The organism is Nitrospirota bacterium (assembly GCA_016180645.1).
Taxonomy (GTDB): Bacteria; JACPQY01; JACPQY01; order JACPQY01; family JACPQY01; genus JACPAV01.
This window is the reverse complement of record JACPAV010000019.1, coordinates 1-57671: the sequence shown is the minus strand read 5'-3', so window position 1 is coordinate 57671 and position 57671 is coordinate 1. Positions and strand designations below refer to the sequence as shown.

General features: G+C 62.1%; 49 protein-coding genes and 1 pseudogene (1 of these 50 running past the window's edge). 25 read left to right on the top strand and 25 right to left on the bottom strand.

Annotation, left to right across the window (positions count from 1 at the left end; all coding sequences use genetic code 11):
- The 10 genes and pseudogenes from HYT87_12090 to HYT87_12045 all read right to left on the bottom strand — a co-directional run.
- A protein-coding gene (locus tag HYT87_12090) for an NAD-dependent epimerase/dehydratase family protein (GenBank protein MBI2060501.1) crosses the window boundary here: on the bottom strand, positions 1–544 show its 5' portion. The gene continues 467 nt to the left of window position 1, outside the view; only the first 544 of its 1011 coding nucleotides appear in the window; the start codon lies at positions 542–544; the stop codon falls past the left edge of the window.
- Positions 545–560: 16 nt separating this feature from the next.
- On the bottom strand, positions 561–1019 hold the full coding sequence (locus tag HYT87_12085; protein MBI2060500.1) for a dTDP-4-dehydrorhamnose 3,5-epimerase family protein: 459 nt from the start codon (positions 1017–1019) through the stop codon (positions 561–563).
- Between the two features lie 91 nt (positions 1020–1110).
- A pseudogene (locus tag HYT87_12080) lies at positions 1111–2350 on the bottom strand (class I SAM-dependent methyltransferase).
- A gap of 6 nt (positions 2351–2356) precedes the next feature.
- Entirely contained in the window at positions 2357–3340 is a 984-nt protein-coding gene (locus HYT87_12075; protein ID MBI2060499.1) for a glycosyltransferase, read from the bottom strand.
- Positions 3341–3413: 73 nt separating this feature from the next.
- A complete protein-coding gene (locus tag HYT87_12070; GenBank protein ID MBI2060498.1) occupies positions 3414–4319 on the bottom strand; it encodes a class I SAM-dependent methyltransferase in 906 nt (301 codons plus the stop codon).
- On the bottom strand, positions 4319–5896 hold the full coding sequence (locus HYT87_12065) for a glycosyltransferase family 39 protein (protein MBI2060497.1): 1578 nt from the start codon (positions 5894–5896) through the stop codon (positions 4319–4321). Before HYT87_12065 ends, HYT87_12070 begins: the two co-directional genes overlap by 1 nt.
- A gap of 39 nt (positions 5897–5935) precedes the next feature.
- Entirely contained in the window at positions 5936–6583 is a 648-nt protein-coding gene (locus HYT87_12060; protein MBI2060496.1) for a class I SAM-dependent methyltransferase, read from the bottom strand.
- Positions 6580–7290, bottom strand: a complete 711-nt coding sequence (locus tag HYT87_12055; protein MBI2060495.1) for a glycosyltransferase family 2 protein — start codon at positions 7288–7290, stop codon at positions 6580–6582. The genes HYT87_12060 and HYT87_12055 overlap by 4 nt, the downstream gene beginning before the upstream one ends.
- Positions 7291–7365: 75 nt before the next feature.
- Entirely contained in the window at positions 7366–8373 is a 1008-nt protein-coding gene (locus HYT87_12050; protein MBI2060494.1) for a class I SAM-dependent methyltransferase, read from the bottom strand.
- A gap of 692 nt (positions 8374–9065) precedes the next feature.
- Positions 9066–11273, bottom strand: a complete 2208-nt coding sequence (locus HYT87_12045; GenBank protein ID MBI2060493.1) for a glycosyltransferase — start codon at positions 11271–11273, stop codon at positions 9066–9068.
- Between HYT87_12045 and HYT87_12040 the strand changes: the two genes are divergently transcribed.
- The 6 genes from HYT87_12040 (at position 11272) to HYT87_12015 (ending at position 18904) form a co-directional block, all read left to right on the top strand.
- Positions 11272–13059 carry a hypothetical protein gene (locus tag HYT87_12040; GenBank protein ID MBI2060492.1) on the top strand — a complete coding sequence of 596 codons (1788 nt, stop codon included), beginning with the start codon at positions 11272–11274 and terminating at the stop codon, positions 13057–13059. The genes HYT87_12045 and HYT87_12040 overlap by 2 nt on opposite strands.
- Positions 13060–13077: 18 nt before the next feature.
- A complete protein-coding gene (locus tag HYT87_12035; protein MBI2060491.1) occupies positions 13078–14124 on the top strand; it encodes a class I SAM-dependent methyltransferase in 1047 nt (348 codons plus the stop codon).
- A 66-nt stretch (positions 14125–14190) separates the two neighbouring features.
- Complete coding sequence (locus tag HYT87_12030; GenBank protein ID MBI2060490.1) at positions 14191–15273, top strand: glycosyltransferase; 1083 nt, start codon at positions 14191–14193, stop codon at positions 15271–15273.
- 9 nt (positions 15274–15282) lie between these two features.
- On the top strand, positions 15283–16329 hold the full coding sequence (locus HYT87_12025; protein MBI2060489.1) for a glycosyltransferase: 1047 nt from the start codon (positions 15283–15285) through the stop codon (positions 16327–16329).
- A gap of 5 nt (positions 16330–16334) precedes the next feature.
- Complete coding sequence (locus HYT87_12020) at positions 16335–17384, top strand: glycosyltransferase family 2 protein (GenBank protein ID MBI2060488.1); 1050 nt, start codon at positions 16335–16337, stop codon at positions 17382–17384.
- On the top strand, positions 17363–18904 hold the full coding sequence (locus HYT87_12015; protein ID MBI2060487.1) for an oligosaccharide flippase family protein: 1542 nt from the start codon (positions 17363–17365) through the stop codon (positions 18902–18904). The genes HYT87_12020 and HYT87_12015 overlap by 22 nt, the downstream gene beginning before the upstream one ends.
- A 271-nt stretch (positions 18905–19175) precedes the next feature.
- Here HYT87_12015 and galE read toward each other — a convergent pair whose 3' ends face one another.
- The 8 genes from galE to rpmH form a co-directional block, all read right to left on the bottom strand.
- On the bottom strand, positions 19176–20183 hold the full coding sequence (galE, locus tag HYT87_12010) for a UDP-glucose 4-epimerase GalE (protein MBI2060486.1): 1008 nt from the start codon (positions 20181–20183) through the stop codon (positions 19176–19178).
- 4 nt (positions 20184–20187) lie between these two features.
- A complete protein-coding gene (locus HYT87_12005; GenBank protein MBI2060485.1) occupies positions 20188–21192 on the bottom strand; it encodes a GHMP kinase in 1005 nt (334 codons plus the stop codon).
- 9 nt (positions 21193–21201) lie between these two features.
- Positions 21202–22002 (bottom strand): methyltransferase, encoded by an 801-nt coding sequence (locus HYT87_12000; GenBank protein ID MBI2060484.1) that lies wholly within the window; start codon positions 22000–22002, stop codon positions 21202–21204.
- A 138-nt stretch (positions 22003–22140) separates the two neighbouring features.
- Positions 22141–23430 carry a hypothetical protein gene (locus HYT87_11995; GenBank protein ID MBI2060483.1) on the bottom strand — a complete coding sequence of 430 codons (1290 nt, stop codon included), beginning with the start codon at positions 23428–23430 and terminating at the stop codon, positions 22141–22143.
- Between the two features lie 3 nt (positions 23431–23433).
- Positions 23434–25026: a membrane protein insertase YidC gene (gene yidC / locus HYT87_11990; protein MBI2060482.1), complete on the bottom strand. Its 1593-nt coding sequence runs from the start codon at positions 25024–25026 to the stop codon at positions 23434–23436.
- Positions 25023–25253 carry a membrane protein insertion efficiency factor YidD gene (gene yidD, locus HYT87_11985; GenBank protein MBI2060481.1) on the bottom strand — a complete coding sequence of 77 codons (231 nt, stop codon included), beginning with the start codon at positions 25251–25253 and terminating at the stop codon, positions 25023–25025. Before yidD ends, yidC begins: the two co-directional genes overlap by 4 nt.
- On the bottom strand, positions 25250–25615 hold the full coding sequence (rnpA, locus tag HYT87_11980; protein MBI2060480.1) for a ribonuclease P protein component: 366 nt from the start codon (positions 25613–25615) through the stop codon (positions 25250–25252). The genes yidD and rnpA overlap by 4 nt, the downstream gene beginning before the upstream one ends.
- The gene (gene rpmH, locus HYT87_11975) at positions 25596–25745 is read right to left on the bottom strand and encodes a 50S ribosomal protein L34 (GenBank protein ID MBI2060479.1); all 150 of its coding nucleotides are present in this window, start codon (positions 25743–25745) and stop codon (positions 25596–25598) included. The genes rnpA and rpmH overlap by 20 nt, the downstream gene beginning before the upstream one ends.
- 224 nt (positions 25746–25969) lie before the next feature.
- Here rpmH and HYT87_11970 point away from each other — a divergent pair, with 224 nt between their 5' ends.
- A complete protein-coding gene (locus HYT87_11970) occupies positions 25970–27379 on the top strand; it encodes a hypothetical protein (protein ID MBI2060478.1) in 1410 nt (469 codons plus the stop codon).
- 82 nt (positions 27380–27461) lie between these two features.
- Here the strand turns inward: HYT87_11970 and HYT87_11965 are convergent, their stop codons facing one another.
- From HYT87_11965 to ilvD, 5 genes are all read right to left on the bottom strand, one after another.
- Positions 27462–27668, bottom strand: coding sequence for a hypothetical protein (locus HYT87_11965; protein ID MBI2060477.1), 207 nt, complete (start codon positions 27666–27668; stop codon positions 27462–27464).
- Between the two features lie 313 nt (positions 27669–27981).
- Entirely contained in the window at positions 27982–28401 is a 420-nt protein-coding gene (locus HYT87_11960; GenBank protein ID MBI2060476.1) for a hypothetical protein, read from the bottom strand.
- A 96-nt stretch (positions 28402–28497) separates the two neighbouring features.
- Positions 28498–28989 carry a hypothetical protein gene (locus HYT87_11955; GenBank protein MBI2060475.1) on the bottom strand — a complete coding sequence of 164 codons (492 nt, stop codon included), beginning with the start codon at positions 28987–28989 and terminating at the stop codon, positions 28498–28500.
- A gap of 60 nt (positions 28990–29049) precedes the next feature.
- A complete protein-coding gene (locus HYT87_11950) occupies positions 29050–30201 on the bottom strand; it encodes an aminopeptidase P family protein (protein MBI2060474.1) in 1152 nt (383 codons plus the stop codon).
- Positions 30202–30313: 112 nt separating this feature from the next.
- Positions 30314–32008, bottom strand: coding sequence for a dihydroxy-acid dehydratase (gene ilvD / locus HYT87_11945; GenBank protein MBI2060473.1), 1695 nt, complete (start codon positions 32006–32008; stop codon positions 30314–30316).
- A 102-nt stretch (positions 32009–32110) separates the two neighbouring features.
- Between ilvD and hslV the strand changes: the two genes are divergently transcribed.
- The 9 genes from hslV to HYT87_11900 all read left to right on the top strand — a co-directional run bounded on the left by hslV (position 32111) and on the right by HYT87_11900 (position 41611).
- Positions 32111–32644, top strand: a complete 534-nt coding sequence (hslV, locus tag HYT87_11940) for an ATP-dependent protease subunit HslV (protein ID MBI2060472.1) — start codon at positions 32111–32113, stop codon at positions 32642–32644.
- 41 nt (positions 32645–32685) lie between these two features.
- A complete protein-coding gene (hslU, locus tag HYT87_11935; GenBank protein MBI2060471.1) occupies positions 32686–34032 on the top strand; it encodes an ATP-dependent protease ATPase subunit HslU in 1347 nt (448 codons plus the stop codon).
- A 10-nt stretch (positions 34033–34042) separates the two neighbouring features.
- Positions 34043–34927: an acetylglutamate kinase gene (gene argB, locus HYT87_11930; protein ID MBI2060470.1), complete on the top strand. Its 885-nt coding sequence runs from the start codon at positions 34043–34045 to the stop codon at positions 34925–34927.
- Positions 34924–36168 carry an aspartate aminotransferase family protein gene (locus HYT87_11925; protein MBI2060469.1) on the top strand — a complete coding sequence of 415 codons (1245 nt, stop codon included), beginning with the start codon at positions 34924–34926 and terminating at the stop codon, positions 36166–36168. The genes argB and HYT87_11925 overlap by 4 nt, the downstream gene beginning before the upstream one ends.
- Positions 36149–37060 carry an ornithine carbamoyltransferase gene (gene argF, locus HYT87_11920; GenBank protein ID MBI2060468.1) on the top strand — a complete coding sequence of 304 codons (912 nt, stop codon included), beginning with the start codon at positions 36149–36151 and terminating at the stop codon, positions 37058–37060. The genes HYT87_11925 and argF overlap by 20 nt, the downstream gene beginning before the upstream one ends.
- On the top strand, positions 37060–38259 hold the full coding sequence (locus HYT87_11915) for an argininosuccinate synthase (protein ID MBI2060467.1): 1200 nt from the start codon (positions 37060–37062) through the stop codon (positions 38257–38259). The genes argF and HYT87_11915 overlap by 1 nt, the downstream gene beginning before the upstream one ends.
- A gap of 114 nt (positions 38260–38373) precedes the next feature.
- Entirely contained in the window at positions 38374–39549 is a 1176-nt protein-coding gene (locus HYT87_11910; protein ID MBI2060466.1) for a PAS domain S-box protein, read from the top strand.
- Positions 39550–39635: 86 nt separating this feature from the next.
- Positions 39636–40613, top strand: coding sequence for an aldo/keto reductase (locus HYT87_11905; protein MBI2060465.1), 978 nt, complete (start codon positions 39636–39638; stop codon positions 40611–40613).
- A gap of 23 nt (positions 40614–40636) precedes the next feature.
- Entirely contained in the window at positions 40637–41611 is a 975-nt protein-coding gene (locus tag HYT87_11900; protein MBI2060464.1) for a hypothetical protein, read from the top strand.
- A gap of 99 nt (positions 41612–41710) precedes the next feature.
- On the opposite strand, the gene HYT87_11895 is transcribed toward HYT87_11900, so the two are convergent.
- Positions 41711–42145, bottom strand: coding sequence for a hypothetical protein (locus tag HYT87_11895; GenBank protein MBI2060463.1), 435 nt, complete (start codon positions 42143–42145; stop codon positions 41711–41713).
- Positions 42145–46131, bottom strand: a complete 3987-nt coding sequence (locus HYT87_11890) for a tetratricopeptide repeat protein (GenBank protein ID MBI2060462.1) — start codon at positions 46129–46131, stop codon at positions 42145–42147. Before HYT87_11890 ends, HYT87_11895 begins: the two co-directional genes overlap by 1 nt.
- Before the next feature lie 304 nt (positions 46132–46435).
- Between HYT87_11890 and HYT87_11885 the strand changes: the two genes are divergently transcribed.
- The 9 genes from HYT87_11885 (at position 46436) to HYT87_11845 (ending at position 57420) form a co-directional block, all read left to right on the top strand.
- Positions 46436–47782, top strand: a complete 1347-nt coding sequence (locus tag HYT87_11885; protein ID MBI2060461.1) for a metallophosphoesterase family protein — start codon at positions 46436–46438, stop codon at positions 47780–47782.
- 106 nt (positions 47783–47888) lie between these two features.
- Complete coding sequence (locus HYT87_11880; protein MBI2060460.1) at positions 47889–49982, top strand: OmpA family protein; 2094 nt, start codon at positions 47889–47891, stop codon at positions 49980–49982.
- Positions 49983–50093: 111 nt separating this feature from the next.
- Positions 50094–50564: a PaaI family thioesterase gene (locus HYT87_11875; GenBank protein MBI2060459.1), complete on the top strand. Its 471-nt coding sequence runs from the start codon at positions 50094–50096 to the stop codon at positions 50562–50564.
- 143 nt (positions 50565–50707) lie between these two features.
- Positions 50708–52498, top strand: coding sequence for a long-chain fatty acid--CoA ligase (locus HYT87_11870; GenBank protein ID MBI2060458.1), 1791 nt, complete (start codon positions 50708–50710; stop codon positions 52496–52498).
- Between the two features lie 26 nt (positions 52499–52524).
- Positions 52525–53166, top strand: coding sequence for a helix-turn-helix transcriptional regulator (locus tag HYT87_11865; GenBank protein ID MBI2060457.1), 642 nt, complete (start codon positions 52525–52527; stop codon positions 53164–53166).
- 32 nt (positions 53167–53198) lie between these two features.
- Positions 53199–53951, top strand: coding sequence for a ribonuclease III (rnc, locus tag HYT87_11860; protein MBI2060456.1), 753 nt, complete (start codon positions 53199–53201; stop codon positions 53949–53951).
- A 49-nt stretch (positions 53952–54000) separates the two neighbouring features.
- The gene (der, locus tag HYT87_11855) at positions 54001–55422 is read left to right on the top strand and encodes a ribosome biogenesis GTPase Der (protein MBI2060455.1); all 1422 of its coding nucleotides are present in this window, start codon (positions 54001–54003) and stop codon (positions 55420–55422) included.
- A gap of 116 nt (positions 55423–55538) precedes the next feature.
- Entirely contained in the window at positions 55539–56300 is a 762-nt protein-coding gene (locus HYT87_11850) for a hypothetical protein (GenBank protein ID MBI2060454.1), read from the top strand.
- A complete protein-coding gene (locus HYT87_11845; protein ID MBI2060453.1) occupies positions 56257–57420 on the top strand; it encodes a PQQ-binding-like beta-propeller repeat protein in 1164 nt (387 codons plus the stop codon). The genes HYT87_11850 and HYT87_11845 overlap by 44 nt, the downstream gene beginning before the upstream one ends.
- The last annotated feature ends 251 nt before the right edge of the window (positions 57421–57671 follow it).

Below are 57671 nucleotides of genomic sequence, written 5' to 3'. Positions count from 1 at the left end.
CGATCCCCTGTTCCGAGTAGTATTTGAGGTACGATTCCGCCATGAGCTTGTGCAGATCATACACGGTAATGGGATGATCCGCGTGTGTTTCGTCGACCGGCAAGGTTTGGGGGATCCCGACCGCCGTCACGGTTCCGGAGAAGATGATGACGGGGGCAAGGCGGCTCCGGCGGCAGGACTCAAGGAGACGAAGCATGGGGGCCACGTTCGCCTCGTGGTCGGCCTCCGGATTTTCGTTCGCCACGTAGGTACTCGTTTGGGCCGCGAGGTGGAAGATGATTTCGACGTCCTCCAGGGCTTTCATCCAAATGGACGGTTCGCGGACGTCGCCCGGGAGGTCCACGACGGTGGCGGCGCCGGAGGGGGAGGCCGTCTCGGGCGGTTCGCCGTCCCGCCGGGCCAGGCGGAGAATGCGGCACTCGACCTGCCGGAGCTGCCGCAGGAGGCGGGTGGCGATGTAACCCCGGCCGCCGGTAATCAGAATACGTTTGCCGGTGAAGAAGGCGGAGGTATCGGGAGGGAGGGAGGGCGCCGGCGACGTCATCGACCGCGGGTGTCGGCTACTTGATGGCCGGGCCTTTCAGCCAATCGTATCCGATGGAAGGATCGTCGTGGGGAATCCGCCCTTCATCCGCGGGATCATAGGCTCTGGAGGTAATGTAGTAGAGGAGCGCCGGACCGCCGATGCACTTGCAGCCGTGAGCGACGCCCGGGGGGATGCGCACGACGCGGGGCGGATGACCGTCGCCCATCAGGAGTTCCATCGTGCGGCCGTGGGTGGGGGATGACTCCCGGCGATCGTGGAGGGCGACCTTGAGGACGCCCGCGCCCACGTACCACCAGTCCACTTGTTTCCGATGAATGTGCCACGCCTTGATCACTCCGGTATGCATCTGGGAAACGCTCCACTGGCCGAAACCTTCCCGGAAGAAGTCGTCCGTCACGCGTATCATCTCCCTGAAGAACCCACGCTCGTCCGCATGCGTGACCAGTTCCTTGACGGCGACTCCTTCGATCATGTGCCGTGCTCCGAGCCCGAATGTAGCGCGCCGTGGGTCCGGGCGCAATCGTTCATCATCCCGTGGGCCGATCCTTCGCCAAAAGGGGGAATCATCCGAGAATCTTCACCTCGGGAACATAGACGATCCACTTCCCGCCCGCCCGTTTGAAGCCGTCTTCTTTGGCCATGATCTCGCCTGAATGGTTCCAGGCGAAGAGGAGCGCGTAGTCGGGGTAGCGTGAGCTGAAGTCCCGGTAGGGCCGGACCGGGATATGGGCGCCGGGGGAATACTTGCCCTGCTTGATGGGCGTCGTGTCGCTGATGCATTCCACGACATCGGGCGTGATCCCGCAATAGTTTGTGACGGTGGTGCTCTTGGACGTGGCCCCATAGCCCACGATTCTTTTTCCTTGTTTGCGAAGGTCGCGGAGCAGTTTGACGAGGTTGTTTCGCGACTCTTCGATCCTGGACCGGAGCTTGCGGAACGTGTCCGCGCGTCCGAGTCCCAGGCGCTCCTCCTGGGCGAGCTGATTCCGGACGCCGGCGGACGCTTCCCGGGCGCCCTTGTGAGCGACGACATATCGCATGGACCCCCCGTGGACGTCCTGGGGGGCGACATCGACGATTTCCATGTCGTGACGGTCGAAGAGCGCCCGGAGGGCCGCCAGTGAAAAATAGAAGGCGTGCTCGTCATAGATCTGGTCGTAGGAGGTCTTTTCGACGATGTCGCCCAAGTAGGGGTCCTCGAAGATCAGGACCCCGGAGGGCTTGAGGAGCAGTTTGATGCCGGCGACCACGGAGTGGAGGTAGGGGAGATGGCACATGACGTTTGCCCCGAGGAACGCGTCGGCCTGCCCGTGTTGGGAGACGATTTCGCGGGCGAGTGTCTCGTCGAAGAAGCGGCACACGGTATGAATGCCCTTGTCCATGGCCGCCTTCGCGACGTTGGCCGAGGGTTCGATGCCCAAGTGTCGGACTCCGGCGAGCGCAAAATGCCGGAGCATGATCCCGTCATTGCTGCCGATCTCGACCACGAACGGATCGGAGGCGCGGAGGTGACGCGTCCGGACGTCGGTGACGCGTCCGGACGTCGGCGGCGAGCTCTTCGAAATGGGCCGCCATGCGGGAGGAGGTCGAGGAGTAGAACGCGTACGATTCATTGAACATCCTGTCTCGATCCACGCGTTCGGTGAGTTGCACCATCCCGCACGCCTCGCAGAAGCCCACCTGGAGATCGAAAAAGTATTCCGAGGCGAATTGATCGGGAGTCAGAAATCCGTTCGCGATGGGCATCCGGCCGAAGGACATGAACGGTTCGAGGGGCGCGGCGCAGCAGAGACAGGCGGCCATGAGGGGTCAGACCGAGGGGGGGGGGGTCCGTCGATCGGCGGTGAAGGGGCCGAGGTGGGCCAACACGTCGGCATCGGTGACACGCGACTCCGCGCGGGCCAGGGACCGCTTCCGGAGGGCCTCTCCGAGGCGGGGGAGGGCGTCGATGAATCCGAGCGAGAAGGTGAGGCGGCCCGTGAATGGCAGAAGAGCCACCTCCGGGAGAAGGAGCGCGAGGTGTTGAAGCCAGAAAGCGGGAGCATGGACGTTTTTCCACGTGAACAGGAAGCGATTGCCCCACAGCTTCCGTTCAATCTGTTTGCGCGAGAGCAGCTTTCCGATGGTGCCCGCGGTTTCGTGATGGACTTCGCTGCGCGGATCGGCGAGGACCTTCCATCCTTTCCGCCAGGCGCGATAGCAGATGTCGAGATCCTCCAGGTAGAATCGGCCGTAAAGGGTATCGAATCCGCCCAATTCGAAGAATTTCGTCCGCGAGACGGCGCAGTGGGCGAACGTGGCGAAGAGGGTCGAAATGGGGCGGGTCTCGGCGTCCGGGAGGGTGTCGTAGTAGTACCAGAAGATGCCGTACTTGAGCTTGAACCGCGGCACGCTGAATTCACCCTTGGGCTGGGGGGGACGCGGAATGGATCGGCTGGCCACGGCGAACAGGGCGGGGTCCTCGAAATGCCGAAGGAGGGGATCGAGAAAGCCGGTGGATACGGCGACGTCATTGTCGAGGAAATAGAGCGTTTCGTGCCGGGCCATCTCCGCCCCGCGGTTCATGGTCTGACCATTGCCGACGTTGGCCGAGAGTCGTTCGAAGCGGATCTTCGGGTACCGGGCCGCGATCCAAGTGTCCGTGTCGTCCGAACCCGCGTCGTCCACGACGATCACTTCCCACGGACCCGAGTAGGAGGCGAGGGCATCCATCACCGTGGGGAGGTATCGTTCGAGAAGACTCCTGCCGTTCCAACTGGTGATGATCACGCTGACTCCGCGGTCAGGTTTCATCGGGTGTTTCATACCTTACGGGGTCGTCGAATTCAAACTTGGAGGCGCCTGATCGCGGGGTGGGGGAGAGGGATCAGGGCTTCTCGCTCAGGACCAGCGAGCATGGGCCGGGAACCAGGCGGCCCGCCAACGTTCGGAGCCCGCGGACCGGGCCCCGGAAGGAGCGTTTAACCCAATCGGCCAGGGGGCTCAAGCCGGCTTTTCGGAGGGCGTCCACGGGCCGACCGGAGAGGATGGGTTGCTCGGAGCTGACGGATAGCGTCCGGAAGCCCGCATTTTCAACGATCCGTCGAAGGGTGGATCGGGTGAATACGTAGAGATGTTTGGCCCGGGTGAGATCTTCCCAATCCGTCAGCCGCCGGCGGGGGAAGCCTCGGACGAAATTGGGCGCCACAATCAGAAATATGCCTCCGCGGCGAAGGTTCCGGAAAATCTGCTTGAGCGTGGCTGTCGGCGCGGACATGTGACTGAGGGCCTGCTGGATCAGACACGCATCGAAGAACCCTTCGGGATAGCCGGCCTCCTCCAAGGTGCCGCGAAACATGCGCAGGCCCGGCACGCCGGCTTGATCATCGGCGATCGGATCGACGCCGTAGGCCTCCCAGCCCCTCTGCGCGGCCGCTTCGACGTAGTATCCCGGTCCCGCGCCCACGTCCAGGAACCTCCCTTTTGGAATCCTGGATTCAATGCGCTCCAGGAGCCCGTGCCCCGTCCGGAGCGCTTTCCCATGGAACTCGACATTCGCTTCCTGATCGCGGCTGACGCGGTCGTAGTAGACGCGCACTTCTTCCAGGAGCGGGGGCCGGCTCAGGAAGATGAGATCACAGGATGGGCACCGGAGGTAGACGCATGGATTCGCAGCGCGCGGCGGGTGACTGTCGAACGTGGGGAACGGCCCGGCGCGCCCGCACAGGGGACAGGGCGGCATCATGGAGGAGGCGGGATCGACTGAACCCCGGCCCGGTTTCTCTTCCGGCATCAGAAGGTCAGGCCGATCTCCTCGGGCAGGATGTTTCTGGAAAACCCGTGGTACAGGATGAACGGTGGAACGATTTCCTTGAGGTAGGTTTCGTTCATTCCACGCAGTGTGGCCTCGAAGCGGCCGGTGTCCTTCTCGCCGTTGAAGATGTAGGCGGCCCCCGGCGCCGAGCGGACTTGGAGGGTGTACTCCGGTTTCCGATCGTTGAAGTCGCCGCCCCGGAGGGTGGGAGAAACCAGAATCCGCTCGTTCGAATAAAAGATGAGGGGATAAGCCGTCATGTAGTCCGAATACGCGTACTCGATCCTCCTCTCTTCCAGCCGCCGGAGCAAGGGATCAAAATCCTCGTGAAGAGTTCGCATGTCCATTCCGTTCTCCACGAGATTCACCGTCAGAAGGAGGGAGCAGAGGAGCGTGGGACCTTTTTTCCCGCGCCGCCAGGATTCGGCGGCCGCGCCGGCCAGGAGAAGACTCAGGGCGGTGTAAAGCGGCATGATGTGCCGCGCCCTCCAGAGATCGACGGCCAGGTAGTAGGCCAGGGTGGTTGCCGCCACAAGGATCAGGAGCAACGGGACGCGGCCGGCGGGGCCGGCGGGACGCGCGGCGGGTCTTCGTAGGATGGAGAAGAGAGGGAAAGAATAGGCGACGAGCAAGGGAACTCCGAGCAGGCCCAGAGTCGCGGAACCGTCATAATTGGCGCCTCCCAGAACCGAGATGGCATTGTCCAACAGTCCCGCCAGGGTCGACGGAAACGACTCGATTCGATCGATCGCCTGGCGCCCGATCACCTCCAGGGGCGGTCCGCCCGCGAGCGTTTTTCGCCCGGCGTGGAGGGCCATCCCGCCCAATTTCATGAAGGAACCGAAATGCTGGGTCAAGTTGTAGATCAGGATGGGTGCGCCGCCGACGGCCGATGCCGCAACCATGGCCGCCGCGTTCGTCGGGCGGAAGATTCGGCGGCGGGTGAGTATCAGGAAGATGCCTGCGGCGGCGACGTAGGGAAGGGCAAGATGGGAGGCCCACAGCGTGAACCCGCAAAGGAATCCGAATCCGGCGCTCCAAAGCAGGGCGGATTTCGCCTCAGGGGGCTCGTCCGCCAGCCTGAGGGCGAGAAGAAGAACGAGCGGACCGAAGCACTGGACCTCCGGGTAGCCTCCCACCGGGAGGATCGTATGACTGGAAACGTAGAGGGGTGGAACGCAGGCGAAGAGGGCCGCGAGGATTCCCCCCCTGGGGCCCCATCCTTTTCTCCCGAGGTAATACGCGGCCACAATGGACAGCACGGCCCACGGCAACGTGGTCAGCCTGAGCACGATGCCTGACATTCCAAAGAGCTGGAAAGCGGCGGCGCCGAGGTAGGAGACCAGGGCGGAGGAGTATTGGAGCCGCCAGCAATAGATCGGGAAGTCGTGTCGGGTGAGAATGTGTTTGGCCATCAGGCCGAATACGGCCTCGTCGCCGCCCAGGGTGCGTTGGGAGGTCAGGGTCAAAGCCAGCCGCAGACCCAGGCCCGCGAGGGCGATGAGGATCAACAGCAGGAGAGGACGCTTGGAGCCGTTCATGCGAGGCGTTCCCATCCTACCCTTCCGCACCGGCGCGCGCCAGCCGCGGGGCGCTCAGGCCCCCGGTTTTTCCGCGATGACGAGCATCTGGTGGGCAAAGGGACGCCAGGGAGACCGCAGGTAAAGCGAGACGAGGAACCGCGGGACGGCCAGGGGGACGCATTCATGCGAATAGGGAAGGAACCGTTTCTCGAGGTGAACGATGCCGAATCCGGCGGCTCTCAGGAGCGCCGGGAAGCTGACGTGGGAGTAGACCGACCGATGGGTGTAGTCGTCGAAGTAGAACCGGTATGCGTAGCGGAAATTCGGCTGCATGCAGATCAGGCGCCCGCCCGGCGCCAGCCGGTCGAGGGTCCACCGGAGGGCCCGTTCCACGGCTTCGGGATCGAGATGTTCGAAAAGATTGCTCGCGAAGATCGCCTCGAAACCTGCCGGTTCGAACGCCTGGCATCGGGAGAGGTCCGCCACCACGACGTCGACTCCGGGCCCGGCGTGCCGTCGAACCTCGTCCGATATGTCGAGGGCGCAACGTTTCCGGGCCGGAATTCGGTTGATGAATTCGCAGTAGCCGGCGCCCACTTCAAGGACACGCGCGGAGGGGGGCACCCACCGGGCGAGATAGGCCACGATGGCCGGCCAGGATTTCGATCGAGATTTGGAAGGTCTGAGATGGGCTTGAAAATAGCCCGGTGAAGAGGTCATCGAAAGGACCGAAGCCGGTATCGGAGGATCAGAAGAATCATGCGGAGACCTACGGCCAGCGCCCGAAGGTTATCTCCCGTGATCTTGGATTCGCCGATGCGGGGCCCGTAGTGAACGGGAATTTCCACGCACTTGGCCTTCATCCGAATGGCCAGGATCATCATGTCCACGTTGAAATGGGACCCCTGAACGCGCAGATGGGGTCTGATCTCCCGGTAGACGGGCCGCTTGAGGAGTCTGTACGTGCAGCCCACATCCGTCAGGCTCGGACCGTTGTGGAGGAATTGCAACAGCTTGGCCACGATCCAGTTGCCCGTGCGCAAGAGCCACGGCATGTGGGCGCCGCTCCAGATGCACGACTTGGATGTCCGCGTGCCGAAAACGACGTCGAACTCCCGTTGGTAGAGGAGGAGCTTGTCCAGATCCCCCGCGGCGAAAGTTCCGTCGGGTTCCGACTGAACGATGAGGTCCCCGGTGGATTCCTCCAGCCCTTTCATCAGCGCCGCGCCGAAACCCTGCCGGGCTTCGAACACGTACTTGGCGCGCGTGGCCAGAATAGCCTCCTTGGTGCCGTCGGTGGAACGGTTGTCGACGGCGATGACCTCATCGACGGCAGGGTGCGCGAGGAAATGTTCGATGGAGGTTCGAATGTTCTGCACTTCGTTGAAGGCCGGCAGGACGACGCTGAGCGATTGGCCCTCAAACATGGCTAGGGGTCATGCTACCCCAGCCCCTTCTTGAAGTCCATTGCGTTCGGGGAGCGGGGGTGAATCGAAGCGCCTTCAGCCGGTTTTCCTGGCGAGGACGGCCAAACTTGAACCGCAGCCGATCCGATCCATCACGGCGCCGACACCCCGAAAAAGGCCATACTCCGCGTGATGGGCCCATCGCCTCAAGGCGCCCCCTGAATCGAACATGTCCGTTCGATCTTCGCCCGTGATGTCCCCGGCGCCGGTTTTTGGCTCCGGGTGGTAAAGCCCCCAGTAGGCGAGACGCCGCCTCAGTGAATCGGAGTAGAACATGGGCCAGCGATGATCGTTGGACACAAAACGCCGTTCTTCGATCGCAAGGCCGGCGCGATCCAATAATCCCTCCAAAGTCCTGGGCGTGAAGTGGTGGAGGTGAACAGGCACATCCAGGCCGATCCAGCCGGGGCCGAAGACCCTTCGATCGAAACTGTCGAAATTCGGCACGGTGATTCCCAGGAGTCCCCCGCGGCGGAGGGATTTCACCGCCAGGGAGATCACATGGGTGGGGCTCGGCAGGTGTTCAAGCGCGTGATGAATCCAGACCGCATCGTACGCCTCGGACTCCAAGTCCACGCGATCGATGGGCCGGTTCCGGATGTTGAGGCCCAGAGACTTCGTCGCAAACCTCCAGGCTTCCTTTCCCGGCTCGATCCCTTCCACCTCCCAGCCTTTCTCTCTCATGAACATGAGGAACAGGCCGTCGCCGCTCCCGATCTCGAGAAGGCGCCCGCGAGCCACACGGCTCAAGAGAAAGGCTGACCTTCGTGCCATGACCGATCTCCAACGTTCACCTCCGATCTTGAACGTTTCGAGATCACGCCGCCCGACGGCGGCCGTCCAGTAGGAAGGCGGATAGAATCGGGCCAGATCCTTGTCGCGGGGGCGGGGATTCGTGAAGACATGACCGCATCCGGCGCAGCGCGCAACCGAGAAGGAGCTTCCGCTGCCCAGAATGAACTCCCGGACCTTCAGAATCGGACGCGATCGATCCCCCCCGCACAAGTCGCAGGCGACGTCCATCAGGCGCAGCGATTCCTTCACGGCCGTTCCGAGTACACGGACATGGGGTCACTTCCGTGGACGAGGATGTTCCGGAATCCGGCGGCGTTTTCGAGAAAAAGGGTCAGCGCTGTTTTCCTTGTCAGAAGCGGTCGATCAACCCATGGAGGGAGTGACGCGGCGAACGGCGACGCGACGGGCAAGCCGCTCCCAGTAGAGGTAGACGGCAAGAACGCGGCCGTCGTTCCCGTATCGCGCAGTGAGGATTGCGACAAGATCGTTCATGGGGCCATCTTAGCTCGACTACTGCTATTTTTCCATGCTCAGAATCTCGCTCGGATGGGAAGGTTTCTTCAGACACCGCTCAAGCGATTCGTAGGGGAGCATCTTCAGATGCTCCCAATACGGGCGGATCTAAAGATCCGCCCCTACGACTTGCTAACCTCCCGTGTTCGGGCTCCTCGTAGGGGAGCATCTTCAGATGCTCCCTCTTGTCAGGAGGGTCTGAAGACCCTCCCCAACGCATAAGGACCAACATAAACCTTTCACAAAATGGCAAAAGTAGCGCCCGATTTTACCACGGTCGATCGCCCTGCCTTCCTGGCAGGGCAACATTGCGTGGTACCGCCGCTTCCTGCGGCAGGTACATCGGGCGAAAAACGTCCGGCATGAAGCCGGACGCTACGAAGCCTTCCACCCGTTGGGTGCCCCCCCCCCGCGAGAGGGAAGCGGTACTAGGGGGAAGTGATCGTTTCCCAGTAGATCTGGGCCATGCGGGACACGTGCCGATCAAGGGAGAAGCGGCTGACGGCTCTTTCCCTGGCGGCCCGGCCGAATCGGGCGCGCAGCTCCGGGCCGGCGGCCAATTGGAGCAGGGCTTCCGCAAGCGCATCGGGGCTGCCCGGGTCGAACATCAGGCCGGTCACGCCCGGTTCGACCAGCTCCGTCACGCCTCCCGAGCGGGAGGCCACGACGGGCCGCCCCGAGGCCATCGCCTCCAGAACCACCCGGCCCAGGGGTTCGGCCTCCGTGCAGAGGGCGACCACGTCCAACCCCGCCATGACGGCCGGCATGTCCTCTCGAAAGCCCGTGAAGGTGACCGCAGGATCGACTTGGAGTGTACGGCTCAGTTGGCGGGCCCGGCGTTCAATCGTCTCCTCGGCCTCCGTTTGGGCTCCCCCGACGATGAAGAAACGGCCCCGGCCGCCGCGATCGAGGAACCGCCGGATCGATTGGAGGAAAAGATCGTGGCCCTTCCCGACGCCGATACGGCCCACCAGTCCCACGGCAAGATCGTTTTCGCGCAGGCCATGCTCCAGGCGGAAGACCGCGGGCGACACGTCGGGTGAGAACCGGGCGGTGTCGACGCCGTGGACCACCGTTTCCACGTGGGGGGGGCATGTCCCGTTCCGATGGAAACGACTCTCGACGGCTTTTGAAATGGCGAGGATGCGATGGGGCAGGCGCGAGAAAAGGCGGTCGGTGTCCCGCATTTGGCCGTAGATGAGATTTCGGGCATGCCAGATGACGGGGACTCCGGCGAGACGGGCGGCCGGAGCGGCGATGAGGTTGGTGCGGGGGGTGTTGGAATGGATGAGCACGGCCCGCTCGCGCCGGGCCAGTTGGGCGAGGCGTCCGACGCATCCGAGGATGCGGAGTCCTTGCGCGCTTCGAAGGGGAGGAAAGGGGAGAATCTCCACGGCCACGCCGGCGCGTCGAAGACGCTCCGCGAGGGGTCCCTCATCGCCGAGCACCACGGTAAACCTCAACCAATCCGGGGCGTGGGTGACCCACAGTTCGATGCTATGTTCCGCCCCCCCGATGATGGCGGACTGATGAACGGCGAGCGCGCGCAAGGGCGGGGGGCCGGGCCACCGGGGCATGCGTTTTGCGGAACGCGGGCGGCGTTCCGGCGTGGGGGCGCGATCGGGAGGGATCGAAACCTGCCGCGACTGGGCATACCCTCGAACGGCCTCCCACCGCCACCGAAAAATCGACTGCGCCAGGAAGATCGGTATGCCCACCGCGCGCAAAAACGCCGGCCATGCGCCGGAGTATCGCAGACGCGAAAGGACGAAGCGGTTCTTCCAGTGGATCGCCTTGACCACGGCGGAGGGGTAGTTTGTACCGATCGTGCCCTGGTGCGCATGGAACACGCGGCTGGCCGGGTCCATCAGTATTTTCCACCCTCTTCCCCGCGCCCGCATGCAGAGGTCATGGTCTTCGAAGTAGAACGGGCTGAAACGTTCGTCGAAGCCGCCGAGGTCGAGGAACATGGATCGACGAAAACACGAGTGGCCGGCGGAGACGAAACAGATCGGGAAGCCGCCCCGCATGGGAAAGGGCGCCTCGTCGTAGCGCGAGTAATGGATTCCCAGCCGAGACCACATGCGGGGGTAGCTGAGCGTGGCCTTCGGGGAGGACGGGATCTCCATCCCGCCCACGGCAAAAACGCGCTCGTCGTCGAAATAGGGGAGCAAGGGTTGAAGCCAGCGGGCTTCGGGGCGCGCGTCGTTGTTCAGGAGATAAAGCAGTCGGCCTCGGGCCGCCCGGGCCAGCATGTTGCACGTGGCCGAGAAACCCCGATGGGAATCGGATCGCAGGCATCCGACGCTCGGGAAAGCGTGTTGGAGCCACTCGCGGGTTCCATCCGCGCCGCCGTCGTCTCCCACGAGAACCTCGCAGCCCGCGCTCAAGGTTGCGCATCCTTCCAGCACCGCGGGCAGGTTGGACTCCAGAAGGGCGCGACCATTCCATGAGGGGATGGCCACCGAGACCCAGGGCTGACTCATCTTGTATGGGGACGCACTCTCACCGTCGCTGAAGGGCCTCTCATCCTGCTCATGGCGAAGCTGATCTTGCCCAAGAGCGCGCATCCGGTCAAGAACAACGGCGGGAATTGACGCGCCGAACAGGCGGGTGGTAGACAGAATGCGCCACATGATGTCCACTCCTCATCGTCCTCGACGCGCGCGCTGGATCCTGGCGTCCGCCCTGATCGGATGGGTGATTGGAGGTTGGGGATACCCCGGTTGGCAGTATGCGGTGGAAGACGCGCAGGGCGCCGCAGGTCTCGTGCGATACGGGCCTTCCGACCCCACGGGGATCATCCAAGGCGAAGCGTGGACGATCGTGACCCAAGCGGCGGAATTGGGGCTGAGGCTCGGCGCCGGCGAGAAGCTCCTTTCCAGGATATTGAGCGGATTCATCGGCGCCACCGTCTATTCCTCCATCACCATCACGGTCCTCGCCCTGGAGGCTCCGCCCCTGATGGCCCTGGCGGCGCCGTTCATTCTTCACCTGGCCGGCCCCGATTTCAACGCGTTCACCTATCACATCTGGCTTTTCGGAGGCCCCGGCGGCTACGGCTTGATCGGGCTCATGCTCACGTTTGCCGCGGCAGGCCTCATGGGGATGGGACGGTGGGGAGCGGGCGCCTTTCTCGCGGGGCTTCTCCTTTCCATCCATCCGACCCACGGCGCGTTTCTCGTTTTGAGCCTGGCCGCGAGCCTGGTCTGGGACCGTTCCCTTATCCCAGGCATCCAACGAAAAGCCCTCCTGTGGGGGGGGGCCGGACTGGCCGTATCGGTGGCCAGTCTCCTCCTCCATCTCTACCGGCACGCGGGGCCCGCGGCGGTTGTTATCCCGGCCGACCCGGCCGACTACGCCGGCGCTTTCATCCTGCATTGGGACAACCACCGGCGGCGCTTCCCCCCGCTTTCAAATGTCACCCCTGCGGTGGGGATGGCGGTCGTCCTCAGCCTCCTGGCCATCCATCGGCCCCGGGGGGGGGGCGCGCAGCCCACGCGCTTCTTCCTGCGTTTCCTCGCGGTCAGCGGCGTCCTCGCCGCGATGCTCTCCGCATTCTACTGGCTCCCGCCTGAGAATCGGTTCGTGCGGCTGGTGGTCACGACCATCCCGTCACGGTTCTTGAACCTGGGGACGCTGGCCTGTCCCTTGCTCGTGCTGGGATTGGCCGGCGGCGACCGGAAGGATTGGCGCTCGCAAGCCATCTGCGCCACGTTCATCTTGTTCGTCCTCCTCCGGCTCCGTCCGGCGTATTTCATGCTGACCGCCGCCTTGTCGGCGGGGCTGTACGGACTCGTCAGGTTCGGCGCAACCCGGCCCGCGCGGCTCTCCGTGGCGGCGGACCGAGCTGAAAGGGCGTGGGGGGAGGGGGCGCACCGATGGGTGTCTCTTGGAGCGCGAGCTTCTCTGGTCCTGCTGGGCGTTGTGGCCGTCTCCGCGGCGGGTTGGGACACGTACGCCGCCTCCGGGCCGAACAACGCGTCCTTCCAGGAGATCGCCCGGGACCCCGCCCTGGCGGCGGCACGAGGATCGCAAGGGTTGATCCTCACGTGCTCGAGCATCAGCCTCATCCAAGTCCATACTCGGAGGCCCATGGTGCTGGACGGGGGCCGGCTGAACGGGCTTCCCTACACACCGCGGGCAGGGCCGGCCACGGCGCGGATTCTGCGCGAGATCTACGGCATCGACCTCTTGGATCCGCCCGAGGAGATTCGGAAAAGCCGGGCCGGCCAGCTCGTGGACGATTCCGGCCGCCGGGTCTTCGAGGCGCGTTCTCCCGAACAGTGGGCGGAACTCGCCGCGTCCTTCGGCTTCAGTCAGATTCTCTGTCATTCGGACTGGGAGCTTCGGCTGCCCGAGGCGGCTCGGAGCCAGGGGTTTGTGTTGTACGATGTGCCGCCGGCAGAGGGGGCCAAGTGACGAACCTCGGTGGAGCCGGTGGCGACTGACTGCATCGCGTGCGGATCGAAGGGAGAGGCGCTGTACACGGCGCTGCCGGACCGGATGTATGGCACGTCGGTGCGCGCCGACTACCACGCCTGCCCTCGTTGCGGTCTGATATGGCAGCATCCGCAACTCGACCCGGAGCAGCTCGCCAACGCGTACACCGCCGCTTTCTATACCCACTCCGCCTCCGCGGGGCCGCCACCCCCGTCATACTCCCTGCGGGGGCTTCGGGACCGGGTTCGATCCTGGATTCTTCATTCGCGGTTCGGCTACCCGGCTGATTCGTCGTGGGCCGGCTCTCGCGCCATGGGTCGACTCCTGTCTCTCGTCCCGTCCTTTCGAAGCAGGGCCACCCACCGCTTGGGCGTACTCTTCCCGCCGTTTGCGCCCGGCGGGAGACTGCTGGATGTCGGTTGTGGGAACGGCCGGTACTTGGAAGTAATGCGCGGTCTGGGCTGGGCGGTGACGGGTGTGGAACCGGACGCGGAAGCCGCCGGGATCGCCCGGGCCCGAGGGCTTTCCGTTCTGGCGAACTTGCAAGAGCTGGATGCCGGTCCCGCCGCCTACCACGTGATCACCTCCAATCACGCCGTCGAGCACATGACGGATCCGCTGGAATTTTTCCGGAGGGCCGAGGTTCTTCTTGTCCCCGGAGGGACGATTCGAATCGCCGTTCCCAACGGTGGCGGTCTCGGCCATCGCTGGTTCGGTCCCTTTTGGCCGGGCTTGGATCCGCCCCGACACCTGTGGACCTTCACGCCGCGGGCTCTCGCGGCCCTGGTCGAGAAAGCGCGATTGAGCGTGGAGACCCTGGCCACCTCCTCCAGGCTCGCTTCGGGCTTCTCCGCGGTCTCGGCGCGAGCGTGGTTCCGGGACCGGTTTGGAATCGAGGGCGGGGCGGTTTGGATGGCAAGCCTCGTCGTCGGCCGGCTTGTCCAGGGGGCGGAGGGCTTGGCGCGACCCCTGTTTCCCGGCGCGGGCGAAGAGATCTGCCTGGTGGCCCGCAAGAGCTTCGCGCCGCCGGCGAGCTCCGGCTGAGTTCCCGATTGCGGGGGAAGCGGTCGAACGGTATGCTTGGCCGCCGAGAGGAGTCCAAGCACCGGCATGAAAATTCTTCTGGCCGATTTTCCGCACTACACCGGTTTCGGCCATCGAAAGGCCCTGGAGGCCATGGGGCACGAGGTGCGGTTCTTCGACCACATGAGCGACCGGCATCTGACGACCGGCCCGCTCGTTGCGATCAAGACGTTGATCAAGAAAGTGATTCCCCGGCCCGGCCGATTCAAGTTCGTGCATCGACTCCAGACCGCGGCGACCAGCGGGGCCTTCCTGGACGAAATCGAGGCGTTCCGACCGGATCTGATCCTCGTGGTCAAGGGATCCATGATCCATCCGGACGCGCTCCAATCGGCGCGCGAGAAACTCAAGATTCCCACGGCATGCTACTTCGGCGAGCCCCTCTATGAGCCGGAGCTGCGGGCGCTGGCGGAACGGCTGGCGCCCCATTTCGACCTGTTCTTCATTCTGGATGAGATCGAGGTCTTGCGGGAGTTTCCCCTGCGCGCCGGCCACGTGGCGACGGCTCCGAACAACGTGGACCCCGAGCAATTCCACCCTGTCACCCTCTCCGAAGAGGAACGCCGCCGTTACGAGAGCGACGTGGCGTTCGTGGGCATCCTGAGGCCCAATCGGCTGGATCTGTTCCGCCACTTGGCGCGCCGGCCCGTTCGATTCAGGATTTGGGGAAGCGCTTCCATGGGCGGCGAAGACTGGAAGGGCCGGGAGCCGGAGACGTCGAAGTGCCTTGAGGATCGTTGGATTGAAGCCTGGGAGATGGAACGAATCTACGCGGCTTCGAAGATCGTGGTGAACGTCCATGGGTTGTACGGACGGGGGGGGGCCTATCAAGGCCTGCCCATGCGGCCTTTCGAGGTCACGGCGTGCGGGGCGTTCCTGCTCACGGACGATTGCGTTCAGATTCGACGACTCTTCAGAGTCGGCGAGGAAGTGGATGTTTACGACACGCCGGAAACCCTCGTTTCGAAGGTGGAGTACTACCTCCGGCACGAGTCCCAGAGAGTGGACATGGCCCGGCGGGCGCACGAACGCACGCTCCGGGAACACACGTCACGGGCGCGGCTGGGGCAGATCCTGGAGACGGCGCGCGCGCGCGTGAGTTTGCCCTGAATGGATGCGATGCAGCCGGAACCGACGACCCTTCCGACGGCGGCCATCATCATTTGTTCCAAGGACCGGCATGCCGGTTTGTTGACCGCCGTCGATCACGTCCGGCGGCTGGAGTATCCGCGGGATCGATACGAGGTTATCGTGGTGGAGGAGGAAGGGTCCCAGGCCGGGCCGGTCGCGGGAGTGCGGTATGTCGCGATTCCCAGAAAACATCTGGGCCTGGGGTACGCCCGCAACGTCGGCGTGTCTCACGTCGATCTGAATCGGGTGGACCTGGTGGCCTTTTGCGATGACGACGAAGTGCCGGACCCCCGCTGGCTGCGGGAAATCGTCCGCCCCTTCCAAGACCCGGCCGTGTACGGCGCCGGCGGGCTGGTGCGTTGCCAGGAATCCTCCGCCTGGCTTGAGACGCAGGAACTGTTGGGCATTCCGGGGAGCGGCCTGCGGCGCCTGGCGGATGAGAGTGCGGACGCCATTGTGCCCACCGTCGTATTGTCCGGATCGAACCATGCCTACCGGAGCGCGGTCTTCAGGGAGTTTCGCTATCCGGAAGATACCAAGATCCTCCGCGGGCAGGGGGAGGATTTCTTCATGGCCTGCGAGGTCGGAGGGAAGTACGCGCTGGCCTTCAACCCGAAGGCGATCATGTACCATGAGCCGAGGGCCACGGTGGCGCGCTTGTGGAAGACGTATTTCGCCCGACAGAAGCGGGACTACCTTGCGCGGCATTACTTCATGGGGCACGGCCGATTCGAGGCGCTCTTTTGGAAGGGGCACCGGCTCCTTCTTTTCCGGAGCGCGGCGGCGTGTGCCTTGGTTGTGGGGCTTGGATGGCCGGGTGCGGCGGCCCTCGTCCTCCTTTACTACGGGGGCGCTCTGCTCTCCGTGAGGCGGCTCTATCGATTTGTCCGGCGGAAGGCGACGTTCTTCCTGTACCCTTTCGCGAAATTGGCGGCGGATTTGGGAGTGCTGGCCGGGGAAGTGGTCTGCCTCGGACAGCTTCGCGCGGGCGCCCCTCCCATGAAGCTGAGTCGCGACAAGACCGGGCGCGGATAGGGCGAGTGGAGAACCCCATGCAGCCGGTGTCCCTTGAGCTGAGCGTCATTATGGTGAGTTTTGAGACCCGCGATCTGTTGCGGGAATCTCTGAAGGTTTTGGGAACGGATCCCCCGGGGTGCTCGCATGAGATCATCGTTGTGGACAATGCCTCCTCGGACGGCAGCGCGGACATGGTGGAGAGGGAATTCCCGAAGGTCCGGCTTGTCCGATCCGGCGGGAATGTCGGCTTCGGCAGGGGCAACAATCAGGCGCTCCGGATGGCGTCGGGGGAATTCGTGCTGCTCTTGAATCCGGATGCAAGGGTGGGCCGGGAAGGGATCGACCGGATGATGGCTTGCCTGCGGTCGCAACCGGAGATCGGGATTCTGGGCCCGCGCATGGTGTATCCCGACGGGCGCCTACAGCCGTCGGTGTTCCGCTTCCACAGCGCCTGGCGCGAGATCTTCATCGCGCTCCGGCTCCACCGCCTGCTGCCGAAGCGCCTCCGAGGGCGCCTCCTCCTCGAACGACATTTCGGGTTCGACGAAACGCTCCGTGTGGATTGGCTGGGGGGATCGTGCATGCTGGTGAGGCGCCGGGTCTTTGAGGATATCGGCCTGCTCACGGAGGCCACGTTCCACGGCAATGAGGACTGGGACCTGTGCTGGCGGGCCGCCCAGGCGGGATGGGGCACGGTCTTCTTCCACGAGGTGTCCGTGGCTCACGTCAGCGGCGCATCGAGCCGCCAGTACGTCGGCTTCCCGGAAACCGAATGGTTCGCGTACCACAATCTGTATGTGATTCTCTCGAACCATCGGCCCCTGTGGTCCGTCAAGTTCTACCAGGTTGTTCTTTTCCTGACTTTCGCCCTCGAGGCGTTGCGGCTGAGACTGTTCCCCCCCATGGACGCCCAGCCTCGTGGTGTGAGCGCGTTGCGAGCGGCGCGCTGCCGGAGGGACCTGGCGCGGGATTTCATGTTCGGCCGGGTCAAGCCCATCCGGCGCTACGGCGAAGAGCGACTGGTCAGGGGCGGCGGGGAACGGGAGGGTGCGTGCGGACCTCCTTCCGGCTGATCACCGGCGCCGTCTACAACCTCCTGGGCAGGGGATGGTCTATTGTCCTATCCCTCCTGGCGACGCCGTACATCGTCCATCAGTTGGGCGAGCGCGAGTACGGCCTGTTCACGCTCGCGGGGATCCTGGGCGCCTACTTTTCGTTCCTGGATGTGGGGGTGGTCATGGCCACGCAGAAATTCGTGGCCGAGAAGAGGACCGACCCGGACCGTCTCGAACTGCGGCGGATTGTGTCGGCGTCGTCGGTGTTCTACCTCGGCGTGGCTGCGCTGGGAGCGGCGCTGATCGTTCTCCTGACCCCGATGCTGAGCGTGTGGCTGGTGAAGGCCGGCGATGCGAACCCGGCCACGGTGCGGCTGGTTTTCCGGTGCGCCGCGGTGACCTTCGGGCTGGCGATGTTGGAGCAGGTTCCCCAGTCGACCCTCAAAGGGCTCCAGAAATTCGGTATCTCGAATCTTCTGACTTCGACCTTCGGTACGCTGCGCATCGTCGCGGCGTTGGCGGTTCTGCACCTCGGGGGCCGGATCGGGGCGGTCATGGAGGCTCAGATTGCCGTGCAGGGGGTATCCGTGGCCGTTTCCTATGCCGTGATGCTTCGCATGACGGGGTGGGCCGGCGCGGGGGGGTCCTGGGCGCCCGTCCTGCGCAAACTGATGGTCTTCGGTTTGTGGAGTTCCGTGCCAAGTTTCATAGGCCCCTTCCTGACGCATTTCGAAAAACTGGTGGTCTCCAAGGTATGGTCGGTCGGCGCCCTGACGTACTACTCCGTGCCGTTCAATGCGTTGTCCGCCACGTGGTTCCTTCCGCAAGCCCTGACGGGCGTGTTGTTTCCGGCGGTGAGCGAACTGGACGGCCAGGGGCGCGGCGAGCGGGTGCGGGATCTGCACGCGCGGGTGGGCCGGCACTTGGTCGTCTATATCACGCCGATCATCGTGCTGGTGGCTTCCTTTGCGTCGGAAATCCTGGGGTGGTGGATGGGGGGAGATTTTGCGGCGCGAAGTTCGAGGGTGCTGGTGATTCTGGCGTGCGCGACACTGGTCAATGTGTCGGCTTGGAGCTCGTCTACGGTGCTCCAAGCCGTCAACCGGCCGGACTTGATCGCGAAGGCCTACTTGGTGGAAGTGGTTCTCTACCTGCCGGCCGCGTATGGTCTGGTGCGACTGAGGGGAATCGAAGGAGCCGCGTGGGCCTATGGAGGGCGCGTGGCGCTGGATGCGGCGATCCTGTGGGTATTGTCCTGTCGGCAGGTTCGCGCGCCGGTTCTCGGGTTTCTCGGGAAGGTATTCGGGGCGGGCTTCCTGTTGGCCTTGCTCGCGGCCGCCGGATTCGCGGCGCTGCGGAGGCTGATGCCGCACGCCGGCGCCGTCGGCGAGATCGCCATGGCAACGGGTTTTCTGGCCCTCTACTCCAAGATCGCGTGGTCGATGATGCTGGATGAAACCGACCGGGACGCGTTGAAGTCCTGGCTGGCCGAAGTGGCCCGAAGGGGACGCGCAGGTGGAGGAGAACCGCCTCGGTAGGGCCGCCGGCGCGCAGGGCCAATCCTGCGCTGAGATGGATTCGGTTCGCTGTGAGATCGACTTTTGCCATTTCTTGAAAGGTTTATGTTGGTCATCATGCGTAGGGGGGGTCTTCAGACCCTCCCGACAAGAGGGAGCATCTGAAGATGCTTCCCTACTTTTGCCATTTCTTGAAAGGTTTATGTTGGTCATCATGCGTAGGGGAGGGTCTTCAGACCCTCCCGACGGGAGGGAGCATCTGAAGATGCTCCCCTACTCGACTTGGGATAGGCTATTGGCCGGCGCGCGCGTAGCGGATTCCGGTGTTCCGAAACCAATCCCATGCGGAACGGATCATCGGTTCCGGATCGACGTAGCGAGGGGTGAACCCGAGCACCTTGCGCGCCCGGGAGCAGTCGGCAACCAGAATCGGAGGATCGCCGCGGCGGGCGGGAGCCTCCACCGGGCGGATGCGCCTTCCGGTGACGCGGGCGGCGAGATCGATGATTTCCCGGACCGTGGTTCCCTTCCCGGTGCCCAGATTCATTTCCATGCTCTGGCCTCCATCCGCGAGGTAGCCGATCGCGCGGATGTGGGCCTGCGCAACGTCCGAGACGTGGAGGAAATCTCTTACGCAGGTGCCGTCTCGGGTCGGGTGACGGGTGCCGTAGAGGTGGAACTTCCGGTCGATGCCGGCGGCTGCGCGCAGGATGCAGGGGATGAGGTGCTTCTCCGGGCGGTGGATCTCGCCCAGTTCACCGTCGGGGTCCGCCCCGGCCGCGTTGAAGTAGCGGAAGGAAACGTACTTCAGGTCGTCCGCCTGGGAGCACCAATGAATCATCCGCTCGCACATGAGCTTGCTCTCTCCGTAGGGATTGATCGGGCGGCAGGCATCGCTTTCGGAGAGGGGCCGCCGGCCGGGGGCTCCGTAGACGGCCGCGCTGGAGGAGAAAACCAGGAGCCGGCATCGGACGGCCCGCATGGCCGCGAGGAGATTCAAGGTGGACAGAACGTTGTTGCCGAAGTAGCTGTGGGGGTCGCGCATGGAGCCTTCCACTTCCGCCGAGGCGGCGAAGTGCAGGACCGCCCACGGCCGGACTTCGCCGAGGATCCGGAGGGTCCGCTTGGCGTCCTGGAGATCCCCTTTGATGAAACGCCCGTAGCGCAGGGCCCAGCGATGGCCCGTGAGGAGATTGTCGAGCACGACGGGAACGGTCCCGCTCCGGTGAAGCATCTTGACGGTGTGGCTCCCGATATACCCCGCTCCACCGGTGACCAGGATCGCGCGCGGTTGGGTCATTGGACTACGGGGCGACCTTCCAGGAATCGCGGCGGACGTTGAAGATCACCTTGGTGCCGTCTCGCTCGAACCGGAAGGGCATCTCGCCGTATCCGATGGCGGTCATGGCATGGCGCACGGCGTCCTGCCGTTCCATGGGGCTGTACACGAGAAGGAATCCGCCCCCGCCGGCCCCCAGGATTTTTCCTCCGAGGGCGCCCGCATCGAGCGCGGTCTGATACATCCGATCCAGATCGGGCGTGGTAATCCCGCCGGCGAGTTGTTTCTTGAGCGTCCACGCCTCGTGGAGAAGGCGGCCGAATCCGTCGAGGTCGCCGCCTTGGAGCAGCTGCTGCGCGAGCGCGACCTGATCCCGCATGCGCGACAGGATCGGTTTTTTCGATTCGGTATTGGCTTTCTGCTCCGAGATGATCGGGTCGGCGGATCGCGTGCGGTTGGTGTAGAAGAGGAGGAGGTTGTTTTCGAGACGACGCCGGGTGGGTTCCGGGAGGGCCACTTTTTCGGCGGTGACGGTCTCGTTGGGGGAGAAGGTGAGGGTGCGCAGGTTCCCGTAAGCGGCGGCGTAGTGATCCTGCTTGCCCACCGGCTTGCGGAGAATGTCGGCTTCGATCATGACGGCCTGTCTGGCCAGTTCTTCCGGCGTCTTTGTTTCCCCTTGGAATTGCCAGAAGGCGTTCAAAAGTCCCACGGTGAGAGTGCTCGATGAACCCAGGCCCGAGCCTTCGGAAGGGATATCCGCCACGGTGACGACCTCGATGCCGGGGCCGAGGGTCGTGAGGCGGAGGGCCTCGCGCACGAGTTGATGCTGGATTTCGTCGAGCGATTCGACGGACTCCTTGCGCGACCAGGAAACGACGAATTTCTTGTCGTACCGCTCTTTCAGGATGACGTAGAGGTACTTGTCGATGGTGGTGGAGAGGACACATCCCTGTGTGTGACGGTAGAATTCACGTTGGTCCGTTCCGCCGCCGAAAAAGCTTACGCGCAGGGGGGTTTGGGTGATCAGCATGATGCCGGGTCAGTGCGGAAGTGAAGCGAGGGGTTGGTAGCGGCCTCGCACCTCGACCAGGCCCGTCCCCGTCCAATGTCCGAAAGAGGTCAGATCCAGCCGAGGCAGGGGAATTTGCCTCCAAAAACGGAGCATCGACCACAGACGGATGTCGTCGAAGATAAGGAGACAGGCGCCGGCGGGCTTCAGGGTCTGAAGATTGTTCCACAGCTTGTACTCCATGACGCCGTCCTTCGCCGCGTCCACAAAAATGAGCTGGGCGCGCGCGAAGAGGTCCCGGTATTTCGGAAATACCGCCGGATCACTCACGTCATCCATGTGCCGTATCAACCGCCCCCCCATGAAATCATCCTCTTGCAGGACGTATTCGGGATGGGAGCTCCAGTCCACGGTGTCGAAGGTGGCCAAGGTGGACTCCAGGGGCAGGAACGCCTTCATGGCCAGGGCGGACAGTCCCGTGAACGTTCCAATTTCGATCGCCAGCTTCGGCTTGAGGATCTGGACGATCGCGGCCAGTAGGCGGTAATGCTCGCCGGGCCAGGTATTGAGGTAGGGCAGGGCTCCCCTTCGGCCGGCCAGTTCGTCGAGGCGAATACCCTTGGCTCGCTGCGCGGCCTCGATGCCGAGCGTAAGGAGGTCGTCCGATGGGCCCGAGATATCGTCATCCGCGGAGAAGCAAGCCGAGGTTTGGAAGCTGCGCGCCCGGACCGGGAGGGGCCTCAATCTTCGGATGATGGCGTTCTTCAGATGGCTTTGGATTTCCGCTCGACCGGAGTTCAACAGGAATGTGGCCCATCGGGAGATCTGCAAGGGATGCGCCTCCGACCCGCCTACCTAAGGATAAGTCCCACCGCCATCTGTGCGGGACTACATTACCACGGGAACCCGTTGACTGTCAGCACGACGGTGCATGTTGAGGTCTGAGCCGGCAGGACGGGCATGCGGGGTTCAGGGGAGATGGGCGCCGGCGGTTGTCGTTCGGGAGAAGATCTCGATCCGGTCGCCCGAGGGATCACTGACGGCGAGCCGGCGGGAAGCGGCGTGGTAGGCGAGGAAGGCGGCGCCGCGGCCGGGGAAGGAATGCGGAGTGGCCGCCGGGAAGTAGTCCACGGAGTTCTCTCCACGATCCGCGATCAGTTCGGACCACTGCTGGAGGGTGGACGAGCCGGTTTCGCGCAGGGAGGCGTGAAAGGGGGTCAGGTCGATTTCGTAGACGCGCGGCGCCCTGAGGTCCGAGACGAAGAGTGTGTCGCCATCGTCGGCGAGAAGGAGTTCGTAGGGCGAGGACCCTGAGGCGGGAACAATTCCCTGCGGCGCGGTCTGCGTCGAACCCAGATTCAGCGTGAAGAAGGTCCGGGAGTCGTCGGTCGGCGGCGTCAGGTCGACAAGGGAGATGTCTCCACGCGCGGTCGATCCCCCGAGGTTCGTCACGTAGGCGATGGAGCGCGATTCATCCACAGCGATGCTGCGCGGCCGCAGGCCGACGAACGCCCAAAAGAGCTGATCGCGCGGGTCAAGGGGATAGATCCAAAGGACCCCTCGGGGCGTGGTCTTGCCCTCGCCCAACGGGAAGGCGTAGATCGCGCTGTCTGCAATGAGAAGCCATGATCGGTCGGCATGGGCGTGAAGAGCCGTCCGCTCGGGCAAGGGGAGGCCGCCGGCGCCGATGTTGACGGGGCCCGACCGGAAGAGAGCGGAGTTCAACAGGATCGTTTCTTCGATCTCCCATGTTCCGGACTTGGATCTCAGGAGGTCCACTTTTTGATCGGGGAGGCTGCTGAGGAGAAGCCGGGGATCGCTGCCTGTGGATTGAACCAGAGTCGTCCAGAAGGGGCCGCGGGAGGTCGGGATGGACTGGGAGACGGTCGCGTCGGGGCCGAGAATCAGGAGCTTGCCGGAAACGATGTCACCCTCGTCGAGAAGCGTCGGCACAAGAAGTTGATCGGGATCGGACGACGCGCGGAGATCACCGGGGAGTCCGGGGAGGGCTACCTGCCTATCCCACGCAAGCGTGGCGGGATCGTCCGGACTCACCTTCAAGAGGCTGAGGAACGCCTGGCAATACCGGCGGTCGCCGTTGCCGTTTACGACGAAGAGACGCGCCCCGTCTTTTGAGAAGGCAAGCGATGTGGGTTTTCCGAATGCGGCGGCGGGAATCTCTTCGCAGTTTTTTTCGTTGCACGCCGGGCCTAGGGCGAGAACCGCGAGGGCGGAGACGGCGATCCCGCGGACGGTCATCCGTCAGGCCTTCACCGGAGTGCGCTTGCGGTAGATGAGAAATTGCTGGGCGATGCCGAGGACATTGCTGATGAGCCAGTAGATCACGAGTCCGCTGGGGAAATTGATGAACATGAAGGTGAATACGGCGGGCATCAGATACATCATGATCTTCTGCCGGGGGTCGGGGGTCGTGGGCGTCATGAACTGCTGGATGTACATGGTGGCGCCCATGATGATCGGGGTGACGTAGTAGGGGTCTTTCGAGGACAGATCGTGAATCCAGAAGTAGAACGGGGCGTGGCGGAGCTCGATCGCGTTGATCAACACGTTGTACAGGGCGATGAAGATGGGGAACTGGGCCACCATCGGAAGGCAGCCGCTCAGGGGGTTGATCTTGTGCGTCTTGTACAGGGCAAAGAGCGCCTTGTTCATTTCGTCCGGCTTGTCCTTGTACCGTTCCCGGAGTTGGTTCATGAGCGGCTGGACGTCCTGCATCCGCTTCATGGACTTGTAGCTGAGGTGGTTGATGGGAAAGAGGACGAGCCGCATGAGGACGGTGAGGATGATGATGGCCAGGCCCCAGTTGTGTCCGAACTTGTAGAGGTATTTGAGCATCCAGTAGAAGGGCACGGCGAAGACCTGGAACCACCCGAGGTCGATCACTTGCTCCAAATGAATGTCGAAGGATTTGAGAATTTCGCGATCCTTGGGACCGAGGAAGATGGAGACGGCCGCCGGCCCGGTGGGTCCCGGCTGGCTGGAGACGTACACGCTGCCCAGTGCTCCCTCCCGCTTCGCGCCGAAAGGGCCGGGTGCGGATAGCGGCCAGAAAGCTTGGAGGAAATAGAGCTCCTCGAACCCGATCCAGCCGAGATGGTGCTGTGCCTCGTAGGTCAGGGCCTTTTCCAGATCCTTCCACTCGCGCCGGACTTTATCGCCGAGTCGGGCCGCGGGCCGGTGATAGGACGTGCGGGATTTCGACTTGGCCTCGGTGGGGCTGTAGGCGGCGAGAGTCAATCCCGATGGACCGGAACCGGGAGCGAATCCCGCGGCTTCGATGAGGCGGGCCTTGATGGCGTAGCTCTGGGGATCAAATTCGAGGGCGAGTCGCAGGGCCTGCCCCTGGCTGGACTGCCAGCGGTATTCCACGACTTCGGCGCGACCGGGACCGACGCGCACGGGTCGCTCGGGTCCGGTGAAATCCAGCGGCTCCGCGATCGGGGTCCAGAGGAACCGCACGCCGGCGCCGTGGTTAGTCTGCGAAATGATATCCACACCCGCCGATCCGGGATCGAGAGACTCCGGATATTTCTTGAGTTGAAGGCGAGTGATGCGCGGTCCCACGCTTGAGAGGGTGGCCGTGTAGAGTGGCGTATCCACGGTGAGCAGCCTTCCGGTCGGCTCGGCGGGACCGGGAACGGGCGCCGCGAGAGCCGGAGAGGGCACGGCGGGCTGGGTTAAGGCCGCGGGAGCCGATGGGGAGACCGGGGCCGCCGCGGTGGGCCTAGCTGCCGGGGGCGTCTTTGGGGGTGGATAGAAGTAGTGCGTCCATACATAAAGAACCGCGGCGGAGAGGGCCACGGCCAGAACGAGCCGCAGCGTGTCTGTTTTCATGGACGGGGTGCTCCCTGATCGGGGACCGGATCGTAGCCGCCGGGGTGAAAAGGATGGCATCGGAGGACGCGGCGAATGGCGAGGCGGGCACCCTTCCAGGCGCCGAACTCTTGAATGGCCTCGCCCGCGTATTGGGAACAACTGGGGTAGAAGCGGCAGGCGGAGCCCAGAAAAGGCGACAGCGCGGCTCGGTACGCTTCGATGAGCACGAGAAGAATGGTTCTCATGGCACGTTCAGGAGGGGAGCCAGCAGCTTCCCGAAGGCGAGACGGATCCGGCGCGGTGTCTCCAGCACGGAGAGGCCGGGCTTTGGAATGACCACCCAATCCAATGGGTGATCCTTTCCACTGTGCCTGAACCATTCTCGAATTTGCCGTTTCATGCGATTCCTCCGCACGGAATTGCCGAGTCTGCGTCGAACCACGATCCCCAGGCGCCCGTGGTCGAGACCGTTGGGAGAGGCCAGAAACACCGCCCATTCCGAATCGAACCGCCGTCCGTTTCGAAAGACATGGCGAAAATCCCGCTGGAGAGAAAGCCGGTAGCGTTTGGAGAAGGTATGGGGAGAGCTACTTTTGGTAGATTTCAACCGTCAGTCGATGCCGGCCCTTCTGCCGCCGCCGCTTGAGAACCCGACGGCCTCCGGTGGTGCTCATGCGCGTCAAGAATCCGCTCGTGCGTTTGAGCGATTTCTTGTGGGGCTGAAATGTTCTTTTCACAATCGAGCTCTTATACACTCCCTCCGAACGAACTGCAAGACTGGGGAGGCCCTTGCCGTTCGGCTGCCGCCCATCCCATGCTCAGGATGGCATGGGACCATGATAGGAAGCGGTCCAGGACGGACCGCATGTCGCATGGTCCATGGGTCGGATGGTGAGGCGGCAAGGACCGCGCCGTCCCCGGCCGGCTTGACTTGATCGAACGGTCTGGTAACAACGGTTCCGTGAGTCTGGAAATCGTTCAGGACGCGCTCGACGAATTCGTCTCGTCCTTCAAGGACCTCGGCTCCAAAATCGACAAGTTGGAGTCGGAAGTGGTCCGCCTGAAAGCCCAGGAGGAGTCGCTGCCCAAGCCGCAGACGGGGCTGAAATCCATCTTGGGCGGCAAGGAGACCGGCCCGGACCCGGCACGCCAGAAACTCCTCCATGCGCGTGAAGACAAGATCGCGGAAATCGAACGCTACCGGCGCCAGCGGTTCTACCTTAACGGCACCAAGCTGTGGGATGCGTTCAAGGCTTTAACGCGCCAGCGGATCGGCGCGGGCGGTGATTTCGAGGAGGAGGAGAAGCTCCTCATGGATTTCGGCTGGGTTGCCGGCCTCAGTCCGGAGGATGTGGCGGCGGAGCTGAAGTCCGAGTTGAAAGACGGTCCACCGGAGGTATTCCTGGTTCACGACTGGTGTTTGAAGTGGGCGGAATATACCCGCCGGCATCCGGACCGGCCCCGGGACTGGATGGATGGATTCGAGACCCTGCGCGCGGCCGCTCGATCTGCCACGGACGGAATGTTCTTCAGCGCACTCCTGGATGGAAGATGGACCGGGCGACGAAAATCGCTTGATGCGTATCGAGAGCTGATCCAGTTCGATCGGAGATTCAAACAGGCGCCTCTTCCGCTGATGATGGCTCCGTATGATGGAGAGCGCGGCGGCGTACTTTATACGAAGCGAAAAATTGAAGCGCTCGTGCTTCCGATTGTTGGGGCCAAGCCGATTGAGTTTGCGGTGGTGACGGCCATGGCGGCCGTTCGCAAGGAGGAGGAGGTTCGTTCCTTCATCGATCAGGTGGACACTCAGGAACGGGAACGCCGGCGCGAGGAGGGGCGCATGGCGCGGGAAGACCTGGCGGAACTCCGGTCACGGGAGCAGAAGTTCCGGATCGAGATCCAGAGGGATAAGCGGAAGACCCGGCTGAAGGGTCCTCTGGAAACCTTCTACCAGCAGGAGAGTATCTCGTTCGATTCCTTCGAGGAGTTTGCGGAGCGGTTTCTCACGGACTACATCACCTGGATGTCGGGGGTGACGAAGGGAAACAAATCGCTGACGGGCGCGACCTACCGCGTGTTCAAGCAGAATATCGGGCCGCGATGGGATCTGCTTCTGGATGAACCGGCCTATGCGGCCCAGAGGCCGAAGCCGGACCAAGTGGAAGCGCTGACGCAAAAGTACAAAGGCCTCGTGGAGAATTCCACCTCCCCGAGGGCCCTCTACAACCTCGCGTTGCTCCTCGACCTGTACGCCCGGAAGAAGGATTGGACGACGGCGAAGGGGTGGTATGAGAAGGCCGCCGAGGCCGAGCCCAAAAGCCTCTGGAGCCTCTATGCCCAAGACCGCATCAAGGATCACGACGCATAGCCTGGATGAGGATTCCTTCCGTTGTCCTCGCCGCCTTTTGAAGCGGACGACGCGGCGTAGGAACGTTCGCCGCTCTCAGCTCTCAGGCGGCAGTCATTTCGGAGGGGAATCGATTGTGGAAAGTGTTGACGGCCATTGTTTCCCTGTCGAACGAATCGGTGGAAGGAATGCGAGACTTCTGAAGCCCAGGCATCCGATTGGGCTTGATGTCAGCCCTCTTGTAAGGTGCTTCGGTTCCCTCCGGGCGGCCGATCTCCGTCGAATCAATCCGAAAATCCAGTTTGTTCATCGGCGGAGCCTCCACCCCATCGTTCCGGCCAACGGCGCCGGCGCTATTTGTTGAATGCAAGTGCTTCTCCCACCACACGATTTCAGCTTCTTGCGGAGGTCCCCATGGACTCCACTTTGACGGCAGACCTTTTTGTGGACTGAACACCTCACGCAGTTTGTACTTGGCATTTCTTCTCACCGAAATCGATCTCGACCGCAGGAGTGAAACGAGATGCCGGGCTACGTCAATTCGATCTTGGCGCGAGGTGCCTTGCTGCAGACGCTCTATGAGATCGAAATATGTCTCAAGATCTTGGTTCCGATGTGACGAGTTATCCATTTCCCTCACATTCTAGCGCAGGCTGGGCGCGAGATCCAACAATCCTCCTTGAAATGATTTGTGAGGGAAGGAGACCGTCTTTGACGAACAGTTCCCTGTCTTTTGTGACTTTTTCCATGGCTTCCTTTATCCTCAGAAGCGTTCGGCGATCGACGTTTGGATTCTTGATGGCTTTCTTGAGAATAGGCAGCGGATCCAAGATCGAACCAGAGTCGGGCAGTGCGGTCACGATCACACCATGCCATTCTTTTCCGCAAAGGGCGTAGCCCCTTGCCACTTTTCCGGATGTCGTGATTGAAGTGAATCTGCTCTCGCCATCGTTATGGACATGGTCAAGGATCTCCTCCAGTGTGACGTCATCACCGGAGCTTTCCTTCTTGACCGAAACGCCTGGCTGCCCTAGTACATTCATTTGCCAGTAGTGATGACAGCAGTATCGGATGCCCTTGAAGTATGCTCGTCGGCGGGCCAACCTGCCAAAGCTATGTTGAGAGGGGGAAGCCGACACCTAGGATGGGAGAGGATTCCATTTTCCGGACGTCTTTTCGCGGAGGTAGGTCACTGCTCTGGCGACAACCGCAAGAAGGTGGCGCTTCATTTGTCGGGTCGAAATGCCGCCGCCATCCAGCGGCAACGTGGATTTTGCGACCACCTCTCCATCAGCGTCCTTGCGTCCATACGTGCCCGTTACCGCATTGTAATTCTTGTGAAGCAGCCACCTGTACTGTTTCAGAAGGTTTGGATTTCCCCTGTCCTCGTCAGACCTGAGGCGGTCGAGATCCCGGGTGTAGCAATATACGGCGTTGGTTTTCTTGGCGTAGCGTACAAACACTTGGATAACCGCTCCCTTGCCGTCGTCGAATGGGAGCAAGAACTCATCCTTGCCTTTGAAGAAGTTCAATCGAGTTCGGACCAACAGTTCCTCCAACTGCTTGGTCGATCGTACCGGATAGACCCTCACTCTTGCTGAATTGCTCACGGTCACGGCATGGTTCCGCATGTTCGTCTGATTGTCAACCGGGCGAATCGAGGGGAATACGTACCGGCGACATTGCTCCCATCAGGGGATGAGGAAGTCCTTGGGGAAGGTGGCGAAGTTGTCGCAGCCGTCGCGGGTGACGAGGACGGTGTCCTCGATGCGAACGCCACCGATCCTCGGGTAGTAGAGGCCGGGCTCCACGGTGACAACGTGGTTCTCAACCAGTCGCTGACCTATTTTCGCAAGCCTCGGAGGCTCGTGGATGTCGAGGCCCAGACCATGTCCGGTGCCGTGGAAAAATCCCTGCATGCGTCCCTCGATCACGCCCGTCTTGTAACCCCTCGAATTGAAGTAGGCTTGGATGGACTGATGAATTTTCCGCCCCCCGGCTCCGTGACGAACGGCGGCGAGCCCCATTTTCTGTCCTTCAAGTACAGTATCATATAATCGTGTCAAATCTTCAGAGGGACGACCTTTAACAAATGTTCTAGTCATGTCCGAGTAGTACCGGGATCGGATTGAACGGGGAAAAATATCGATGACGAGGGCCTGATGCGGTCGGATCGGCCCCGCGCCCCGGCAGTGCGGATCGCACGCATCGGGCCCTGAAGCTACGATGGTGTGCTGGGCCAGGAAGCCGATTTCGTGGAGGTGAAGGTCCATGATCCGGTTCAGAAGTTCCGACGTGACGACCTCCCCGTCGTGGCGGATTGTATCGCCCTCGATCCGCGCCTCTCGAAGCAGATCCACGGCTTTCTGAACCGCCGATTCCATGGCCTTCTGGGTTTCCCGGATCGCGGCGATTTCATCGGGGCGCTTGACGAGTCGAGTCGGGAAGAATGTTGATGATTCGTCGGGTTTCACATTGAATCCGCGTGAAGCGAGGCGGACGGCATGGAGGTGGGGGAAAGTGTGGGGCACCACGACCTTTCGAATCCGTTCCCTCTTGAGGAACGCGACGAGAGGTTCCAGAAATCCCTTCGCGCCCTTGCGAATCAGCTCGGTGGTGCAGAGCACCTGATCCACCGAGGCTTCCTTCTTTCCCCGATCGACTTCGAGTTCATTCAGGAGAATGGTCTTGCGCCCGTCGATTTCGATGAAGGTGAAGGGGTCGGGGGTGAGGAACCGGGTGGCGTAGTAGAGATCGGAGTCGTGCTCGCCCGCGGCGATGATGACCCGTGCGGCTCGGCGTGACGCCGGCCGTACTTTCGACTTTGTCGGCGGACAGGCCATGGTCTATGCCGCGCCATCCTGGGCGCGGCGACATATCATGGCCCCATGCCATCCTCGGCAAGGGGATGTCCGCGATGATGCGGAAAGTGCGGCTCGGGGCACGAGGGGGTCGCTACCCGGTGATGGCGCCGAGGGAGGCGGAGGAAACGAGCCTGGAATACTTGGCCAGCGCGCCGGAGGCGAACGGAATGGGCCGAGGCTTCCAGGTCTTGAGGCGCTTCTTCAACTGTGCGGCGCTGAGATCGACATCGAGCCGTCGGCGGGGGAGGTCGAGTGTAATTCGATCGCCGTTCTTGACCGCGGCGATGGGTCCGCCCCGAGCGGCCTCGGGGGCCACGTGGCCGATCATCGGGCCATGGGTGGCGCCGGAGAATCGGCCGTCCGTGAGCAGCAGGACCTTGTCGCCGAGGCCCTGACCGACGAGTGCTGCCGTGACCGCGAGCATTTCGCGCATGCCGGGGCCGCCTTTCGGCCCCTCGTACCGAATGACGATCACGTCGCCCGCTTTGATCCGCTGATGCGAGATGGCGTCGAAGGCATCCTCTTCCCGGTCGAAGACTTTCGCCGGACCGGTGATGACGCCGTAGTTCTTGCCGGCGATCTTCATGACGGCCCCTTCGGGCGCCAGGTTCCCCTTGAGAATGACCAGCGTGCCGGCGGGGCTGAATGGGGACGAGGGTGAACGAACAATCGTGCGGTCCGGCCGTGCCTGAACATTCTTGAGATTTTCCGCGACGGTCCTCCCGGTGACCGTCAACACATCGCCGTGCAGCGCACCGGCGTCGAGGAGGAGCTTCATCACGAGAGCAATCCCGCCGACATGGTCGAGTTCCGCCATGACGTAGTGGCCGCCCGGCCGCATGTCCGCGATATGCGGGGTGCGGCGGCTGACCCGATCGAAATCGTCGATGGCGAGTTTGACTCCGGCCTCATGCGCGATGGCGAGAAGGTGCAACACCGCATTGGTCGATCCCCCTATCGCAGACACCACGGCGATCGCGTTCTCGAACGCTTTGCGGGTAAGAATGTCGCGCGGACGGATATTCAGCCTCAGCAGATTTAGGGCGGCCTCTCCGGCCTCGAAGGAAGTTTGATCGCGGCGGGAATCCACGGCGGGAATGGATGCCGTGCCGGGGAGGGCCATGCCCAGCGCCTCCACGGCGGAGGACATCGTGTTGGCGGTGTACATGCCCGCGCAGGAACCGGGACCGGGGCACGAGAGACGCTCGATGGTCTTGAGCGCCTCGGGAGTCATCTGTCCTTTTGAATACGCGCCGACGGCCTCGAAGGCATCCTGGACCGTGACGGCCTTGCCGTTGATCCTTCCCGGCAGAATCGTTCCACCGTAGATGAACACGCCGGGCACGTTGAGGCGCGCCAGCGCCATGACCGAACCGGGCAGGCTTTTGTCGCAGCCGGCAATCGTGACCAGCGCGTCAAACCGTTCGGCCACGGTCATGAGTTCGATGGAATCGGCGATGATTTCGCGGCTGACGAGCGAGGCCTTCATGCCTTCATGGCCCATCGAGATGGCGTCGCTCACCGCGATGGTGGTGAACTCGAAGGGCGTACCGCCGCCCGAAGTGATGCCCTCACGGACTTTGGAGACCAGACGGTTCAAATGGAGATTGCAGGGGGTGACGTCATTCCCGGTGCTGGCCACGGCGACGAACGGTTTGGCAATGTCTTCGTCGGTCAGGCCGACGGCGTGGAGCATCGCGCGATGCGGCGCCCGCTCCGGGCCTTCGCTCACGATCCAGCTCCGGTGTTTGAGTCCGTGCGCGCGTTTCGGTGTTTTCTTTCCCATCGAGAGAAATACTCATACACCTGCGCATCGGGCTTTTCAAATCCCCGGTGGGAGTGAAGTCCCTAGAAAAGCGGCGCAGTAGTGCTAGAATCGCGCGCAGCGATGCAGCGATTTCGACACACCACGGTGCTCTGCGTGCACCGGAACGGACAGGTGGCCATGGCCGCTGATGGACAGGTCACGATGGGCCAGACCGTGATGAAGCACGGCGCGAAGAAGCTTCGACGAGTGTACAACGACCGCGTCCTCGCCGGTTTCGCGGGCACGACGGCCGATGCGTTCACTCTGTTCGAAAAGTTTGAAGCCAAGCTCGAGGAGTACCGAGGCAATCTGACGCGCGCCGCCGTCGAACTCGCAAAAGATTGGCGGACGGACCGGGTGCTTCGGCGTCTGGACGCGCTCCTGAGCGTGGCGGACAAGGAGCGATCGTTTATCATCTCCGGAACGGGCGACGTGATCGAACCGGACGACGGCGTGCTCGCCATCGGATCGGGAGGGCCGTTCGCTCGAGCCGCGGCGCGCGCCCTGTTGGCCCATACCGCTCTCGGGGCGAAGGAGATCGTGGCCGAGTCGATGAAAATTGCCGCCGACATGTGCATCTACACCAACGACCAGGTTCAGATCGAGGTGCTTTGATGTCGGACGTTGTTGTGAAACTGCCGCGAACACCGGGGCGGATGGAGGAGGCTCTCACACCGTCGGAGATCGTGACGGAACTGGACAAATACATCATCGGTCAGAAGGACGCGAAGCGGGCGGTCGCCATCGCGCTCCGGAACCGCTGGCGCCGTCGCCAGTTGCGGGGTCCCCTGCGGGATGAAGTGGCGCCGAAGAACATCCTGATGATCGGACCGACGGGCGTGGGCAAGACGGAAATTGCGCGGCGGCTCGCGAAACTGGCGGACGCGCCCTTCCTCAAGGTGGAGGCGACGAAGTACACCGAGGTCGGCTATGTGGGACGGGACGTGGAATCGATGGTGCGCGATCTGACGGAGATGACCGTGAAAAGTCTCATGGAGCGGGAGATCGCCGCCATGAGGGAAAAGTCCGTGAAGATCGCCGAGGAGCGCGTGCTCGATCTCCTGCTGCCTCCGAAAGCCAAGGCCAAGAAGGACGGTGATCCCGAAGAAACGGCGGAAACCTACGAGGTCAGCCGGGAGAAGATGCGACGTCTGCTCCACGATGGAAAGCTCGACGAGCGGATGGTGGACGTGGAGGCGACGGATCGCGCCCTGCCGATTGTGGAGATGTTCACCCCGGGCGGGATGGAAGAGGTGGATCTCAATCTGAAGGACGTGTTTGGAAACATCCTGACGCGCAAATCGCGGCGCCGGAAAGTGAAAGTGGCCGAAGCGGTGGAGATGTTCCGAACGGAAGAGGCCCAGCGTCTGGTGGATCAGGAGAGGGTGTCGAAGGAGGCTGTGCGTCGCGTGGAGGAGAGTGGGATTTTGTTTGTGGATGAGCTGGACAAGATCGCGGGCCGGGACCAAGGGCACGGGCCGGACGTGTCGAGAGAGGGTGTTCAACGGGATCTTCTTCCCATCGTGGAGGGTTCGACCATATCAACGAAGTACGGGATGGTTCGAACCGACCACATCCTCTTCATCGCGGCCGGCGCCTTCCATTCGACCAAGCCCTCGGACCTCATCCCCGAACTCCAGGGGCGATTCCCGATCCGCGTGGAACTGTCGTCGCTGGGCAAGGAGGATTTCGAGAGGATCCTCGTCGAGCCGGAGAATGCGTTGGTGAAGCAATACGTGGCCCTCATGGAAACGGAAGGCCTGCATCTGAGTTTCCGGGACGACGCCGTTCAACAGATCGCCGCCATCGCGCAGCAGGTGAACGAAGGGACGGAGAATATCGGGGCGCGTCGGCTGCACACGATTCTGGAAAAGGTGCTCGAACAGATCTCCTTCGAGGGGCCGAGCCTGTCCGGAACATCGGTGGAGATCACGGCTGAGTACGTGCTCGATCGCGTCCAGAAAATTCTCAAAGATAAGGATCTTTCGCGATATATTTTGTAGAGTGCGTGGGATGAGCGTGGGTGAAATTCCTGAATCCGTCCGCCACAAAGCGGATGTGCTGGTGGAGGTCCTTCCGTACATCCGCCGATTCTGGGGCAAGACGTTTGTGGTGAAGCTGGGCGGTCGCACGATGGAGGATCCAGCCCTCCAGCAGGATTTTGCGGAGGACATCTCGCTCCTGAAATTTGTGGGGATCAACCCGATCGTCGTTCACGGCGGCGGGCCGCAGATCAGCGATGCGCTGGACAAGATGAAGCTCCAGTATTCGTTTGTAGACGGCATGCGCGTGACGGATGCGGAGGCCATGAGCGTGGTGGAGATGGTCCTGCTGGGGCAGATCAATTCGCGTATTGTGGCGCAGATCAACCTGGCGGGAGCGAAGGCGGTCGGCCTATCGGGGAAGGACGGCAACCTCATCAAGGCCCGAAAGATGACGAAGGAAGTGAACGGAAAGAAAGTGGATCTCGGCCAGGTGGGCGTGGTCGCGGGTGTGAACACGGAGGTGCTCACGGCCCTCCACCGCGACCATTTCATCCCCGTCATTGCTCCCGTGGGCGTGGGGCCGAAGGGGGAAAGCTACAATATCAATGCGGACGTGGTTGCGGGGCGTCTGGCGGAATCGCTTCAGGCCGAGAAGATGATCATGATGACCGACACGCGGGGCATTCTGGGCGAGAACGAAGAACTGATCCCCTCGTTGCGCCGCGGGGAGATCCAGAAGCTGCTCCAGAAGAATGTCATTCGCGACGGTATGATCCCGAAGGTGAACGCCTGCCTGGAGGCCGTGTCGCATGGCGTGAAGAAGGCCCACATCGTGGATGGACGGATCTCCCACGCCGTCCTCTTGGAGATATTCACGAACGAGGGCGTGGGGACGGAGATCCTCTCCAAATGAGTCCTCCAAGCGGATCGACCAAGGAACTGACGCGGGCCGACATCATCCAGAAGGCCGATGCCTTCCTGATGCCGAACTATGCCAGGTTTCCCATCGCTCTTGTGCGGGGCGAGGGAAGCTGGGTGTGGGATGCGGATGGGAAGAAGTACCTCGATTTTGTCGGCGGAATTGCCGTGATGTCGCTGGGGCACGCGCCGGAGGGATTTGCCGACGTGGTCAAGCAGCAGGCCGCCACGCTTGCCCATGTGTCGAATCTCTACTACACGGCGCCGCAGGCGGAACTGGCGGAGGAGTTGGTCAAGGCCTCTTTCCCATCGAAAGTGTTTTTCTGCAACAGCGGCACGGAGGCCAACGAGGCGGCGATCAAGCTGGCCCGCAAGTACGGGAAAGAGACCCACGGCGACGAGAAATATGAAATCGTAGCGTTGTTCAACTCCTTCCACGGGAGGACCTTCGGGTCGCTCTCGGCCACAGGCCAGGTGAAGTATCACAAAGGATTCGAGCCGCTTGTGCCCGGGTTTTTCCACGTACCCTTCAATGACCTTGTGGCGCTTGAGGCCATTCTCGGGATGCGAACGGCGGCCGTGATGATGGAACCGGTTCAGGCCGAGGGCGGCGTTGTGATGCCGTCGGAAGACTATCTACGGAAAGTGCGGGAGATGTGCACCAAGAAAAAGACGCTCCTGATCTTCGATGAAGTACAGGTGGGGCTGGGGCGGACGGGAAAACTGTTTGCGTACCAGCAATTCGGGGTGGAGCCGGACATTCTGACCCTGGGGAAATCCCTGGGGGGGGGGCTCCCCATGGCGGCCATGCTCGCGAAGACCGAACTGGCCTCCGCTCTGGGGCCGGGGTCCCACGCGGTGACGATGGGCGGCAGCCCGCTCGTGGCGCAGGCGGGGCTTTGGGCGTTCCGGAAGCTGATGGAGAACGGATTTCTCGAGAAGAGCCGGCAGATGGGCGCGTACCTCCGGGAGAAACTCGAGGGCTTGCGCGCGATTCCGCCGGTGCAGGACGTCCGGGGCATCGGAATGATCCAGGCGGTGGAGTTGAACGTTCCCGCTCGCCCCGTGGCGGCGATGTGCCTGGAGGAAGGACTTTTGGTGACGGTGGTTCAGGACCGGGTCGTCCGTCTGGTGCCGCCGCTCAACGTGAAGCGGGCCGAGGTCGATCGCGCGATCAAGATTTTGGAAGAGGCCATCCGGCAGGCGGAGAAAGAACGTGGCTCGGCACCTGCTTAGTCTGGACGATCTGCCGGCGGCGGATCTCGATCACCTTTTCGCCCGGGCGACTCATTTCAAGAAGAATCGCCGGAAGCATGAACGCCCCCTGGAAGGGAAGAGCGTGGCGCTCATCTTCCAGAAGGCTTCCACGCGCACGCGGGTCTCTTTTGAAGTGGGCATCCACGAGCTGGGTGGAACGCCGATCTTCCTGAGCGGGCAGGACACGCACCTGGTCCGGGGCGAAGAACCGCGGGATGTCGGCCGTATCATGAGTCGATATGTGGACGGGATCGTTTTGCGTACCTTCGCGCAGTCAACTCTGGAAGAAATTGCCCGGAACGCCTCGGTTCCGGTGGTGAACGCGCTCACGGACGCGCTCCACCCGTGCCAAATCCTGGCGGATCTGTTCACGCTGGTCGAGCGCGGGCGGATAATCGCGGAGACGAAACTGGTGTACATCGGGGATGGGAACAACATCGCGAACACCCTGGCGCAGGCCGCGGCGCTCTACGGAATGAAGTTGACCGTGGCGTGCCCCAAAGGTTTCGAGCCGGACAAGGCCGTCCTTCAATGCGCGAAACAGAATGGCCGGGCGGTACGGATTGAGCGGGACCCCGTCCGCGCGGCGGAGGGGGCCGACGTTCTGTATACCGACGTGTGGGTGAGCATGGGGCAGGAAAAAGACCGGGGAAAGAAGTTGAAGGCCTTTCGGAAATACCAGATCAATGAGAAGATTGTGCGTGCCGCCGGTCCAAACGCGCTCGTCATGCACTGTCTCCCCGCGCATCGCGGGGAGGAAATCACGGAGGAGGTGATCGAAAGCGACCGATCGATCGTTTTCGACCAAGCCGAAAACCGGCTGCACGTGCAAAAGGCGATCCTGGAACGACTTTTTGGAGGCTTACGTTGATGGAAAAAGTGCGCAAGGTGGTGCTGGCGTATTCGGGAGGATTGGACACCTCCGTCATCCTCCGGTGGCTCATCGATACGTACGGGTGCGACGTGGTGTGCTTTGTGGCGGACATCGGCCAGAAGGAGGATCTGGCCCTCGCCGTAAGGCGGGCAAAAGCGGTGGGCGCCTCCAAGGTGATGGTGAAGGATCTTCGCCGTGAGTTCGTGAGGGATTTCGTGTTTCCGATGTTCCGGGCCGGGGCCATCTATGAAGGCTCGTATCTCATGGGGACTTCGATAGCGAGACCGATCATCGCGAGGCACCAGGTGCTCGCTGCGCGGGCCGAACGCGCGGACGCCGTCTCGCACGGCTCGACGGGAAAGGGGAACGACCAGGCGCGGTTCGAATTGACCTACTACGCGATGGATCCCGCGATCAAGGTCATTGCGCCGTGGAGAGAGTGGTCGTTCACGTCGCGGACGGACCTGATCCGATACGCGGCGGAGAAAAAGATTCCGGTGCCCGTGACCGCGTCGAAGCCGTACAGCGTGGATCGCAACATGCTCCACATCAGCTACGAGGGGGGAATTCTCGAGGACCCGTGGAACGAGCCGTCGGAGAGCATGTTCGAATGGACGACATCGCCTTGGAAGGCGCCGTCCAGACCCGAAAACATCACCATCGATTTCCGACGTGGAGATCCCGTGGCGGTGAACGGCCGCCCGCTTTCGCCCGAGGGGGTGCTGGGACGCCTGAACGACCTGGGCGCGAAACATGGAATCGGGCGATCGGACGTTGTCGAGAACCGGTTCATCGGAATCAAGTCGCACGGCGTGTATGAGACACCGGGGGGAACGATTCTCTTCGCGGCCCACCGCGCGCTGGAGCACATCACCATGGATCGTGAGGTCATGCGACTGAGGGATTCATTGATCCCGAAATACGCGGAGTGCGTGTACTATGGTTTTTGGTTTGCGCCCGAAAGGGAGCTCCTGCAGAAGACGGTGGACGAAACGCAAGTCAATGTGACCGGCACGGTGAGACTTCAACTTTATCGAGGCGGGGTGCGGGTGACGGGCCGCAAATCGGCTCGAAGCCTTTACAATCCGAAATGGTCTTCGTTTGAGACCGCCTTCGAGCTCCAGCACAAGGACGCCACCGGCTTCATCAAGCTCCAGTCCATGCGCCTCCGCTCCCTCGCCCGCCTTCGGCGCTGACAGCCTGGCCGTAGGTATTGACGCCCAGGGGGGAAAAGCAACTTTTCCTGTCCGAGGTCATGTATTCCGGGTGCGTGGGGAACGATATTTACCACGAAGGAGAATCGGGAGAAGGTGCGAATCGGGTTCATGCGGAGATGGCTGGACAAGATGGCGTCGGCGTCTGGGCAGGAGAATGCCGTCCGACCGGGCCGCGGGGCCGACGAGGAGGGAGGCGAGTTTTTCCGAAAGGTTGTTGACGCAACGCCGCTGGCGATCGTGGGCGTGGATGCGGAGGGCCGGGTTTGGTTGTGGAATCCGGCGGCGGAACGCATCTTCGGTTGGTCCGCCGATGAGGTGTTGGGTCGGCCCAATCCGCTTGTTCCTCCGGAGAGGCTGGAGGAGTTCAAAAGGAACCTGGCGGCCACCATGCGGGGCGAGTTCATCCAGGTCGATGGTCCCGGCCGGGTCAAGAAGGGTGGCGCGACCATCGACATGAGGCTCTGGGCGGCGGCGGTGACGGCCCCCGGCGGCAAGCGTCTCGGCCTGGGCATCATCGAGGACATGACGGCCCGCAGAAAGGCGGAGCAAGACGCCTTCCGGGCACAGAAGATGGACACACTCGGTCGCCTTGCGGCGGGGTTGGCCCACGATTTCAACAACCTGCTGACCGCCATTTCCACGAACAATCAGATGCTCCTTTCTCGGGATGATCTTTCGTCCGACGCGCGCAAGGAGGCGGAGGCCATCGATGCGGCGACGCGTGAGGCCGAGGATCTCACGAAGCGGCTGATGGCACTCGGTGGAAGGAGCGGAAGCAGCCAGGAAACCGTCCTCGTGAACGACGTCCTGGCGGGGTTTGAAAAGACGATTCGACGGCTTTTCCGCGGGAAGATCGAGATTGTTCTCGATCTCGATGAGAAGGCGGGCTCCGTGCGGATGGAGCCGGCGCAGGTCGAACAGATCCTGATGAATCTGGCCCTGAATGCGCGGGACGCCATGACCGATGGCGGAAGACTCGTGGTGAGGTCGCGGGAGGGAGGACCGGATCATCACGTCTTGCGCGCCGGAGACGATTCGGGGAGGGCGCCCTGTGTCCGCGTGGAAGTGACCGACACCGGGACGGGCATGACGCCGGAGGTGCAGGCGCATCTCTTCGAACCGTTCTTCACCACCAAGGGCTCGGCCGGGGGGACCGGACTCGGGCTGGCCACCGTGTTCGGGATCGTTCGCCGGTGCAACGGAGACGTTTCCGTGGTGAGCGAGCCGGGGAAGGGGACGACGTTTACCATTTGTCTCCCTCGATTTTAGGGTTCGACAACCTGAGCGGCCCGCGTCACGCGGACTCACCCGATGGGTTGAATCCACCGCCCCGTTGGCGTAAACAAGACCTCATCATGGAATACCGAGTGCTCGGCCGAACCGGGCTGAAAGTCTCGCCCCTCTGCCTCGGCACGATGACGTTTGGACGGGAGACCGACGGAGCGGAATCGCTCCGGATCTTGGATCTCTGCCTTGAAAAGGGGATCAACTTCATCGACACCGCGGATGTGTATGCGCGCGGCCGAAGCGAGGAAATTCTCGGGGACGCCCTGAAGGGCCGGCGGGATCGGATCGTCCTGGCGACGAAAGGCCGGTTCCGCACGGGCGACGGCCCGAACGACATGGGTCTTTCACGCAAGCACCTCTACGATGCCCTCCATGCAAGCCTGCGCCGGCTTCGAACCGACTACATCGATCTATACCAGATCCATATGTGGCACGAGGAGACCGCGCTTGATCTGGTCCTTTCCACGCTGAATGATTTCGTGCGGCAGGGGAAAGCGCGCCATGTCGGCGCGTCGAATCTGGCGGCCTGGCATCTCGCCCAGGCGCTCTCACGGAGCGAACAACGGGGGTGGGAGCGTTTGGAATGCCTCCAGCCGCAGTACAGCCTGCTCTGCCGCGACATCGAGAGGGAGATTCTACCGCTCTGCCGCTTTGAAGCGCTCGGGGTGATCGCGTGGAGTCCCTTGGCGGGTGGCGTTCTCTCGGGGAAATACAGTGCCACGGGGGAGGGTCCGCAGGACGCCCGCTGGAGCCGGAAGCAAGAGCTGGAAACGTTCTCGGAGCGGAATGGGAAAATCGTGGACGTGTTGAAGTCCGAGGCGGAAGGGCGGAAAGCCACCCCTTCTCAGGTGGCGCTCTCCTGGGTGATGGCCCAGCCTGGGGTGACCAGCGCCATCCTGGGGGCGCGAACGCTGGAGCAGGCGAAGGAGAACCTGTATTCTCCGGATGTGAAGCTTGACGCAGACGGCCTTGCCCGTCTCGACGAGGCGAGCGCGATCCCGATGGGCTACCCGTACGAGCAGTTGGCCACGTGGGGCAGGGGATAAATACGTGATGGGTGAGGCGTGAGGTGAAACCCCGCGGGAGTGACGCCAGGCATTGGTCCTATCTCATCACTCATCACTCATCTCTCATCACGCTCTTCATCACTCTTCACGCGTCACTCTTCACGCATCTTCAGACCGCCCACGCCCACCACGGTCAGAACTTCTTCGCCACCGCCACGGCGGATACCGTGCACCCGGGAGCCAATGTCTTCTCCACTCAAGCGGTCTACTTCCGGCCGGAGTTGGGTCCCTCCACGGGGCAGCGCATCGAAATCGCCCCTGTCTACATCAGAGGTCTCTCCGAAGATTTCCACCTCGAGACGCATCTCCACTGGCTTACGAATCCTGCCGAAGGATTGGATCTGGCCCAAGGTGTATTCGAAGGATTCGCCATCGGAGGCCGACACCGACTGGCCGACATCGTGGCCAAGCCGGAATCCCCTCCATTCCGCCTTGCTGTGGCGGCGCAAATCGATGTGCCCACAGCCTACGCCATGAAGACCCTGGGATCGGGGCCGGGAGGAATCTTTCACCTTGTTCTGAGCCGAACCTCCGCCGACGGGTTCCTCTTCGCCGCCAATATGGGCGCTTCCGTTTTCGCCCATCTTGCCTGCGCAGGACCGACCCAGGATGCTTCGGTAGCCGCACCCTTTAGGGGTGCGTCCATATCGCGGACTGAAGTCCGCGCCTACCAAGATGCACTGCCGGGAGCGCCGCGGCGGCACGCACCACTCGATACGGCAACGTGCGATTCGCGTGTTCCCATGGGAGTTTTCGAGTGGGGATTCTCGCTGGCCGTTCGAAAGAATCTCACGGGAAACCTCGATGCCGGGGCCGAATTCGCCAAGGAGGTGGAGTATCCGCCCGGCATGAGCACGATCATCGGATTCTTCTGGGCTCCGGAACCGGAATGGCTCGTGCGATGGGGCGTGGCGTTTCCCGTGGGGTTGGACGAGGACCTAATTTCACTTCGCCTGGGCGCCGCCGTGAGCTTCTGAATTCAGGACGCGGGCGTAAAGCCCGCGGCTACCAAGCGGTAGGCGCAGGCTTCATGCCTGCGGATCCCAGACCCCGACTTCTTACCCGGCTTGGCGCTCTCATTCCGCCAATTCCCGGGAAATCGAATCGAGTTCCGCCTTGAACGGGCTCTCCGGAAACGCCTTCGCAAAGGCATCGATCTCGGCGCGCGCTTGCTCCGTTTTCTTTTCTCTCAGGAGGGCAAGGATCTGTTGTGCCTTGGCCAAATCCTCGGCCGGCCTCGGGATCGAGGTTCGCTTCGGCTTGCCGCGCCAGTAGAGCTTGATCTGCTCCTTCTGTTGGGCCGCGCGGACCCCGCCGGTCATCGTGCGCTTCGAACCCGTTTTCGCAGGCGCCGCTTGCTCTAGTTTCTTTTCGAGCGCGTTCATCAGGTTCTCGACCTTTCCGAGATCAAGCGCCGAAGAGGGCGCGGTGAATCGTGAATCGTAAGTCGTGAGTAGCAAGAGGAAAAAGAAGGCTACCGGCAGGGAACGACGGGTGACGGGTGACGACATTATCGTTGAATCTGCGTCAGGTCAGGGTATTCGTCCAAGATCCCGGCGTCGATCTGCAGGGCCTTGACGAGGGTTTCCTTCGCCTGCTTGGCGTCGCCACCCCTGAATTGAGCGCGAGCAAGTCCGGCGAGTATCGAGGCGTCCGACGGGTCCGCCGTCGCCGCCCTCGCGTACAATTCCGCCGCGGCCTTGAAGTCCTTTCCCATGAACCTGATGTTGGCGAGATTGTTGCTCGCGTCGGCGCTCGCCGCATCACGAGCAAGGATCTGAAGGAGCCACTTCTCGGCCTCGGCGCCGAACCCGAACTCCGCGTGGAGCACGGCCAGTCGATTCAGCGCTTCCGGATCGTCGGGAGAGGAGGCCAGTTTTTCACTCCACACAGCGCCCGTCCTTTGCACGTGCGAGAGGGCGATCGAGCGGAGTTCACCGGGAAACTCCTTTTCGATTCGCACCGCCGGGATTTTCATGGGCTTGAAATCGACGGGAACAAGCGAAGGGGGTTTGTATCGATCCCAGGCTTGATGAATGTCGATCGCTCGGATTTGCCCCTCTTTCGACCCTTCATTCCACTCGGTGATTCCCCTATTCCACGCCTCACGAAAGGACGAGCCGATCATCGTGATCTCCAACGGGACGCACAGGGATGAGTCGTGAGTGGTGAGTCGTGGGTCGTGAGTCGTAAGTGAGGTAGCCGCCCTCTCAATGGAGGCGTCCTTGCACTCGGGCTTGGTAGGCGCACCCTTTACGGGTGCGTCTTCTGACGCAGGCGTAAAGCCTGCGGCTACCGGGATTGGACAGGACGCGGCCGAGGTCGGCGGAGAGGGATCGCAAGCAACAAAATCGTCGAGAGCGAAGCCGCGATCGATGGCCTCCTCCGCCGTGAGGCCCGAGTCGAACATGATGAAGATGTGGCCCGGCGCCAGGAGGGCATGGCCGTCCCGCGACTGGCTGGATGCCACAAAGCGGGGGGGAGCATCGAGCAGGACCGTGGTCACGCCCACGTTCTCGAAAAGCGATGCGAAGAGTGAGCTGAGGTCGTCGCAATCACCGGCCCTGAGCTGAATCGTTTCACGGGGGAATTGCACGAAATCAATGCGGGCCTTGTTCTGGGACGCCTCCTTGTAGGGTGTATTCGGATCCGCAACGTACCTTACGCCCGCCAGCCCGGCCACCTCGAAAATCGTTTTGGCCTTCATGACGTTGTCCGTCATCCCATGAACATTCTCCGGAATTTCGGCGATGGCCGCGCGCGCGACCGACGCCACCACCGGGTCCCCGGGGGTCACGAACGCGGCGATTTTCGAGGGATCGTCCCACGTCAGGACGTGCTTCTCGTAGACCGTGACAGGATAGGCGTCGGCCATCGTTCGCTCCATGCGCCCCTCAAAGTAGCCGAGGGTGAACGCCAACTGCACGGTGGCGCTCTCCGTGAGATCCAGGATCTTGTTGTTGAAGACCAACTTCACGTCCCGATCTTCCGAGCCCATGGGTGGAATCTCCTGAATCGCGATCTGGGTGGGAAAGTCCGTGTAGTCCTTCACACTCAAGCTGAGCCGAACGTTGGGGATCGGCAAATCGGTATTGTTGCGGATGGTCACGCGGCCAAACGATTCCTTTTCATAAAGCTTGTATTGCGATGCGAAAAGGGGACGCAGCTCGATAGGCGCCAGTTGCAAGGGGGGCTTGGACACCGGAGAACGCAGGGGACGCTCGAAGACAACCGTGCCGGCGGGGCTCTCTTCACCCTCCTTGGCCGTGGCCGTCACTCGATAGTAGTAGACGCGATCCTCCTGGAGATTCCGGTCGAACGCCACGGTGGTGGACTGTCGGGCGACCTCCTTGTAGTCCCCGATGGGTGTTTCCCCGCGATACACCGTGTAGTGATCGATGAACTTTTCCGGATTCGGCTGCCAGGAGACGACCATGGCCAGCTCCCGGGGCATGAGTTTGATTCCGGACGGCGCCTGCGGCACCAGCTTCAAGGGCATGGCGGAAGCGCTTTTCGACAAGGGACTCTCGAAGCCGTCCCGCGCCACGGCGGAGACGGCGTATTCGTAGGTCCGGTCTTTGACCACCTCCCGGTCGGCCCACGCGCTCTCCCGTGTGGAATGAATCCGCTCGAACGCCCGGCGCGGATTCTCCCTGCGGTACAGATTGAAGCCGTCGAGATAGGACTCACCGCCGGCCTCCCAGGAAAGCTCGATGACTTTCAGTCCTCCCTTGGCCGACACGCGCGCCGGGGTTTGAGGCGTGAATCGAAGCGTGAAAACCTGCGTGTCGCCGCGCTCCCCGTCCATGACCCAGAGCTGGGTGGGGGAGGGGGCTCGCAGGCTCTCGACCGACTGGAACTCCCCTCGTCCTCCCCCGCCGCTCCCCAAACTGGAAATGAATTCCCCCTCAGACGTGAACAGTTGAATGTCCTGTCTTGCGTAGTCGTAGACGAGCAGCGACCCGCTCGGTGACCACGCCAGCGCGCGGGGTTTTTCAAACCGGCCGCTTGCCGTGCCGCGCCCGCCGATGATCCCGATCAGCTTCCCCTGTTCGTCGAATCGGCTGACCCGCGCATTCGCCTCCTCGGCAACGTACACGTTGTTCGAGTCGTCCATCGCGATCGACACCGGCTCCCTGAGCATTCCGGGGGCTTCCCCTTTCCGTCCGATGGATCCGACGACCAGACCCTCGGGCGTGAAGATCTGAATCCGGTGATTTCCCGTGTCCGCCACATAGAGATTCCCGTTCGTGGAAAAGGCCATCCCTCGCGGAGAATCCAGATACCCGCCGGCCGATCCCTTCTTCCCAATGGCCAACAAGCGAGTTCCATCCTTGGCATACTTGAGAATTTGATGGGCGCCTGCATCCACCACCCAGATATTTCCCGGCGTTTCTTCCGGATACCGCTTCTTCTCGCCGTCCCCGGAGCGCAACGGAGAGGATGATCGATCCACACCGAGCGAAACGGGCTCTCTGAACGGGCCCATTTCGATCCGCGTGCCGTCGACGCCGCTGACGACCATCTTGCGGGAATCGGCCTCCAAGACCACCGTCGAGCCGTCCTCCATGCGTACACGATCCAGAACCCGGCCCGGAACGATCTCCTCCACTTCCGCGCTGAAAGGCAGGATTCGACGGGGAAGGGGCAACTGACTCTCACGCTCCGTGGAAAAAATCTGGATCGTGTTCTTCTCAGCATCCGAAACATACACGCGCCCCGCGGAGTCTGCCGCCAAACCGGACATTTCAATGAAGGCGCCGGAGCCCGTTTTTGCCTTGGATCCCATCGAGGCGACGACTTTGTACGAGGGATCGAACTTCTTCATCTTGAAATTGCCGGAATCCGCCACGAAAAGGTAGCCGCGCGCGTCCACGTCCACGGAAACGGGGCGCAGGAGATTCTCCGGTACATCGGTTGGGGCGGACATGGTTCTTTTCAATGCCCCGTCCAGGTTGAAGACTTGCATTCGATTTCCGCTCTCATCGGCGACAAACACGCGCCCGTCCGATCCCGCGGCCACATCCACGGGTTTCTGGAGCGTTTGCTCGTTTCCGAAGGCGTGGAGAAATACTCCGTCCCGGCTGAACACCTGTATTCGGTGGTTCCCTGCGTCGGCCACGAAAAGAAGATCGGAAATCAGCGCGAGCCCACGGGGTTCGTCGAACTGTTTCGGGCCGTTCCCTTCTGCGCCAAAAACGTAGACCGGCGTTCCTGATGGGGCGAGGACCTGTATGCGGTCGTTGCCGGTATCCGAAACGTATATGCGGCCTTCCCGATCCACACCAATGCCGGAAGGGGAATCGAATTGCCCCGCGCCCTCGCCGCGGCTCCCCAGGGATCGGATCACCCGGCCATCGGCGCCGACCAGAAGAATTCGATCGCCCTTCGAATCGGCCACATAGAGGTTGGAAGCGGAGTCCAAAGCGAGCGCTGCGGGCCCCCGAAACGGCCCGTTCCTGCCGCCCGGATTTCCCCACTCGGCTTCGAATCTCACATTCTGAAAGCCTTGCGCTGCGTTTGATCCGAGAGTGAAAACCAATCCGGTACTGAGGCACCGCTTCAGTACGGGCGTCATGCTGAATTCGTTTCAGCATCCATGTGCAGGTTTCTTACCACATCGCTCGCTCGTCCAGAAGCCCCGTCAACGTATAATAGGTGACCGTATACTCTATTTATAAATAGAGTATACTGTCACCTATTATACGTTGCTTCCCCCAATCCCCTTGACGTATCGCCAGGACGGTGATAATCCTGGGCCCATATAAGGCCATGAAATCCGCATCGGGAAGGGGGAAGGCATGAAGAAGCTCGTCGGCGCAGCTACGCTCACCATTCTGTTCATCGGTTCCACGGCCGCCCAGGCCGCCATCACAAAGGGTCCGTACCTCACCAATCTTTCGCCGTACTCCGTAACCGTCAACTGGGAAAGCGACGCCCCCACGAAAGGCATCGTCAATTACGGCACGAACGTCGTCTTTCTGGACAAGCAAGCCGATGAGAGCGCCTCAGCCACGAATCACCACGTTACGGTTACCGGCCTCGATCCCAGCACGTTCTACTACTACAAAGTCATTTCCGGCTCCGTTGAATCCGGCGGCTCCAGTTCCTATTTCACAACCTCGATTCTTTCCTGCCAGCCCTTCCGATTCGCGGTGTACGGCGATACCCGCGGCGCCACGCAGTGGGACGACCCCTTCACCCAGCACGCGAAAATCATCAAAATGATCGACGAAAAAATCGGCCCGGACTTCATCATCGGAACGGGCGACTACGTTTACGTGGGCGGCGATAACACCCAGTGGCAGTACTGGTTCGATACGACGAAGAACTATCTCAATCACAACGTCCTTTTCCCCGCCATCGGGAATCACGATGCGAACGACAGCAACGGTACCAACTGGAAACGGTTCTGGCTTCTCCCCCAGGGGCCGGACACAGCCTACAATACGTACTACGCCTTCACTTACGGGAATACGCGCTTCGTCGTCTATGACGACTACAAAGATGCTACTCCCGGCTCGGCCCAATACAAATGGATCGAATCGGAGCTGACCGCCGCGAAGGCCGACTCGAACATCCAACACGTCTTCCTCGCCAACCACGAAACCTTCGAAGGCGTGACTTGGCACGGTCCGAACGACAACAACCAGAACAACATCGAGCCCCTCGCCGAGAAATACGGTATCGATGCCACGCTCTCCGGGCACGAACACTCCTATCAGCGGGCGTACAAGAACGGCGTCTACCACCTGCTCACGGGCGGGGGCGGCGCGCCGCTCGATGGATTGGTAAATCTAGGCTTTAACTGTAAGCTGCAAGTCCGCCAGAATTCATCACTTCAGACCATGAACTCCTGCACCCATCATGCAATGCAGTTCGACGTGAACGGATCGCACATCGACATCAAGACCTTGTCGATCGACGGCTCGACCGTCCTCGATTCGTTCACCATCGACAAGGGGGCCGACAAGAACCCGGCCTGCGTTCCGCCCGGCGGCGGCGGAGGGGGAGGCGGGGGCGAGGGCGGCGGTGGAGGAGGGGGCGGCGGCTGCACGGCCGTGCCTTTCGGATCGTCCGCAGCGGCAGATCTCGGCCTGGCATTCGCGGCGCTCGCTCTGATCGGTCTTCGCCGCGCGCGCCGGTAAATCGTTCCGGGAGTCAGGACGTTCGGGGCTGGGGGTGGACTTCGGCCCCCCAGTGCGGTACTATCCCACCCCTAGGGACGCTATGACGGCAAGTGCGCGTGGATTGATGGGCATTCCAGTTCTATTCCTATTCCTATTGGGCCTCGGCCGCCCGGGCGTTGCCGGGGAAGCCTCCGGCGCCACCCAGAACGGCGTGTCTGGACTTGCGCGTACATCATCCGGTTCACGGCTTCCGGCGGGCGCAAGCCTCCTGAAAATCGAATCCGGCTACTTCACGGCCAAAAACTTCATGCTGGAAGGCTACGATCACCGATCGATCGACTGGACCCTTTCCTATACCCGATCCGGATCCGCCTATTCCATGTTCGAACGATTCGAATTCGGCCTCGCCGTCGAAGGGAGATCCGACGTCATTCGGCCGCCGGAAGACGCAAAGCGAAGCAACGGTTATTTCGGGGACACCACGATCGCGGTGAAGGGCGCGCTGCTCCGGGGATCACGCCTTGATTTTTCCCTCCTGGCAAGCGCCACAACCAGTGCTCCGGCGCAGCAAGGCCGAACCGGAATATCGTCCATCAGCCCCACCGTTCTCGCCGCCGGGTCCGTGGATTTGAGCCCCATCCATTTCCATTTGAATCTGGGCACGTATTGGGACCGCTCGGCCAAATCCCTCGACCGTGATATCCGAACGCTGACGCGCCCGTTCCGTTTCGCCCAGGGGTCCTATGTTGAAAGCAGCTGGCTGATGGGTGTCGGCGCGGAGGCGCGATTCAAACCCATCTCCGCCTTCGTCGATCTTTTCACCTTTCAGGACTTCGACGGGAAATCTCTCGGCAGCTCGTTTGCCGACGACACTTCGGATCGCCTGGCCAGGGAGAGGATCGGCTTTGCCGAAAATCCGATCTGGCTTACCCCCGGAGTGAGAGTTCCGTTGGCGAGTCGATGGCAGGTGGAAGCCGCGGCGGACCTGGGCTTTCTCAGCGGCGATTTTCCAGGGCCTGAAGATCAGGAAATTCTTCCTCCCTGGCGGGCCATCGTGGCTCTCGCGTATTTCACCGGGATGCCGGAAGCCGCCGCCCGGTCACGCGTCGCTGCGGATGGCCGGGGAGGGGAAGTGCGGGGCGCCGTGGTGGATGCCGCCACCGGAGAGGCCATCGAAGGCGCAGCCGTTTTCGTAAGCGGAGATCCCGATGCGCGGGTCACGATCCCTGGCGGCCACTTCGAAGCCGGTCCACTCTCCCCCGGTAAGCACTCGCTCAAGGCCGAATATGATGGCTACGAACCGGCTGAGAAAACGGTGGAGGTGAGCGAAGGCCAGAAACTGCAAATCACACTGGCGCTGGAGAAGCCGAAAACAAAGCCCGTTGAGGTGGCGGCGGTTCAAGAAATTGCGCCGGAGCCCGTGAAGTCGGAGCCTGAACCGGCCGAGGAAGCCGCTCAGAATCCGCCCGTTGAAATCGCCCGGCTGGAACCAAGGCCGTCGGAATCCGCCGGCAATTCCATCTTTCTCACCGAGAAAATACCGTTCAAGTTCGATCGCGCCGCCATCGATCCAAGTTACTACTCGGTGCTGGACGAGCTGGCGCGTCAACTCGCAGAGCACCCGGACGTCATCCTCCGGGTGGTGGGCCATACCGATGAGACCGGATCATCGGGATTGAACAAGTGGGTCTCCCTCCAAAGGGCGGTGGCGATTGTCGACTACCTGGCCTCAAAAGGCGTCGACCGGAAACGCCTCGTTCCGGTGGCCATGGGCCACCGCCGGCCGATCGCGCCGAATACGGACCGGGTTTCGCGGATGCAGAATCGCCGTGCGGACTTCGATCCCTTCACGCCGGCGCCCTGGCACGTGGAGTTCGGATACGACCAAGTTTCTCTCCCCGAGGGGGCGGCGGCCGTCCTGGATGACATCGTCAACGCGCTGAATGCCAAGCCTGAGTTCAACGTGAACATCACAGGCCACTCGGATTCGCTCGGAACGGTGAGGAGCAACATGCGTGTATCCATGACCCGAGCCAAAGCGGCGGCCAACGGACTTTCCAAGCGCGGCGTTCCCGAATCGCGCATGAAAGTCACCGGAATGGGCGATCTTGAGCCCGTCTCTTCCAACGCGGATGCGGCCGGCCGCTCCCTGAACCGCCGCGTCGATTTCCACCTCTATCAGCCTCAACCCACCCTCGACAAAATCACCACCAACTGACCCTCCCCCCACAACAAGAAAAGAACCGCCCCTCCGTCATTCCCCCGCCAGTCGGCGGGAGAACCCAGTCCTCGGTTTTGTCCAATCCAAATACATGGTATTTTCCGCTCGATGGAGGACTTCAGCAGCCAATACAACGCCGAACATGCAGAGAGACTGCGCCAGGCGGTCCGGCTCTCTCCCTTCTTCAACCACATGGGCATTCGGGTGGATGAGATCGGGCCGGGTACGATCACGTGCAGCATGGAAGTGGGCGAGCATCTGTGGGGTGGCCCGGGCACAGTCCACGGCGGTGCCGTGGCCAGCCTGGTCGACTCGGCCCTCGCGCTCTGTGTCTTTCCCCTGACCACGGGCCGCGATGCCCGTTCACTCGAGTACAAAATCAACTACATGGGCAAGGTGGAGAAAGGGCGCTGCGTGGCCGTGGCGCGCGTCGAATCGCTTCGGCAACAAGTGGCGGTGGTGCACATCGTGGTGACCAACGAGGACCGCACCGTCGCCCTCGCGCAGGGCACCGTATTCATCCGCGATGAAAAAGCGAAACGATACAGCGATCAGGTGCCGAGTGACCGTGGGGCCTAGGTAGCCGCGGGCTTTTTTATGCCCGCGCGTCCGAAGACGCACCCTGAAGGGTGCGCCTACCCAGAGATCCGCTCATCCTTGTCCCTTTGCATCGGGACGCCGGTCGAGGTAAAACTCCATCTCACCAAGGGAGGTGAATAACGATGGAAGTCAAAACCGTTCCGGATTTGTTTTGGTGGAGGGTGAAGCAAACCCCCCAGAAGCTGGCCTATCGCTACGTCAAGAACGGCCAAACGATGGAAGCAACTTGGGAAGAGTACGGACGGCTCGTGCGCCGGTTCGCCAACGGCCTGCTGGCCCTCGGCATCAAGAAAGGCGATCGGGTCGCCATCCTGGGAGAAACCCAGCCGGAATGGACGATCGCCGACCTCGCGGCCTTCTCGTGCGGCGCGTCAGGCGTCGGCATCTATCAAACGAACACGGCCAAGCAGTCGGAGTACATCCTCGAACATTCCGAAGCAAAGGTGTGCGTGCTCGACTCGAAGATACAGGCCCAAAAGGTGGTTCAGGCCCTACCTCGTCTCAAAAATCTCAAGACCGTCATTTCATGGGGAGAAGCGGTAGGAGAAGGCATCCTGGCCTTCGAGGACATCCTCAAAAAGGGCGACGCCTACGAGAAGGAGCATCCCGGCGAGTTGGACGGCCGGTTGCGGGAGATCAGGCCCGAAGATCTGGCCATTCTCATCTACACCTCCGGCACCACCGGTCCGCCGAAAGGCGCGATGCTCTCCCATGGCAACTGCATCTTCGAACTCAAGTCGCTCGAGAAACTCATTCCGTCCACCATCGGGGACATCACCGTGTCCTTCCTGCCGATGTCACACGTAGCCGAGCATTTGATTGGATTTATGGGACGAATTAATACCGGCATGGCAGCAGCTTATGCCCCATCTCTTGAGAAAGTGCTTGAGACTGTTCACGCGACGCAGCCGACCGTCTTCGGAAGCGTCCCGCGAATTTTTGAAAAGGCCTACGCGAAGATTCTGGCCCAGGTGGAGCAGGCCTCGCCCGGAAAGAAGAAGATTTTCAACTGGGCGAAAAACGTTGGCCTCGAGCGGAGTCGTTGCATCCAGAAAAAGGAGCCGGTGCCAATCGGACTCTCGCTCAAGGCGGCCATCGCCGACCGTCTGGTCTTTTCCAAGATCCGGGCGGCCTTCGGAGGGCGGGTGAAGTATTTCGTGTCCGGGGCAGCGCCGATCTCCACGGAAATCCTCGAATTCTTCCATGCCGCCGGCTTGTTCGTAGCGGAAGTCTATGGCTTGACCGAGTGTGCGGCCATCGGCACGGCCAACACGTTGACCGACTACAAATTCGGTACGGTGGGAAGGGCGATTCCGGGATGCGATGTGAAGATCGCTCCCGATGGCGAAATCCTGATGCGCGGACCGAATGTGTTCATGGGATATTTCAAGGAAGAAAAAGCCACGGCCGAGGCCATCGACAAGGATGGGTGGCTCCACTCCGGAGATATCGGCGTGATCGACGCGGACGGCTTCGTGAAGATCACCGACCGGAAGAAAAATCTCATCGTCACGGCGGGCGGCAAGAATATAGCGCCTTCAAACATCGAAACACTGATCAAAAATCAGTGCCCCCTCATCAGCCAGGTGGTGGCCATCGGCGACCGCCGGCCCTTCCTCATCGGCCTGGTAACGCTCAATCCGGAAGAACTGCGGGCCTACGCGAAGGACAAGAATCTGGGGGAGGGAACGGATGGGACCATCGCCAGGCACCCCGCCGTGCAGAAACTCGTTGCCGACGCCATCGAGAAAGCGAACCAGGAACTGGCCCGCTACGAGCAGGTCAAGAAATTCACCGTCCTGGAAAACGATTTCACGATCGAGGGCGGCGAAATCACCCCCACGCTGAAGGTCAAGCGAAAGGTCGTGGAGGAAAAGTACCGCGAGATGATCGAAGGTCTCTACAACGCCTGACGGGCATAGTGTACAATCGGCCTTCGATGGCCGTACGAAGACAGCGCATCACGCGCGAGAATAGTGGCGACTCGGAATTCGCCCGCCGCACCAGTCTCAAACTCCGCGAGATGCGTGAGCGTCTCCGTGTATCCATCAGCGATCTGTCGCGCAAATCCGGGATCGCCGTTTCCACGCTCTACAAGATCGAAAACAATAAGATGGTTCCCACGATCGTCACGCTTCACCGCGTCGCGCGCGCGCTGGGATGTAACGTGGCCACGTTGTTTTCTGTGGATGGAGCCGATGGAGAGGTGGAATTCGCGGGGAACCACAACGTCCGACCGTTCGTTTCCGAGACGGGTTTCAGCGGGCGAATGGTGGCGGGCGGGATACCGGACGGCCGGATTTTCTCGGCGGTGATGACCCTCGAGCGGGACGGCCGGAGCGGCAAGAAACACCTTTCCCACAACGGCGAGGAACTCGTTGTCTGCCTCAAGGGCAAAGTCGAGCTCACGGTGGGCAGCCGGAAATTCGTGCTCCAGAAGGGCGATGCACTGCATTACAAAGCCACTCTGGACCACGGCTTTCGGAACGTGGCCCCATCGAGGAGCGAGATTGTGTACGTGCTGACGCCCCCACCCACCTTTTTCGACCGGGCGTGGGAGGGACTGGTTCCCTCGGCATGAGACCTTTCTTGCGGGGCCGTCCCGACTGACCGATGGACGACGAACGCCGCCGCCTCCTTGGAGATCTGGAATCGGTCATGGAGTACCGGTTCAAGGAGATCGGCTTTCTGGAAATCGCTCTCACACATAAATCGTTTGTGGAGGAAATACGCGATACCAACATTCCGGATTCTGAGGCGGGGATTCCCCACTACGAAAATCTCGAATTCCTGGGGGACGCCGTGCTCCAGCTCGCGATGACGCACATCATCATGGGTCGGTTCCCCTATGCGGCAGAAGGCGTGCTGTCCAAGCTGCGGTCGCAACTGGTGAGCGAGGACAGTCTTTACGAGAGATCACTCGCGTTGGACCTTGGGCGGTTCCTTCAGCTCGGACGGGGCGAAGAGGCCACGCAGGGCCGCGCCAAGAAATCCATCCTGGCGGACATCTATGAGAGCGTCATGGGAGCCGTCTACCTGGATGGCGGTTTCGCGGAGGCCTTCCGGCTGATTGAGCGGCACTTCGGAGCGTGGCTCACCCAACTCCCCGAGAACCTGCGCGTGGAAGCTTTCAGCCGCGATTTCAAATCGCTCCTCCAAGAGCTGTGCCAGAAACGCTGGAAAACGATCCCGGTGTATTCGACGGTTGCGCAGTGGGGGCCGGACCATGACAAATGTTTCCGAATATCCGTGAGCGTCAACGGACGGCTGCTGGGCGAGGGTGAGGGAAAGAGCAAGAAGTCGGCCGAGCAGATCGCGGCCGAGGCCGCGATCGCGGCCATCAAGGATCAGGCGCAGAGCGAATGACTCCACCGTCTCTCAAATCTCAAATCTCAAATCTCAAATGGCTGCTGGGATGACCCTCCCGACGGTGGCCATCGTCGGGAGAGTCAACGTCGGCAAGTCGACTCTATTCAACGCGATCCTCGGCTACGAGAGGTCTGTTGCGGATCCGACACCCGGCGTGACGCGGGATCGCGTGGGCGAAACAGTTCAAATCCGGGGCGTCACCTACCGAATTGAAGATACCGGCGGGCTGGAGCCGGGTCGGCGCGAGGGGATTCAAGAAGCCGTCAACCGACAGGCTGAGGCGGCGATTGAGAATGCAGATTATGTCGTGCTGGTGGTCGACCAGACAACCGGGTGCCATCCGCTGGATGAGGAAAACGCGCGCACGATCCGAAAGAAGGGGAAACCGTTTTGCGTGGCGGTGAACAAGATGGACGTGGGCGGCCAGCACCTTCCTGAAGCCGTGGCCCTGTCCGATTTCCACCGGCTTGCCGCTGAGAAGGCGTTCCCCATCGCCGCCGTTCATCGTCGCGGTATCGGGCCGCTGATGGACTTCGTTCGATCGCGCATTCGCGCATCGAAAGCCTCCAGGAGTAGGGAACAACTGGAAGACTTGACCCCCATACCGCCCATGCCGCCCACTCCGGAGGCGGATCAGGAGCCGACCCCGGCTCAGGCCGTCACCCCTCCCATCCACGTGGCCATCGTCGGTCGCCCCAACGCCGGAAAATCCACTCTCCTCAATACCCTTCTGGGCGAGGCGAGAATGATGACCGACCCTCAGGCCGGAACGACACGCGACGTGGTGGATGCAGATCTCGTCCGCGAGGGCCGGCGTTATGTGTTCACCGATTCGGCCGGCATTCGCCGCCGCGCCCGGGTAGGAACGCGGCTCGAAGAAAAGTCCGTCGGTCAGGCGCTTCGATCCATCGATCACTCGGACGTATCGCTGCTGGTGATGGATGTCCGCGAGCCGGGCGCCGTTCAGGATGTACGTCTTGGATACCACGCGCTCAAGCAGGGGAAGGGCTTGGTCCTCATTCTCACCCAATGCGACCGCGTGACAAGCGAGGATTCCGAAAAGGCCGCATGGGCCGTGCGTTCCCGGTTTCCGCATCTCAACTTCTGCCCCATCCTGAAGTTGTCGGGGTTGACGGGCGTCGGCACACAGCAGATTCTCCCGCTCACGGATCGGCTGGACGAGCAGCTCGCCCGCCATGTTCCCGATGAAGTCGCGCAGGAAAGCCTCAAGAAGGCGCTCGCGGCGTACCAGCCGCCGAGGGTGGGAGGACGTGGATATTCGATCCGGACCATCCGTCAAACGGGGAGTCGTCCCCCGGCGTTTACACTCACGGTTCACCCGCTCCGACGCGTGCCGGACCACTATCAGACTTTTCTCCTCCACCACTTTCAGAGGGATTTTCGTTTACACGAAGTCCCGATTCGCCTACACTTCCGGCCATGGATCGGCCGGCACCCGAAGAGTTAGGCGCTGCCCAGGAAGGCAACGAAACCCGAACGGAGGGCGCCGCCATGGATCGGCCGGCACCCGAAGAGTTAGGCGCTGCCCAGGAAGGCAACGAAATCCACACGTAGGGAGCCGCCATGCCGGAAAAAAAGATCAAACTGACGAGGAAAGAGATCCGCGGACCGGACGAGTTCCAGCAGACGGGGTTCCGCACCCTCGATTATGCCAACAAGCACAGGAAGTGGCTTTGGGGCGCAATCGGAGTGCTGGTCTTGGCGTCCGCCGGCAGCGTGATCGTCAGTCGCCATCGGCAGGAACGAGCTGAGAAGGGTTCGTGGGAGATCTCCAAGCTCGTCAAGGAAATGCAGTCCCTCGAGAGCGCCCCCCAGGCGGGGGCCGCGGAAGCCTCGCCTCTCTGGAGCGGATATGCCGAACGGGCATCGAGACTCGCCGCCGACTACAAGGGAACGCCCGTGGTGGCTTGGGCGAGGGTGCTCCAAGGACGATGCCTCCTGCGTGCCGGCAAAGCGGCCGAGGCCATCCCACCGCTGGAAGAAGGACTCAGGCGCGCCCGCTACCCTGTTCTCGTGACGCTGGCAACAGAGCTCCTGGGACACGCCTATTTGGAGAAGGGGGATACGGAAAAGGCTCGATCTACATTCAAGAAGTTGGAGACGCTGGATTCACCGCTGAAATCCATCGTTCCGTACTATCTCGCCTTGGTTCTGGAAACGGAGGGCAAGGCGGTGGAGGCCAAGAAGGCTTTCGAGGAAGCGGCCACGGAATCTGCGTCCACGCTCTTCTGGGGCAGGAAAATCCGCGACGACATCCTCATGCGCGAACTCGGAACGTCCGATGCCTGGATCAAACACATTCAGGGTGATACGGGCGGCCGGTAGCCTGGCGGCGGCCGCCGTCCTCCTCGCTTCCTGCTACGCCACGCGAGACATCCCCTTCGTTCGCTCCGGAGATCCGCGACCGTACTTCCGTTTTCTCTGGCGGTACCCCGAACACAATCCCACGCGCGAGGAATGGGACGGGCGCATTGCTCCCTTCGAGACCTCCGACGCCGTATTGGCGAACGGGCGTCTCTTCGTCACGTTCGCCCAGCATCCCGCGCTGGCCTGCCTCGACTCTGAATCGGGGCGCGAGTTGTGGTCCAATACCCAGTCGGCCATCGAGGGTTCGGTGGCCGCGGCGGACGGGCGGGTGTATGCCGCCACGGTCGACGGGGCCGTGCTCGCCCTGGAGGCCTCCACGGGAGTCGAGCTCTGGCGCTACGTCGATCGGGAAGAATTCACAACCTCCCCGGTCGTTGGAGGAAATCGGATCTTCGTGGTGAGCTCCGATGATACGGTGATCGCGCTGTCCAGCGAAACCGGCGCTCCTCTCTGGCGGTACGAGCCGGGCTACACGGCGGATCTCGCGTACCGGCGTACGGCTCCCGTCTCGATCGACGGCGCCCGGGTGTATTTCACCACGGCGGACGGTGTTTGGGTGATGCTGGATGCAGAGAACGGAAAACCCCTGGATACGGTGCGTCTCAGCGACAAGCTGGAAAAGCTGAGCGACCTGAATCTTCGTCCGGTGTTCTTCCGCGGCTTAACCATCCTCAATACCCGCGAAGGCCTCTACGTCCACGAAACCGAAAACGGCGATTGGAAGAAGTGGCTCGATCTCGCCGGAACCGAAGCGCCGCTGGTGATCGACGACGACATCTACTTGACCTCCCGCGCCGGTCACGTCGTCCGAATGGACATGCCCCATCGGGAGATCCGGTGGGACACCAAGCTGTCCGAGGCCTACCTCACCGCACCGGTCCTCATGGGACGCCTCTTCCTGGCGGCGGGATCCTGGAACGGCGGCTTGTACCTTCTCCACAAGAATTCGGGGGAGGTGATGGATCGCTTCATGGCCCAGGTTCCGATCACTTCCACACCGGTCGTGTCCGGGCGAAAGGTCTTCGTGCGTACACACGCCGGCACGATCCACGCCCTCGAATTCCAGCCGCCGCTCTGAGCTCGACTTTTGCCATTTTGTGAAAGGTTTATGTTGGTCACTATGCGTAGGGGAGGGTCTTCAGACCCTCCCGACAAGAGGGAGCATCTGAAGATGCTCCCCTACGAATCGGCATTCTGTCAGAGGCTCTGAGATCGACTTTTGCCATTTTGTGAAAGGTTTATGTTGGTCATTATGCGTAGGGGAGGGTCTTCAGACCCTCCCGACAAGAGGGAGCATCTGAAGATGCTCCCCTACGAATCGGCATTCTG

Bases quoted from the DNA above. Each gene is read 5' to 3' on its own strand.
- HYT87_11905 (MBI2060465.1), top strand. From the start codon at position 39,636: ATGGAATACCGAGTGCTCGGCCGAACCGGGCTGAAAGTCTCGCCCCTC.
- HYT87_12085 (MBI2060500.1), bottom strand. From the start codon at position 1,019: ATGATCGAAGGAGTCGCCGTCAAGGAACTGGTCACGCATGCGGACGAG.
- HYT87_11865 (MBI2060457.1), top strand. From the start codon at position 52,525: ATGGCCGTACGAAGACAGCGCATCACGCGCGAGAATAGTGGCGACTCG.
- HYT87_11955 (MBI2060475.1), bottom strand. From the start codon at position 28,989: ATGCGGAACCATGCCGTGACCGTGAGCAATTCAGCAAGAGTGAGGGTC.
- HYT87_12075 (MBI2060499.1), bottom strand. From the start codon at position 3,340: ATGAAACCTGACCGCGGAGTCAGCGTGATCATCACCAGTTGGAACGGC.
- yidD (MBI2060481.1), bottom strand. From the start codon at position 25,253: ATGAGAACCATTCTTCTCGTGCTCATCGAAGCGTACCGAGCCGCGCTG.
- HYT87_11880 (MBI2060460.1), top strand. From the start codon at position 47,889: ATGGGCATTCCAGTTCTATTCCTATTCCTATTGGGCCTCGGCCGCCCG.
- HYT87_12040 (MBI2060492.1), top strand. From the start codon at position 11,272: ATGATGTCCACTCCTCATCGTCCTCGACGCGCGCGCTGGATCCTGGCG.
- HYT87_12005 (MBI2060485.1), bottom strand. From the start codon at position 21,192: ATGCTGATCACCCAAACCCCCCTGCGCGTAAGCTTTTTCGGCGGCGGA.
- hslU (MBI2060471.1), top strand. From the start codon at position 32,686: ATGGAGGAGGCTCTCACACCGTCGGAGATCGTGACGGAACTGGACAAA.
- HYT87_11870 (MBI2060458.1), top strand. From the start codon at position 50,708: ATGGAAGTCAAAACCGTTCCGGATTTGTTTTGGTGGAGGGTGAAGCAA.
- yidC (MBI2060482.1), bottom strand. From the start codon at position 25,026: ATGAAAACAGACACGCTGCGGCTCGTTCTGGCCGTGGCCCTCTCCGCC.
- HYT87_11845 (MBI2060453.1), top strand. From the start codon at position 56,257: ATGCCTGGATCAAACACATTCAGGGTGATACGGGCGGCCGGTAGCCTG.
- der (MBI2060455.1), top strand. From the start codon at position 54,001: ATGACCCTCCCGACGGTGGCCATCGTCGGGAGAGTCAACGTCGGCAAG.
- HYT87_11965 (MBI2060477.1), bottom strand. From the start codon at position 27,668: ATGAACAAACTGGATTTTCGGATTGATTCGACGGAGATCGGCCGCCCG.
- HYT87_12065 (MBI2060497.1), bottom strand. From the start codon at position 5,896: ATGGGAACGCCTCGCATGAACGGCTCCAAGCGTCCTCTCCTGCTGTTG.
- HYT87_12055 (MBI2060495.1), bottom strand. From the start codon at position 7,290: ATGTTTGAGGGCCAATCGCTCAGCGTCGTCCTGCCGGCCTTCAACGAA.
- HYT87_12025 (MBI2060489.1), top strand. From the start codon at position 15,283: ATGCAGCCGGAACCGACGACCCTTCCGACGGCGGCCATCATCATTTGT.
- HYT87_11915 (MBI2060467.1), top strand. From the start codon at position 37,060: ATGGAAAAAGTGCGCAAGGTGGTGCTGGCGTATTCGGGAGGATTGGAC.
- argB (MBI2060470.1), top strand. From the start codon at position 34,043: ATGAGCGTGGGTGAAATTCCTGAATCCGTCCGCCACAAAGCGGATGTG.
- HYT87_11895 (MBI2060463.1), bottom strand. From the start codon at position 42,145: ATGTCGTCACCCGTCACCCGTCGTTCCCTGCCGGTAGCCTTCTTTTTC.
- HYT87_11875 (MBI2060459.1), top strand. From the start codon at position 50,094: ATGGAGGACTTCAGCAGCCAATACAACGCCGAACATGCAGAGAGACTG.
- ilvD (MBI2060473.1), bottom strand. From the start codon at position 32,008: ATGGGAAAGAAAACACCGAAACGCGCGCACGGACTCAAACACCGGAGC.
- HYT87_11995 (MBI2060483.1), bottom strand. From the start codon at position 23,430: ATGACCGTCCGCGGGATCGCCGTCTCCGCCCTCGCGGTTCTCGCCCTA.
- HYT87_12070 (MBI2060498.1), bottom strand. From the start codon at position 4,319: ATGCCGGAAGAGAAACCGGGCCGGGGTTCAGTCGATCCCGCCTCCTCC.
- galE (MBI2060486.1), bottom strand. From the start codon at position 20,183: ATGACCCAACCGCGCGCGATCCTGGTCACCGGTGGAGCGGGGTATATC.
- hslV (MBI2060472.1), top strand. From the start codon at position 32,111: ATGCAGCGATTTCGACACACCACGGTGCTCTGCGTGCACCGGAACGGA.
- HYT87_11960 (MBI2060476.1), bottom strand. From the start codon at position 28,401: ATGAATGTACTAGGGCAGCCAGGCGTTTCGGTCAAGAAGGAAAGCTCC.
- HYT87_12030 (MBI2060490.1), top strand. From the start codon at position 14,191: ATGAAAATTCTTCTGGCCGATTTTCCGCACTACACCGGTTTCGGCCAT.
- HYT87_12060 (MBI2060496.1), bottom strand. From the start codon at position 6,583: ATGACCTCTTCACCGGGCTATTTTCAAGCCCATCTCAGACCTTCCAAA.
- HYT87_11950 (MBI2060474.1), bottom strand. From the start codon at position 30,201: ATGGCCTGTCCGCCGACAAAGTCGAAAGTACGGCCGGCGTCACGCCGA.
- HYT87_11885 (MBI2060461.1), top strand. From the start codon at position 46,436: ATGAAGAAGCTCGTCGGCGCAGCTACGCTCACCATTCTGTTCATCGGT.
- rnc (MBI2060456.1), top strand. From the start codon at position 53,199: ATGGACGACGAACGCCGCCGCCTCCTTGGAGATCTGGAATCGGTCATG.
- HYT87_12045 (MBI2060493.1), bottom strand. From the start codon at position 11,273: ATGTGGCGCATTCTGTCTACCACCCGCCTGTTCGGCGCGTCAATTCCC.
- HYT87_11925 (MBI2060469.1), top strand. From the start codon at position 34,924: ATGAGTCCTCCAAGCGGATCGACCAAGGAACTGACGCGGGCCGACATC.
- HYT87_11850 (MBI2060454.1), top strand. From the start codon at position 55,539: ATGCCGGAAAAAAAGATCAAACTGACGAGGAAAGAGATCCGCGGACCG.